Source organism: Bacteroides sp. D55t1_190419_B8, assembly GCF_015558905.1.
Lineage (GTDB): Bacteria > Bacteroidota > Bacteroidia > Bacteroidales > Bacteroidaceae > Bacteroides > Bacteroides vicugnae.
This window is the reverse complement of the sequence record NZ_JADMOU010000002.1, coordinates 230,687-288,357: the sequence shown is the minus strand read 5'-3', so window position 1 is coordinate 288,357 and position 57,671 is coordinate 230,687. Positions and strand designations below refer to the sequence as shown.

37 protein-coding genes (2 of these 37 running past the window's edge) are annotated in these 57,671 nt (G+C 42.9%); 19 read left to right on the top strand and 18 right to left on the bottom strand.

The features are described from left to right. The 3 genes in view from dprA to I2I13_RS03325 are tightly spaced (at most 40 nt apart) and all read right to left on the bottom strand, a layout consistent with a single transcriptional unit that may run on beyond the window. Window positions 1–954, bottom strand: the 5' portion of a protein-coding gene (dprA, locus tag I2I13_RS03335; RefSeq protein ID WP_195648766.1) for a DNA-processing protein DprA. It extends 171 nt beyond the left edge of the window; the window shows 954 of its 1,125 coding nt (coding positions 1–954); the start codon lies at window positions 952–954; its stop codon lies off the left edge, out of view. After that, the gene (locus tag I2I13_RS03330) at window positions 951–1,352 is read right to left on the bottom strand and encodes a thioesterase family protein (protein ID WP_148366876.1); all 402 of its coding nucleotides are present in this window, start codon (window positions 1,350–1,352) and stop codon (window positions 951–953) included. The genes dprA and I2I13_RS03330 overlap by 4 nt, the downstream gene beginning before the upstream one ends. A 40-nt stretch (window positions 1,353–1,392) precedes the next feature. Beyond that, window positions 1,393–2,682: a peptidase U32 family protein gene (locus I2I13_RS03325; RefSeq protein WP_148366877.1), complete on the bottom strand. Its 1,290-nt coding sequence runs from the start codon at window positions 2,680–2,682 to the stop codon at window positions 1,393–1,395. Window positions 2,683–2,806: 124 nt separating this feature from the next. Here I2I13_RS03325 and dusB point away from each other — a divergent pair, with 124 nt between their 5' ends. Continuing rightward, window positions 2,807–3,802 carry a tRNA dihydrouridine synthase DusB gene (dusB, locus tag I2I13_RS03320; RefSeq protein WP_195648765.1) on the top strand — a complete coding sequence of 332 codons (996 nt, stop codon included), beginning with the start codon at window positions 2,807–2,809 and terminating at the stop codon, window positions 3,800–3,802. Between the two features lie 90 nt (window positions 3,803–3,892). Here dusB and I2I13_RS03315 read toward each other — a convergent pair whose 3' ends face one another. Beyond that, window positions 3,893–4,858, bottom strand: a complete 966-nt coding sequence (locus I2I13_RS03315; RefSeq protein WP_195648764.1) for a phosphatase PAP2 family protein — start codon at window positions 4,856–4,858, stop codon at window positions 3,893–3,895. Beyond that, a complete protein-coding gene (locus I2I13_RS03310; protein WP_148366880.1) occupies window positions 4,849–5,856 on the bottom strand; it encodes an NAD(P)-dependent oxidoreductase in 1,008 nt (335 codons plus the stop codon). Before I2I13_RS03310 ends, I2I13_RS03315 begins: the two co-directional genes overlap by 10 nt. A 44-nt stretch (window positions 5,857–5,900) precedes the next feature. Here I2I13_RS03310 and I2I13_RS03305 point away from each other — a divergent pair, with 44 nt between their 5' ends. The 11 genes from I2I13_RS03305 (at window position 5,901) to I2I13_RS03255 (ending at window position 25,281) form a co-directional block, all read left to right on the top strand. Beyond that, the gene (locus I2I13_RS03305) at window positions 5,901–6,503 is read left to right on the top strand and encodes an RNA polymerase sigma-70 factor (RefSeq protein WP_009001201.1); all 603 of its coding nucleotides are present in this window, start codon (window positions 5,901–5,903) and stop codon (window positions 6,501–6,503) included. A gap of 62 nt (window positions 6,504–6,565) precedes the next feature. Next, entirely contained in the window at window positions 6,566–7,729 is a 1,164-nt protein-coding gene (locus I2I13_RS03300; protein WP_009001202.1) for a FecR family protein, read from the top strand. A 151-nt stretch (window positions 7,730–7,880) separates the two neighbouring features. Beyond that, window positions 7,881–11,471, top strand: a complete 3,591-nt coding sequence (locus I2I13_RS03295; RefSeq protein WP_195648763.1) for a SusC/RagA family TonB-linked outer membrane protein — start codon at window positions 7,881–7,883, stop codon at window positions 11,469–11,471. A gap of 35 nt (window positions 11,472–11,506) precedes the next feature. Beyond that, a complete protein-coding gene (locus tag I2I13_RS03290) occupies window positions 11,507–13,066 on the top strand; it encodes a RagB/SusD family nutrient uptake outer membrane protein (protein ID WP_195648762.1) in 1,560 nt (519 codons plus the stop codon). Between the two features lie 18 nt (window positions 13,067–13,084). Continuing rightward, window positions 13,085–13,987, top strand: coding sequence for a putative zinc-binding metallopeptidase (locus I2I13_RS03285; RefSeq protein ID WP_195648761.1), 903 nt, complete (start codon window positions 13,085–13,087; stop codon window positions 13,985–13,987). Between the two features lie 12 nt (window positions 13,988–13,999). Continuing rightward, window positions 14,000–15,352, top strand: a complete 1,353-nt coding sequence (locus tag I2I13_RS03280) for a DUF4302 domain-containing protein (protein ID WP_195648760.1) — start codon at window positions 14,000–14,002, stop codon at window positions 15,350–15,352. Between the two features lie 32 nt (window positions 15,353–15,384). After that, window positions 15,385–16,437: a BACON domain-containing protein gene (locus I2I13_RS03275; protein WP_195648759.1), complete on the top strand. Its 1,053-nt coding sequence runs from the start codon at window positions 15,385–15,387 to the stop codon at window positions 16,435–16,437. 55 nt (window positions 16,438–16,492) lie between these two features. Beyond that, a complete protein-coding gene (locus I2I13_RS03270; protein WP_195648758.1) occupies window positions 16,493–18,070 on the top strand; it encodes an FISUMP domain-containing protein in 1,578 nt (525 codons plus the stop codon). A gap of 220 nt (window positions 18,071–18,290) precedes the next feature. After that, on the top strand, window positions 18,291–20,447 hold the full coding sequence (rnr, locus tag I2I13_RS03265) for a ribonuclease R (protein ID WP_009001209.1): 2,157 nt from the start codon (window positions 18,291–18,293) through the stop codon (window positions 20,445–20,447). Window positions 20,448–20,737: 290 nt separating this feature from the next. Further along, the gene (locus I2I13_RS03260; RefSeq protein ID WP_195648757.1) at window positions 20,738–21,217 is read left to right on the top strand and encodes a pyridoxamine 5'-phosphate oxidase family protein; all 480 of its coding nucleotides are present in this window, start codon (window positions 20,738–20,740) and stop codon (window positions 21,215–21,217) included. Continuing rightward, window positions 21,214–25,281 carry a two-component regulator propeller domain-containing protein gene (locus tag I2I13_RS03255; RefSeq protein ID WP_195648756.1) on the top strand — a complete coding sequence of 1,356 codons (4,068 nt, stop codon included), beginning with the start codon at window positions 21,214–21,216 and terminating at the stop codon, window positions 25,279–25,281. The genes I2I13_RS03260 and I2I13_RS03255 overlap by 4 nt, the downstream gene beginning before the upstream one ends. Window positions 25,282–25,434: 153 nt before the next feature. Here I2I13_RS03255 and I2I13_RS03250 read toward each other — a convergent pair whose 3' ends face one another. Together I2I13_RS03250 and I2I13_RS03245 are read right to left on the bottom strand one after the other, a co-directional pair. Then, entirely contained in the window at window positions 25,435–27,711 is a 2,277-nt protein-coding gene (locus I2I13_RS03250; RefSeq protein WP_195648755.1) for a PL29 family lyase N-terminal domain-containing protein, read from the bottom strand. 349 nt (window positions 27,712–28,060) lie between these two features. Then, a complete protein-coding gene (locus I2I13_RS03245) occupies window positions 28,061–29,005 on the bottom strand; it encodes a site-specific integrase (protein WP_195648754.1) in 945 nt (314 codons plus the stop codon). A gap of 770 nt (window positions 29,006–29,775) precedes the next feature. Here I2I13_RS03245 and I2I13_RS03240 point away from each other — a divergent pair. Genes I2I13_RS03240 through I2I13_RS03215 form a run of 6 tightly spaced genes read left to right on the top strand, consistent with a single transcriptional unit; the run spans window position 29,776 to window position 41,428 of the window. Next, window positions 29,776–32,955 (top strand): SusC/RagA family TonB-linked outer membrane protein, encoded by a 3,180-nt coding sequence (locus I2I13_RS03240; protein ID WP_195648753.1) that lies wholly within the window; start codon window positions 29,776–29,778, stop codon window positions 32,953–32,955. 12 nt (window positions 32,956–32,967) lie between these two features. Next, window positions 32,968–34,590 (top strand): SusD/RagB family nutrient-binding outer membrane lipoprotein, encoded by a 1,623-nt coding sequence (locus tag I2I13_RS03235; protein WP_117932630.1) that lies wholly within the window; start codon window positions 32,968–32,970, stop codon window positions 34,588–34,590. 35 nt (window positions 34,591–34,625) lie between these two features. Then, window positions 34,626–35,006 carry a hypothetical protein gene (locus I2I13_RS03230; RefSeq protein WP_007757599.1) on the top strand — a complete coding sequence of 127 codons (381 nt, stop codon included), beginning with the start codon at window positions 34,626–34,628 and terminating at the stop codon, window positions 35,004–35,006. A gap of 20 nt (window positions 35,007–35,026) precedes the next feature. Then, window positions 35,027–36,661: a cellulase family glycosylhydrolase gene (locus I2I13_RS03225; RefSeq protein ID WP_195648752.1), complete on the top strand. Its 1,635-nt coding sequence runs from the start codon at window positions 35,027–35,029 to the stop codon at window positions 36,659–36,661. A gap of 43 nt (window positions 36,662–36,704) precedes the next feature. After that, window positions 36,705–39,017 (top strand): glycoside hydrolase family 3 N-terminal domain-containing protein, encoded by a 2,313-nt coding sequence (locus I2I13_RS03220; RefSeq protein WP_195648751.1) that lies wholly within the window; start codon window positions 36,705–36,707, stop codon window positions 39,015–39,017. An 8-nt stretch (window positions 39,018–39,025) separates the two neighbouring features. Further along, window positions 39,026–41,428 (top strand): glycoside hydrolase family 3 N-terminal domain-containing protein, encoded by a 2,403-nt coding sequence (locus tag I2I13_RS03215; RefSeq protein ID WP_195648750.1) that lies wholly within the window; start codon window positions 39,026–39,028, stop codon window positions 41,426–41,428. Window positions 41,429–41,516: 88 nt separating this feature from the next. Here the strand turns inward: I2I13_RS03215 and cysK are convergent, their stop codons facing one another. The 11 genes from cysK to I2I13_RS03160 form a co-directional block, all read right to left on the bottom strand. Beyond that, entirely contained in the window at window positions 41,517–42,464 is a 948-nt protein-coding gene (gene cysK / locus I2I13_RS03210) for a cysteine synthase A (RefSeq protein ID WP_195648749.1), read from the bottom strand. Between the two features lie 122 nt (window positions 42,465–42,586). Further along, on the bottom strand, window positions 42,587–42,928 hold the full coding sequence (locus tag I2I13_RS03205) for a cupin domain-containing protein (protein ID WP_195648748.1): 342 nt from the start codon (window positions 42,926–42,928) through the stop codon (window positions 42,587–42,589). A gap of 32 nt (window positions 42,929–42,960) precedes the next feature. Next, window positions 42,961–43,761, bottom strand: a complete 801-nt coding sequence (locus tag I2I13_RS03200; protein WP_167511914.1) for an alpha/beta hydrolase — start codon at window positions 43,759–43,761, stop codon at window positions 42,961–42,963. A 369-nt stretch (window positions 43,762–44,130) separates the two neighbouring features. Further along, window positions 44,131–45,315 carry a glycoside hydrolase family 26 protein gene (locus I2I13_RS03195; protein ID WP_195648747.1) on the bottom strand — a complete coding sequence of 395 codons (1,185 nt, stop codon included), beginning with the start codon at window positions 45,313–45,315 and terminating at the stop codon, window positions 44,131–44,133. Window positions 45,316–45,328: 13 nt separating this feature from the next. Next, window positions 45,329–46,810, bottom strand: a complete 1,482-nt coding sequence (locus I2I13_RS03190) for a hypothetical protein (protein ID WP_195648812.1) — start codon at window positions 46,808–46,810, stop codon at window positions 45,329–45,331. 10 nt (window positions 46,811–46,820) lie between these two features. Then, entirely contained in the window at window positions 46,821–48,284 is a 1,464-nt protein-coding gene (locus I2I13_RS03185; protein ID WP_195648746.1) for a hypothetical protein, read from the bottom strand. A gap of 17 nt (window positions 48,285–48,301) precedes the next feature. Further along, window positions 48,302–49,279, bottom strand: a complete 978-nt coding sequence (locus I2I13_RS03180) for a hypothetical protein (RefSeq protein WP_195648745.1) — start codon at window positions 49,277–49,279, stop codon at window positions 48,302–48,304. Between the two features lie 16 nt (window positions 49,280–49,295). Then, window positions 49,296–50,834 carry a RagB/SusD family nutrient uptake outer membrane protein gene (locus tag I2I13_RS03175; RefSeq protein WP_195648744.1) on the bottom strand — a complete coding sequence of 513 codons (1,539 nt, stop codon included), beginning with the start codon at window positions 50,832–50,834 and terminating at the stop codon, window positions 49,296–49,298. Between the two features lie 10 nt (window positions 50,835–50,844). After that, complete coding sequence (locus tag I2I13_RS03170) at window positions 50,845–53,973, bottom strand: TonB-dependent receptor (RefSeq protein ID WP_195648811.1); 3,129 nt, start codon at window positions 53,971–53,973, stop codon at window positions 50,845–50,847. A gap of 224 nt (window positions 53,974–54,197) precedes the next feature. Beyond that, the gene (locus tag I2I13_RS03165; RefSeq protein ID WP_195648743.1) at window positions 54,198–55,223 is read right to left on the bottom strand and encodes a glycosidase; all 1,026 of its coding nucleotides are present in this window, start codon (window positions 55,221–55,223) and stop codon (window positions 54,198–54,200) included. A gap of 14 nt (window positions 55,224–55,237) precedes the next feature. Then, the gene (locus I2I13_RS03160) at window positions 55,238–56,815 is read right to left on the bottom strand and encodes a sodium:solute symporter (RefSeq protein ID WP_195648742.1); all 1,578 of its coding nucleotides are present in this window, start codon (window positions 56,813–56,815) and stop codon (window positions 55,238–55,240) included. A 158-nt stretch (window positions 56,816–56,973) separates the two neighbouring features. On the opposite strand from I2I13_RS03160, the gene I2I13_RS03155 reads away from it, so the two are divergent. Further along, a protein-coding gene (locus I2I13_RS03155) for an AraC family transcriptional regulator (protein WP_195648741.1) crosses the window boundary here: on the top strand, window positions 56,974–57,671 show its 5' portion. 169 nt of this gene lie beyond the right edge of the window; 698 of the gene's 867 nt are visible here — the first part of the coding sequence; its start codon is at window positions 56,974–56,976; its stop codon lies off the right edge, out of view.

Here is a 57,671-nt window from a genome sequence, read left to right as displayed (position 1 = left end):
TTCGGACAAGTCGGGAAAAAGACTACGTTGCACATTTACTTTCCCGGAAAAAGTTGCCGGTATATTCCATCCCATTGCGTGTACAAGATCTTCAGCCGATAATAGTAAGGAAGCCTTATTATCTCTAATCAACCGATTACACCCCTTTGAATATTCATCATTTATCCGCCCGGGAAAAGCAAAACAATCGCGGTGATAGCTTTCAGCAAGTTCAGCAGTGATTAATGAGCCTCCTTTTTCTGCCGATTCAATGACAACCGTAGCATCACACATACCTGCGACAATACGGTTACGGCTGACAAAATTATGTTTGTCGGGATTCGTGCCGGACAGAAATTCGGTCAACAGTCCTCCTTTTTCGAGCATATCAATGGCCGTTTTTCGATGGGCATAAGGATAAATACGATCCAGACCATGGGCAAGAACACCTACCGTAGGCAGGTCATTGACCAGTGCTTCACGATGTGCATGGATATCAATCCCATAAGCAAGCCCGCTGACTACCAACACATCAGGACAAAGTGTTTTCAGATCGCGTAAGAAAGAGGCGCAAATACGGGTACCATAATCAGTGGCATTACGGGTGCCTACCATATTTATGATATGCAGGGAATTCAAATCGGTATTTCCTTTAAAGAAAAGGACGATAGGAGCATCTTCACATTCCCGCAAACGGGAAGGGTAAGCCTCATCATGGAAAGTCAGGCAGGAGATCCGGTTCTTCCGGATAAATTCATATTCCTGTTCGGCGCGGATCACAGCTTGCGGACAATCCAACGCCTCTATCACCCGTTGACTCACTTCAGGAATACGTTCCGGTATTTCTTTACGCAGACGGAAGACATCAACAGCATTGTTCATTCCGTCTATCAAATGTTTCGCCCCTATGTGCCCGATACCGGGCACCATTGTCAGGGCGATACTATAAATCTGTTCTTCCTCGGAACTGCTCATTTCAGGTAAGGGGCAAAGACGCTATCGAATAATTCGCTGTCACTCAAACGTCCGTTTACCACACATACCGTTTCAACAGTGGATTTCACTACTACTTTATGATCACTCTTACGGAAAATATCCTGATAGAACACATATTTGATACCTTCCTTCTTCATATAGAGTTTAGAGACAAACTCATCTCCGCTTTTCAACGGCGTTTTGAATGCCATATTAATGCGTGCCACTACCGGATCGACTCCCTGTTCGTGAAGTGCAGCAAAGCTGACACCGACCGACGTCAGAAATTCATGACGGGTATGTTCCAGATAATGCTGATAGTTCGCATTATTAACAATTCCTTGAAGGTCGCACTCGTAATCACGCACCTTCATTTCCAATTCATAGATATAGTTCATTTAAATTGAGAATTGAGAATTAAAAGTTGAGAAATAATGGTTAGCCTCTTTTTTGCTCAATATCGAGTCCTTTGAACTTCTTCAGTTCTTCGGTTGATACCAGTTTATACAGTTTGTCACTGGGGCGTATCTTATCCGATTTCATCGAGAAGTGCTGGCCTTTCTTCACAGTCTGCACGGATTCCAAGTCAACACGTGCCTCTTCCAAAGTCATGAATAGAGCACCCGTAGTCGGTCCGGTAATGAGAAGTTTATCGCCTACGCTGACTTCCGCAGCCTCTACCAGAAATTCGGAAACTCCGATGTTAGAGAAGTATTTGATACCTTTACCTACATATATCTTACGTTCCGTAGCTGCCGAACCATAGTTTCTTGTCCATTCGCCTAAACGTTGTCCCAAGTAATAACCATCCCAGAAGCCGCGGTTGAATACAGTTTTCAGACGTTCGTCCCAAGCTGCAATCTTTTCATCGGTAAATGTCCCTTCCAGATAAGCCTTGATAGCCTCTTTGTAACATTCTACCACTGTCCGTACATATTCAGGTCCACGGGCACGGCCTTCAATTTTGAATACACGCACACCGGCATCCAACATCTTATTCATAAAGTGGATGGTCTTCAAATCTTTCGGTGACATGATATATTCGTTATCAATATCCAGTTCCACATCCGTCTCTTTGTCACGGACAGTATAGGAACGGCGGCATACCTGCATACAAGCACCACGGTTGGCAGAATGGTTCATCTCATGTAAAGAGAGGTAACATTTACCCGATACAGCCATACAAAGCGCCCCGTGACAGAACATCTCAATGCGAATCTGTTCACCGCTCGGACCACAAATATGTTCTTCCTGAATCTGACGATAGATTTCGGCTACCTGCTCCAGATTCAACTCACGGGCCAATACTACCACATCTGCAAATTGTGCGTAGAATTTTAAAGCCTCTGCATTGGAGATGTTCAGTTGAGTGGAAAGGTGTACCTCCTGCCCTATCTGACGGGCATAATTCATCACCGCCACGTCAGCAGCAATCACAGCAGAAATACCGGCTTCCTTGGCTGCATCGACAATGGTGTGCATCAATGCAATATCTTTATCATAGATAATCGTGTTGACCGTCAGATAACTTTTCATTCCGTGTTCATCACACGTACGGGCGATTTCCCGCAAATCATCAATCGTAAACGTATTGGCCGAACGGGCACGCATGTTCAGGTTTTCTATACCGAAATAGATAGAATCGGCACCTGCCTGAATAGCCGCAGCAAGAGATTCGCGCGAACCGACAGGAGCCATTATTTCAAAATCTTTCAAACTAAGACTCATAGAATATATACTTATTTGTATCAGTTAAGCAAATGAATGCGTACAAAGGTAGGCTTTTTTCCGTATTTTTGCAGCGAAAACAAGAAGTTACTTCAATCATAAACAGTAAATATCAGATTCATATATGAAGATAGGCCAAATAGATCTGGGTAAATATCCCATCTTACTTGCTCCCATGGAGGATGTGACTGATCCGGCTTTCCGCCTGATGTGCAAGAGGTTCGGAGCAGATATGGTATACACCGAATTTGTGTCGAGCGATGCACTGATTCGTGCTGTCAGCAAGACTGCGCAGAAACTAAGTATCAGTGATGCCGAACGTCCGGTTGCCATCCAAATATACGGAAAAGATACGGAAACGATGGTGGAAGCTGCCAAGATTGTGGAACAGGCACAACCTGATATTCTGGATATCAATTTCGGATGCCCGGTAAAAAGAGTAGCCGGAAAAGGAGCGGGAGCAGGTATGTTACAGAATATCCCCAAGATGCTGGAGATCACCCGTGCGGTAGTAGATGCGGTGAAAATCCCCGTAACGGTCAAAACCCGCCTGGGGTGGGATGCTAACAACAAAGTAATTGTAGAGTTGGCAGAACAGCTACAGGATTGCGGCATCGCTGCACTGACTATACATGGCCGCACCCGTGCACAAATGTACACCGGAGAAGCCGACTGGACGCTGATAGGCGAAGTGAAGAATAATCCACGGATGCATATTCCTATTATCGGTAATGGTGACGTGACGACGCCTCAACGCTGCAAAGAGTGTTTTGACCGTTATGGAGTAGATGCTGTCATGATTGGTCGTGCCAGCTTCGGGCGACCATGGATATTCAAGGAAATAAAACACTATCTGAAGACAGGTGAGGAATTACCACCGCTAAGTTTCGAATGGTGCATGGAAGTGCTTCGTCAGGAAGTGATCGACAGTGTGGATTTGCTCGATGAACGCAGAGGTATTCTCCACGTACGCCGTCATTTGGCCGCTAGCCCACTATTCAAAGGAATACCTAATTTCCGTAACACACGCATCGCCATGCTACGGGCAGAAACAAAGGAAGAACTTTTCCGCATATTTGAAGAAATCACTTCCCAGCGTAAAGAGAATTCGGAATTTTAATCCATTATAAACCATCATCTTCATCCGCAAACTCTGACTCCTGCGGATGGAGATTACCTGTTTCAAAACACAGAAGTATATTCCAATCTTCTACTTAAACATCGGTTGTGCAAACCACTTCTTAAACATCCAGGTCACAACCACATACAATAGGAATGCAGAGAAAAATCCTACAATGGCATCAATCACATAATGCGCCTGAATATATACGGTAGCCCCGCAAAGCAACATATAGAAAGGTATCAGACAAGCAAACAATTTCTTACTGCCACGCCATGCCATAATCATCAAAATAGTAGAAATACCGACGTGCGAACTGGGGAATGCTGCCGTAGGACGTTCGCCTACCTGCTGCGAACCTTCCACTAAGCTATAAAAGAATCCATGCTGATAACCCGGTCCGGGAAGTAATTCCTGATTATGATTGAAATAGTCACCGATAGCAGGAAAAAAACCTTTAGATACATTATCAATCCCGATGGCAGGGAAATAGAATTGAGGCCCTGCAACAGGAACGAATATATAAATCAGATAATAGATAAAGAAAGAAGTGACGAGAACAAAAGACATCTTTTCGAACCACTCAAACTTATAAATGAAATAAAACAACGCCACAATCAGCATCATAGGATAATAAAAGAAATATCCCATATTAAATGCCTCACTGACAATAAGATGCGGAAACGTATGGCAAAACCAGATAGCAGGCTGACCATTGAAAATAAACTCCTCGGCAGTTGCAAATACATGGTCTAAATTCGGAAAGAAACGATTGAACTCGAAAGTATCCGGATACCAGTAAGACAATAGACTCATCTGGATAACAATCCGTACAAATGCTGAAAATTTACAGGGGGCAAGACGATAAAGATACATCAGTAAAAAAGTCATTGCTGCAATCATAGCCCTATCCAGCAACATATGCCATGGATGATCCATCCGCTGAAACAGGAACAGAATCAGTATGGAAGTCAACAGATTATAAATCAGTGTAATCTTTTCCACAGCAAACAACCCTTTCCGGGTTTCTATGCGCTTAAATAAGTCTAAAGCCATCCTTCATTTTTATACCAGGCAATGGTTTCACGCACTCCCTTTTCCAAATCATATTCGGGCACATACCCAAGTTCTTTCATCGCCGGGGATATGTCACATTGCCAGTTGCGTTGTTTCATTATCTTATATTTATCCGAATTCAGAGTACTGCTCCTCCCGGAACGTGTAGCAATGAATTCAGCGAACAAAGATATAACTTTTAGCACAATTAACGGACATTTCAAGTGAAGAACAAACGGATTACCCAATTCTTTTTGTATCAGGTCCGAAAATGCACGGCTTTTATAGATTCTCCCATCTGTCAGGAAATACGCTTTCTGGACTACTTTTTTCTCCATTCCCAGAAATATCGCTTGCACAATGTCTTTCACATAAACAAAAGTCAGATCCTGACGACGGAAACCTACCGAGAAATCAACATGCTTCTGAATGGACTTTGCCATCAGGAAATAGTCTGACTCACGGGGACCATAGACTCCCGTAGGACGATAAATGACATAAGGAAAACCGGGAATACTCTGAATATATAATTCCGCTTTCAATTTACTTAATCCATAAGCCGTATTAGGCATCGGAGTGTCTTCTCCGCTTATCGGAGTGTAATCCTTCTCGCGTACAGGTCCGAATACACTCAACGTACTAATATATATAAACTGCTTCGGAACCATATTCAGTTCCTTCAGTGTATCTATAAAATATTTGGTCTGAAGATAATTCACATAATCAAAGGTCTTTTTATCAGAACACTTTGTCACACCGGCGCAATGGATGATGTAATCAAACTTACTGTAAGTACCTTTATGCCCGGAGAGTTGGGCACGAAGCTCATTAGGATGCGCAAAGTCCAGTTCCAGAAAGTGAATTTTCCGGTTCTTCAAATACTGCTTGCTACTCGTAGGACGAATTCCGGCCCACACACCAAACTTTCGTTTCAACGCTTCCTCCACGATGAAACTCCCTATAAAACCACTTGCGCCTGTAATTAAAACACTCTCCATTATTACTTCCCAGGTTCTACATGAATATTGATTCAAAAAATATGATGCCGCAAAGATACGATAAATATAAAATAAAAGCCATTTTGCTTTTCTCAATTATTATTTGTTTATTTGCAAGGCAAATTATTTACTATTCAACACTTTTAAGGCACGTGGAAGATAAGGCTGATTTTGATTTTCTTTTTAAGGAGTACTACCCTCAACTTTATTATTATGCATTTCATCTGATTAATAATATGGAGGCTAGTAAGGACATCGTAAGCGATGCTTTCGAATTTATCTGGACCAATTATGCCAAAATTGATAAAGCCACAGCCAAATCTTATCTATATGTTTATGTCCGTAACAAAAGCATTGACTTCCTACGCCATCAGAACACTCATGAACAGTACATACAAATCTATTCCGAACTGACTAAAAGTTATGTTGAGACGGAATATCAGGAGCAGGATGAAAGAATGATGCACATCAGTAAAGCCATGGAAAAACTGACTCCACATACAAGACACATTTTAGAAGAATGCTATATCCAACGTAAAAAATACCAAGAAGTGGCAGAAGAACTGAATATTAGTGTCAGTGCAGTAAGAAAGCATATCGTGAAAGCATTGCAGGTGATACGCGAAGAATGTGCAAAAAAAACATAAAGCAGGTGTCTTTATTTTATGATTAAACGTAATATAAACAAGTATGATACAGTCGAACAGCAATGAACAAAGATATCGACCATATAAATAACACAGATGAATCTGTGGAAAAGGCACTCGACATCATGGAGAGCCTTTCTGAAATAAGTGACGAACAGCTGCAAGAGATACTTGAAGATAAAGAAGCTCTGCAAACTTGTCGTGACATTATGGATAGCAGTCTCTTCCTGCGACAAAAAAGCAGAATAGAACTCCCCAATGTAGATATGGAATTAGAGCGATTCAAAAAACGCCAATATTCTGTACGAATGCATTCCAACCTCTGGAAAACGGGAATTGGAATAGCAGCCATGATCGCCATTTTATTCGGAGCTTACTACTTAATCAATAGTCTGACAACTCCTGTCCTCGAACCAATTACCGTATTCACCGCTGATAACACTCCCCAGCATATTACGCTACAAAAAGATAATGGAGAAAAGATCGTATTAGACGAACCGCAATCAACTAATCAAGCCCTGCCCCAGAAAGTCATCTCAAAATCGGAGAAGAAAGAACTGGACTACAGACAGGTCATTTCAACAACTACACAAACACACGTACTTACCGTCCCTCGCGGTGAAAGCTTCAAAGTAGTGCTATGTGACGGCACGGAAGTCTGGCTCAATGCTAATAGTAATTTTGTCTATCCTACAGCTTTTATTGGCAACGAACGTATTGTCACTTTGGAGGGTGAGGCTTATTTTAAAGTAACCAAAGATCCGAAGCGGCCTTTCATCGTAAAAACCAAGACAGTACAGACCCGTGTTCTCGGTACCGAATTTAATATACGCAGCTATACCCCCGAAGATACTCACGTAGTACTCATTAACGGGAAAGTAGAAGTCAGCAATACCAAAGGAGGATCATATACCAGACTCTACCCGGGCGAAGATGCACATCTTCAATCTGACGGCAATTTCGTCCTGGCAGAAGTAGATCTGGACTCTTATGTTTATTGGAAAGACGGCTATTTCTATTTTGATGATGTCACATTGAAAGATATCATGCAGAATCTGGGACGTTGGTACAATGTAAACATAGAATTCAGAAATAAAGAAGCGATGGAGTACAAAATGCACTTTATATCCGATCGCACGAAAGACCTGGAACATACGATCTCATTACTTAATAGAATGAAAAAAGTGACAGTCACCTTGCAAGGCAATACGCTCACTATAGATTAACTTTCTATTGCATAAATATTACAGATTCATACAGATAATAGCAATTTATCACTTTTATTAAAAAATAATTCGCAAAAGGGGTATCCATTTTTTCAACTCATACGCACTAGTATTATAAACATATCCAAATAGTGTTATTAAAAACAAACGTATGAGAAAAAATTGGAACCTATTTATTGTGTGTTTTCTATGCGTATTATGCTTTTTGCCCTACCAAGTAGGAGCCCAGACGCAACCACAAAAGAAAATCACAATTGAATTTAGTAACGAACGCCTGCCGTCCGTACTAAAACGCTTGGAAAAGATATCCGGATACAAAATCCTCTTTACGTACGACGATGTGAAGAAGTTCACCGTTTCCGGTTCTGTAAAAGACAAGAGCCTGGAACAGACACTCGATGTTATCCTTAGTAATAAGCCATTAGAATATCACATTGAAGATCAATTTGTCACTATAACACCTAAAGGTCCCTCCAAACAGGCAAAAGTGTTCAATGTAAAAGGGGTAGTTATTTCAGGCGATGACAACCAACCTCTTATCGGAGCAACGGTTCTTATCAAAGGAAGCAAATCCGGCGTATTAACAGACATGGACGGAAAGTTTTCTATAGAAAACGTATCTAATAAGTCCGTTCTGCAATTCTCCTATATAGGTATGAAACCGCAGGATCTTACTCCGGCCCCAAGCATGAGTGTAACCTTGATGCCAGATGTACAAACGCTGTCTGAAGTAGTAGTAACGGGTATGCAAAAGATGGACAAAAGGTTATTTACCGGAGCTACCAACCAACTGACAGCAGAAAACGTGAAACTGGACGGCCTTCCTGATATCAGCCGTGGATTGGAGGGACGCGCAGCCGGTGTATCAGTACAGAATGTATCGGGAACTTTCGGAACTGCGCCAAAAATCCGTGTCCGTGGAGCAACTTCCATCTATGGCAGTTCAAAGCCATTATGGGTGGTAGATGGAGTAATCATGGAAGATGCTATTGATGTAGGTCCGGATGATTTATCTTCAGGTGATGCAGAAACGCTAATCAGTTCTGCTATTGCCGGTTTAAACTCTGATGATATTGAAAGCTTTCAAATATTAAAGGATGGTTCCGCCACTTCCATCTATGGTGCACGTGCCATGGCGGGAGTTATTGTAGTGACTACCAAAAAGGGAAAAGCAGGAGTCAGCAAGATTAGTTATACCGGTGAATTCACTACCCGCATGATACCCAGTTACAATGAATTCAACATCATGAATTCACAAGAACAAATGGGCATATATAAAGAAATGGAACAAAAAGGTTGGTTGAACAGTGGAGACCTTTTTCGTGCGAAAAATAGTGGTGTATATGGCCGGATGTATAGACTAATAGACCAGTTTGACGAAAGTAACGGACAATTCGGTTTAGCCAACACTCTTGAAACACGTAATGCCTATTTACGTGAAGCCGAGATGCGCAATACGAACTGGTTTGATATATTGTTTGAAAACAATATGACGCAGAACCATTCTGTCAGTATCACATCCGGTTCCGAGAAATCCTCATTCTACGCTTCATTGAGTGCCATGCTTGATCCGGGATGGTATAAACAAAGTGAAGTAAAGCGTTATACAGCAAATCTGAATACAAGTTATAATATATACAAGAATTTATCTATCAGTCTGATTTCCAACGCATCTTACCGCAAGCAGAAAGCACCCGGAACGATGAACTCCTCCCTAGATGTCGCATCAGGAGAGGTCACCCGTGACTTTGACATCAATCCTTACTCGTACGCATTGAACACCTCACGTACATTAGATCCCTCTACTGACTATATAGCCAATTATGCACCGTTCAATATCTTACAAGAACTAAACAATAACTACATCGAACTTAACGTGACCGATGTAAAATTTCAGGGAGAACTAAAATGGAAAGTGATTCCGGAACTGGAAATCAGCGCATTGGGAGCTGTCCGTTATCAAGCCTCTTCCCAAGAACATAATATTCTTGATGACTCCAACCAGGCCATAGCATACCGTAGTGGACTGGATGATGCTACTATCCGTAAAGAAAACGATTGGCTTTACACCAATCCCGACAATCCTTATGCATTGCCAATTTCCGTACTTCCTGAAGGAGGTATTTATCAACGTCAAGACCGCAAAATGCTGGGGCTTGACTTTCGCAGCACCATCTCATGGAATCACTTGTTCGCAGAGAAACATATCACTAATTTCTTTGCCGGCATGGAAATTAATAACTTACAAAGGTCATATTCTTCTTTCCAAGGCTGGGGAATGCAATACTCAATGGGAGAAATTCCATCCTATGTATATCAATTCTTCAAGCAAGGCATCGAAACCGGGAATAAGTATTATTCACTCAGTCATTCGGAAACCCGTAGCGTAGCAGGCTTTGCAAATGCTACTTACTCGTACGATGGCCGTTATACAATTAATGGTACTTTCCGTTATGAAGGAACAAACCGTATGGGACGCAGCCGCTCTTCCCGCTGGCTACCAACCTGGAATGTATCCGGTGCATGGAATGCACACGAAGAAAAGTTCTTTCAAGCGTTAGAGCCTACTTTATCCAACCTGACACTGAAAGCATCCTATTCACTAACTGCCGACCGTGGACCTGCCGATGTCACCAACTCACAGGCAATCATTCGCAGTTTCTCTCCTTATCGTCCTTTCACCGATATTCAAGAGACAGGTCTATATATTGAAGACATCGAGAATAGTGAACTGACTTATGAGAAGAAACATGAACTTAATCTGGGGATTGATATCGGATTCATCAACAACCGGATTAACCTGTCTGCCGACTGGTACACCCGTAACAACTACGATCTGATCGGTCTGATTCCAACTCAGGGAGTAGGAGGAAGTGTATATAAGTTTGCTAACGTAGCTTCTATGCAGTCTCATGGAATCGAATTCACTCTCTCAACCAAGAACATTAAAAAAGAGAATTTCTCCTGGAGTTCTGACTTCATCTTCTCATACGCCAAGAATGAAGTAACTGAATTAAAAGGGCGCACACGTATGATGGAACTTGTATCCGGCAGCGGATTTGCACGTGAAGGCTATCCGGTACGCGCACTCTTTTCCATTCCCTTTGCCGGATTGAACAGTAATGGTATGCCCCAGTTTAATATTAACGGGAACATCACCTCAACAGATATCAACTTCCAGGAACGTGAAAAGCTGGACTATCTAAAGTATGAGGGACCGACAGACCCAACCATTACAGGAAGCTTTGGAAATATATTCACCTATAAAGGTTTTAAACTGAATGTATTCATGACTTATTCTTTCGGGAATGTAGTTCGTCTGAATCCATATTTCAACTATAAATATAGTGATTTGAGCGCTATGCCCCGCGAGTTTAAAAACCGCTGGACAGTTTCCGGTGACGAATCCAAAACCAATATCCCTGTTATATTAAGCAGCCCGCAGTATGAAGCCAACCGAACTTTATACAAGGCTTACAATGCATACAACTACTCTACAGAACGTATTGCTAAAGGAGATTTTATTCGTATGAAAGAGATATCTGTGACTTATGATTTTCCGCAGAAATGGATTTCTCCGATAAAGGTGTCCAATTTATCTCTGAAACTGCAAGCTACAAACCTATTCTTAATCTATGCTGATAAGAAACTGAACGGTCAGGACCCTGAATTTTTCAATACCGGTGGAGTAGCTTCACCTGTTCCTCGTCAGTTCACATTAACAGTGAGACTAGGGCTTTAAGAACAATACAGTTATCTATATAAAAAACAATGATTATGAAACATATTAATATACTGCATACGTTGTTACTGGTTAGCGGATTAGGGCTGGGTACCAGCTCCTGCAATGACTTTCTGGATAAGCTTCCGGACAATCGTACAGAATTAGATACAGAACAGAAGATTACCAAACTTCTCATTTCCGCCTATCCCGAAGTGACAGCCAATGAGTTATTTGAACTCTACAGTGACAACTCCGACGACAATGGACCTAAATACTCCTATTATCAGTTGGCCGAAGAAGATTGCTACAACTGGAAAGATACCCAGGAAGAATATCAGGACACTCCTAACTATTTATGGCAAGGATACTACCAAGCTATTACCGCCGCAAACATGGTACTAAAAGCCATCGAGCAAAAAGGAAATCCCGAATCATTAAACCCACAACGTGGAGAAGCCTTGGTATGCCGGGCTTACAGCCATTTTATGCTAGCCAATATCTTTTGTAACGCATACAATTCGCATGCCGCTGAAGAATTGGGAATCCCCTATATGGAAGAAGTAGAAACGACGGTTAATCCCCAATATAAACGTGGAACTTTAAAAGAAGTATACGAAAAGATAGAGCATGACCTGTTGGCCAGCATACCATTCATTTCAGATGACAACTATTCTGTTCCCAAATACCATTTCACCAAGAAAGCCGTCTATGCTTTTGCCACACGTTTCTATCTCAATTACATGCAGACTGACTTTTCTAATTGCGACAAAGTGATAGATTACGCCACCCGCGTATTAGGCAATGATGCAAGTGGTCAGTTGCGCGACTGGGAATCATGGGGGAAACTTACAGCTAACGACAATGTGCAGCCCGACGCATACATTGCTTCGACCAACAAAGCGAACCTGTTAATCAGCAGTACAACATCCAACTGGGGTATCCTTATCAGCAACTACATGGCCGGCAAACGCTATATGCACAACAAACTAATTGCCAGTAACGAAACATCCCAATCATCCGGTTTATGGGGAAATGCAGATTATTTATATGTAAAGCCTTTCACCACCAGCGGTTACGAATGTAGCTTCATCCGTAAGAGTGGAGTCTATGAGGGAAGTAACTATCTCTATTATATGCCTGTTGTTTTCAACACGGATGAGATTCTTTTATACCGTGCCGAAGCTTATGCCTTGAAGAAAAACTACACCCAGGCTGCTGCCGATATAACCACCTGGCAGAAGGCATATACCAAGAATAAGAATACATTGACTCCGGAAATGATTCATGAATATTATGGAAAAATGCCCTATTACAGTCCATTGACATCATTGACACCGAAGAAAAAAATACATCCGGATTTCACCATTGAAGAGGGAATGCAAGAAAGCATGATTCAATGTATTCTGCACATAAGACGTATTACCAGCCTGCATGAAGGACTCCGCTGGCCGGATATAAAACGTTATGGAATTGTTATCTATCGCCGATTCATCAGTGATGGTTATGGAAGTATTACAGATGAGATGCCAGTCAATGACTTACGACGTGCCATCCAAATTCCTAAAAGTGTAATTCTGGCTGGAATGCAACCCAATCCTAGAACAAACGAATAAAGAAAGAGGAGGAGAAATATGAAAAAACAGATCATATATACTTTATTATGCATGATAAGCTTCAGCCTTGTAGCTTGTAACAATGACGACGATATTGATACCAGTCACAGCATTTTCACCGATACTCCGGCCATAGAAGAGAATGCTTTCGACCTATGGTTACTGAAAAATTACACATATCCATACAACATCGACTTCAAGTATCGGATGCAAGATATCGAAAGCGATCAGAAATATAAGTTAGTACCGGCCGAATACGATAAATCAGTCATGCTATCCAAAATCATCAAGCATGTATGGATGGAAGCCTATACCGAATTGGCAGGCCCCAATTTCGTACGTTCATACGTACCCAAAACGTTTCACCTGATAGGCTCTCCGGCTTACGACAGTAGTGGCACGATGGTTCTTGGTACAGCCGAAGGAGGAAAGAAAATCACCCTTTATAATGTCAATGATCTTGACCCGAACGAAATAGACATAGACATGCTCAATAAATACTATTTTGAGACAATGCACCATGAGTTTGCACATATCCTACATCAGAAGCGAAACTATGATCCCTCATTCGATAGAATCTGTGAAGGGAAATACATAGGAACAGACTGGTATCAGGAAACAGACCGGGATGGTGGGAATACCAAAGCATGGAAAAAAGGCTTTGTTACAGCTTACTCAATGAGTGAAGCTCGTGAAGACTTTGTAGAAAATATAGCGATGTATGTCACACACAGCGAAGCCTACTGGAATAATATGCTGGCCAAAGCGGGAGAAGAGGGTGCAAGTATTATAAATGAAAAGTTCACAATCGTTTATACCTATATGCTTGAAATCTGGGGGATTAACCTTGATGACTTGCGTGATATTGTATTGCGCCGGCAGCAAGAAATCCCGGAACTAAACTTAAGTACCATTGAATAAAAGTTTATGATTATGAAGAAAATACTATATTTCCTGTTAGCTTCGATATGCATAAGCTTGCAGTCATGTCTATATCAAGAAGACAGTTATTTCGATGATTCCTCCGCCAATCGGGCTACATCAGATGTAGAACGATGCAACGAATTATTAAAAAATGCGCCTAACGGTTGGAAGTTAGAATATTATGCCGGAAAGAACTATTCAATGGGAGGAATTACATTACTCTGCAAATTTGATGGTAAAAATGTGAGCATTATATCTGAAATCGGCTCTACAACCACCAAACCGGGAGTTAAAATTACTTCACTTTACAAAGTGGTCTCCGAACAAAGCACCATATTAACATTTGACACTTTCAATGAATTACTGCATTGCTTCTCCACACCAATCTTAAGCCAAAACAGTAACTTCCAAGGTGACTATGAATTTGCAATCATGAGTGCTTCCGAAAATGAGATCGTATTGCAGGGAAAGAAATATCGGAATGAAATGGTTATGACTCCAATGCCGGCAGATATTGATTGGAACACATATATCAACAATCTGAACCAGATAGCCAATGAAGCATTCCTCAACACTTACATATTAAAAGCAGGTGGAGAAAAAGTGGGAGAAGTGGAACGTTTTTCACACGTTTTCAATATTTCCACTCAAACAGAATCTCAAGATGCAGCATTTGCCTACACAACAGATGGTTTCCGCTTTCGCCAACCCATCATTATCGGAGGGAAAGCGTTACAGAATTTCAAATGGAACAAAACCAGAATGACATTTACTTGTACAGATGCAGGAGCCGAACACGTCAGCATGGAGGGAGTCTATCCTGCCGGATACAAAAAATATGAAGATTATACCGGATTCTATTATTTCTATTACAAGACTCTCAAAGTAAATGATGACGGCACTTTCAATTTTGTAGACGCTATGCCTTTCATTGTGCAGTTGAAGCGGAAAGTAGATCAGGAAAGCTATGTAATGACAGGCTCCGATCTGGATGCAGATATTGTGGTGACTTACGAAAAATCAATTGGCAAATTAGTCATAAAGCCGCAACAACCCGGCTCTATCGGACAGTTTTACGGAACATACATCTTGGGGAATAACGAAACTTATGCATTACCTGCTCACATGGATGCTAATTTTGGTTATATCACATCGTATGTAGATACAGATTACGGTCTAGTTGCAGAAGCGTCGGCAGATGGTATTCTATCTTTCGTTGAATATAATACATTCTTCAGTTCAATAGTAGGATCACCGGCTACCTCTCTCGTACTGACTGCTTACAGTTCTAATAAAATCACCGGCAGTACATACCTCGGATATCTAAATTGGATGGATTCCATCCAGTTAATGCCTTATTGAAATTAAGTTTAAGTAAACAGACAGATCAAAATATGAAAAAAGTAATAAACATATTCCTATTCGTCCTCTGCTTCACCGTTATCAGTTGCCATGATGACGACACCATCTCTCCATCTCTAACTATCATTCAAACAGATCTTAATCTGAAAGCGATCGGTGGAGAAGCAAGTATACAAATACAGGCTACCGGGGAAGTAAAAGCTACATCAGACGTAGAATGGTGTCAGGTCACAGAAGTGACTACAGAAACCGTTAAGCTTTCTGTACAGGAAAACAGAGACTATCCGGGCCGTTCTGCCCAGATCATCATCACAAACGGTAGCCAGACCAAACAGGCTACTCTCATCCAGGAAGGTGCCATACTCACTTATAATAAAGCCGAGCAAATACAAAGCACCAATAATCAGGCAGCAGTATTACCTATCAAATTGTCGAGTTCGTTTCCTATACAGGTCACCATCCCTGAAAAGAATAAGAGCTGGTTATCATTCACCCATTCAACGGATGGCAGTGGCGGAAGCTTCATTGTCAGCGCCAATAATACAGGGAAAGCACGAGGCAGTGATGTGACTATAACATCAGGAGAACGCACGTTAACTTATCAGGTATTACAATATGGTGCCGAAAATTTCGTTGGTAGTTGGAAAGGAACATACGTTAACCAAGGAAGTCAATACAGCTTACCTGATATCTCAATTTCAGCTGCAGATGAAAATGGAATATACACTATTTCCGGCCTCTATAAGACCAGTGTTTATGATTATAAAGTACAGGCTACCTATCAGAATAATATGTTTGTGATAACCGGACAGGAAGTAGGTGTTTATGTTTCATCTATTGTACCAATGAACGTATATTTCTGCATTGTGGATAATATAGGATTCCCTTTATGGACAGCCGACAACAGTATCGGACTTATTCCTGTCTTCTTATCCGATGGTTCCTTTGTACTTGCATTCGCTGATAACGGAGGCGTAGCAGGTGAAGTAGTAAGCAAAATATCATTTGCCGGTTTCCTCGGAAACCCCAGTCTCGACACTTTCCAGGGTCATTTGAGACTTATGAGTAACTGTTTCTTCTTCTGACCGGAAGAAGCATTTAAAATAAACGACTAATATTAATCTTTTAATAATTTACAGTATGACAACGAAGTATGTAAACTTTTTCTTTAGTGCTTTACTAGCGCTTTGTGTCATCACAAGTTGTGGTGATAAAGATGACGATGCACCCGCAATGACAGTATCTTCCAATTCTGTCACAATCTTAGCTGCCGGCGGAGAAGAGTCTATTGAAATTAACACGAACCAATCGGAATGGACTGCTACACGTCCTGAACTGGATAGCTGGTGTACTCTAAAGATGAATGGTAATACATTAAAGATCAGTGCATCCACCAATGAAACAATCACATCGCGTTCAACATTGGTTACAGTGACCGCTGGTATTGGTACTAATGCCAAAATACAAGAAATTAAAGTAACACAAAAAGCAGCAGATCCATCTCTCGAAATCACAGGCACACCAGTAGCTCTGGATGCAGCAGGAACTGCCGTTGAATTGACTGTCACTACCAATACCGGTTCCTGGAACGCTAGCCGCCCTGCCGCCGATACTTGGTGTCTCTTGTCACAAGAGGGAAATAAACTGACTGTTTCAGCAGAAGCTTACACAGTCAATGCAGAACGTAAGACTACTATTACGATTAGTTATGGAGAAGATGCTACTCTCACTCCAAAGACATTTGAAGTCACACAACAAGGAGCAGCTCCTATATATGCTATTGAAATACCGACAGACTTTGAGACTGGAGATGTTCAGAAAGCGATGTATCAAAATGTAAAAGTAGCAGAGATTTGTTGGGAGTATATCAAGACAGGCTCTACTGACAAACGAATGGTTGTCATTTATCCGGTAGCAGAAGACGGTAAAACGAATTTAGCCAAAGGACTTGCCGTTGAAGATGGTGGAAGCATTGTCTGGGATGTAGAAACCAACACATGTACCTATACTGCCGGAACAGCGTCTACAATATCTAAAGTCTATCTGGCTGATGGTAATTTCTCTACAACTACAACAGCAGCCTCTCCTATTAAAACCACGGTTGAGGCAGATTTGTTAATAGATACTCGTCCTAACGACACTAAATTCAGTTACAAAATAGTTAAGATCGGTACACAATATTGGATGGCTGAAAATCTAAAAGCACAAAGTTATTTGAACGGAACCGAGATTCCGCGTGTAACAGATGGAAAAGAATGGGATGCAAATACAACAGGAGCATATCGGTTACCATTCGCTGACACACAAACCTTCCTCATTCACGGAGCCTACTATCATGGATATACAATGTATAACGAAGCAGGTCTTGCACCGGAAGGATGGATTGTTCCATCTGATGACGAATGGAATAAGTTGAGAAAATATATAGGCACACCTTATGGCACGAAGCTGAAATCATCTTCCTCTTCTTATTGGAGTACCAATAAAGGGACAAACATTACCGGATTTAATGCATTATCCAGCGGGTATTACACCTCGGCCACCGGAGATTCAGGAAGTGGCACTGACATTTATTTCTGGAGTACAACAAAAACAAGAGATCTGCTGGCAAGACAAGATGTTCCACATTACTATCGTCTGGCCAATGCCAGTACAGGGATGCCAACTGATACTCATACTTTTAATTTTGGTCATTGTATCCGCTGCGTTAGAAAATAATCAAGAATAAAGCGAGCGAGCTTTTCCTGCTAAATTCTCTCTAACAAATAAAGTTTAGCATTTATTGTTCATGAAAAGAGTTGCTTCCTTAATTTAAAGGAAACAACTCTTTTCTTTCTTATCCAGATTCTCACTCAAGATAGATTTTTCTTTCTTCAAAGTTTCCATAAGGAAAATATTCCTATATCTTTGTAACTACATATTTTTAAAAGACAACATTATGGCGAAAAAGAAAGAAAAGAAAGAGAAAAAGGCCGGCAAAAGAATGAGTAAGAAAGAGCTGGCAGCATTATTGATAGACTTTTTCCATGCCAAACCGAACGAGACCTTGAGTATGAAATATATTTTCTCGGAATTGCGTCTCACCACCCATCCGCAGAAAATGCTATGCGTTGATATACTACATGACCTTTTGGATGACGATTATATTTCCGAAATAGAAAAAGGGAAGTTCCGTCTCAATAACCATGGAACAGAGATGGTGGGTACTTTCCAACGGAAGAGCAATGGCAAAAACTCATTTATCCCCGAAGGAGGAGGTGAACCGATATTTGTGGCCGAACGTAACTCGGCACATGCCATGAACAATGACAAAGTAAAGATCACCTTCTATGCCAAACGCAAGAACAAAGATGCCGAGGGCGAAGTAATAGAAATACTGGAACGTGCCAACGATACTTTCGTCGGAACGCTGGAAGTAGCTAAATCCTATGCATTCCTGGTGACGGAAAACCGTACACTTGCCAATGACATCTTTATTCCGAAAGACAAGCTGAAAGGCGGAAAGACCGGCGATAAAGCCATCGTGAAAGTAACCGAATGGCCGGATAAAGCAAAGAATCCTATCGGACAAGTAATAGACATATTAGGCCAAGCCGGTGATAACACTACGGAAATGCACGCCATTCTTGCAGAATTCGGCTTGCCGTACGTATATCCTAAAGCTGTGGAAACAGCCGCAGACAAGATACCTGCCGAGATTTCAGCAGAAGAAATTGCCAAACGCGAAGATTTCCGCAAGACCACCACTTTCACCATCGACCCGAAAGACGCCAAAGACTTTGACGACGCACTTTCTATCCGCAAACTGAAAGACGGATTATGGGAAGTAGGTGTGCACATCGCCGACGTGACACATTACGTAAAAGAAGGAGGAATCATCGACAAAGAAGCAGAGAAGCGGGCAACCTCCGTTTATCTGGTAGACCGTACCATCCCGATGCTTCCCGAACGGTTGTGTAACTTCATCTGTTCACTCCGTCCGAATGAAGAAAAACTTGCCTTCTCCGTCATCTTTGATATTACTGAAAAGGGAGAAGTCAGAGACTCGCGCATCGTGCACACAGTCATCAATTCCGACCGCCGTTTCACTTACGAAGAGGCGCAGCAGATTATTGAAACCAAAGAAGGAGACTACAAAGAAGAAGTACTCACACTAGATACCATTGCCAAAGCACTTCGTGAAAAACGCTTCGCGGCAGGAGCCATCAACTTCGACCGCTACGAGGTGAAATTTGAAATTGACGAGAAAGGAAAACCAATCAGCGTATATTTCAAAGAATCAAAAGACGCCAATAAACTGGTAGAAGAATTCATGTTGCTTGCCAACAGAACAGTGGCAGAATTCGTCGGTAAAGTTCCTAAAAATAAAAAGCCCAAAGTGCTTCCTTACCGTATCCACGATCTTCCCGATCCGGAGAAACTGGAGAATCTGTCACAATTCATCGCCCGCTTCGGCTACAAAGTACGCACAAGCGGAACGAAGACGGATATTTCAAAATCCATCAACCACCTGCTGGACGACATACACGGAAAGAAAGAAGAGAACCTGATTGAAACCGTATCTATCCGTGCCATGCAAAAAGCCCGTTATTCGACTCACAACATCGGTCACTACGGACTGGCATTCGAATATTACACCCACTTTACTTCACCCATCCGCCGTTTCCCGGACATGATGGTACACCGTCTGGTAACGAAGTATATGGACGGAGGACGCAGTGTATCCGAAGCTAAATACGAAGACCTCTGCGACCACAGTTCAAACATGGAACAAATTGCAGCCAACGCTGAACGCGCTTCCATCAAATACAAACAAGTGGAATTCATGAGCGAACGTCTGGGACAGATTTATGACGGCGTTATCTCCGGCGTCACCGAATGGGGGCTCTACGTAGAACTGAACGAGAACAAATGCGAAGGTCTGGTTCCTGTCCGTGATCTGGACGACGATTATTACGAATTCGATGAAAAGAACTATTGTCTTCGCGGACGTCGCAAAAATAAGATCTATAGTCTGGGAGACGCTATCACCGTTCGCGTAGCCCGCGCTAATCTGGAAAAGAAACAGCTGGATTTTGAACTAATAGAAAAATAAGTTTGACCCTATAAAGAAGTAAAGCTGAAAAGCCGAATTCATTCCATCAGGTAAAACTGAAAAGAATTGAAGGGTGTATCCAATGTCAGAAAGACCTATAATTCTGTCATTAGATACACCCTTTATTCAAAACACAAAGCGAGCCAACTTCCCATAACATACCAACAGACTCCGTTACCAACTACACAAACCAACAAAGACAACGAGAAAAAAGTCTGCATAGATTTGTGTAATCAATCGTAAGTCTGTACTTTAGCATCTCATTTTAATTATTCTTACTATTATAATCTATGAAAACTGTCATTATCGAAGACAAACAACGAATCGAGTCCATTATCCTCCATTGCGATGCCTGCTTTGTAGGTATCACAGATTTAGAAGGTAATCCCTACGTAGTTCCGATGAACTTCGGTTATGAGAATGGCATCCTATACCTTCATTCGGGTCCCGAAGGCAGCAAGTTGGAGATGTTGGAACATAATAATAATGTCTGCATCACTTTCAGCGTCGGTCATAAACTCGTATATCAGCACGAGAAAGTAGCGTGCAGTTACAGTATGCGTTCCGAAAGCGCCATGTGCCGTGGCAAAGTGACATTCATAGAAGATATGGATGAAAAACGCCGGGTATTGGATATTATCATGCGTCATTACACAGATAGCGAGTTCAACTATTCCGAACCTGCCGTGCGCAATGTCAAAGTATGGCAAGTGCCCATCGAGCAGATGACAGGAAAAGTCTTCGGTTTGCGAGCCAACGAAAAGTCATGAAACGGTTTCCGGCTCTCTGCCTGTTGACCATCTTCCTTCTGTTACCCGCCCTTTCCATTTTCGCACAATCAGAAAAGCAGGTAAACAGCCACTCTTTTACCTATCAATACCTCACCACCAAGGAAGGATTAAGCAACCAGCGCGTATTCTCCATCCTCGAAGATAAGAAAGGCTTCATCTGGATTTCTACGCGTTCAGGGGTGGACTGCTTCAACGGAAGAACCGTAAAAAATTACAGCCTTTTCGGCGAAGACATCATCGTTGACGGAGCCGGACGTATGATCTACCTCACGAAAGACTCACACGAGACACTCCGGGCATATACAAGTGCCGGTAAAGTATTCAAATATGATCCCATCTCCGATGCCTTCACGCTGGAGATTGACGTAGCGAAACTAACGGAAAGCGGAATCTTTCTCAACAATCTTTTCATCGATTCGTCCGACCGTTTCTGGTTCGGATTGAAAAACGGTTTGTTCTGCTACGACAGCACCAACCGGCACATGGAGAATATACTAGAAAAGAAATGTATCAACACCCTCTATTTCTCGCCATCCGACGAAACTCTGTATATTGCCACTACCGAAGGATTGTACGAACGCAACCAGCAAAATGGAACAGTTACCGCCCTATTGCCCGAATGTTATATCCAGTCCGTCTTCTACGATTCCACGACCCATTTGCTCTGGATAGGAACTTTCAACTCCGGGATAAAAGTGCAGGACACCCGCACCGGAGACTTCCTGTCGAACGAATCACTGAACCAGCTGCCACACCTCCCCTACCGTTCCATCATCCCTTACGACCCACAAACATTATTACTGGGAGTAGACGGAGCAGGTGTCTATGCAGCCACCCGTGATGCCGGACACTCCTGGTCTTTCCTCAATGCGAATCTGGAAGAAGAAGGGGAACTGAAAGGAAACGGCATTTATGCCCTCTGCAAAGACAGTTCTTCCAATCTATGGATCGGCAGTTATACAGGAGGTGTAGCCTATGCCAATCCGAAGAAATATCTCTTCGAACTTACCCAACATGAATACAAAAACCCGCAATCACTGATAAACAACCACGTCAACGCTATCCTCGAAGATCATGAAGGCGACTTATGGTATGCCACCAACCAGGGAATCAGTGTACACCTGCTAAAGTCCGGTACCTGGAAACACTTCCTGAAAGAAAACGTATTCCTGACTCTCTGTAACGATGAAAACGGAAATGTATGGACCGGAGGTTACGGCACAGGCATCTACTGCCTCAACAAACATACAGGTATCCGCCAACATCTCACCACCGAACATCCGGGCACATTAACAACGAACTATATTTACTCAATCGTAGAAGACAACAACAAGGACTTATGGTTTGGCGGCATGTATGGCAACCTCATCCGATATACCCCGCCTCAAGCAGGGAAAGCGGAAAAGTTCACCTCGTACGGCATTACACTCATAAATTCGATAACCACAGTCGGCAAAGACACGATAGCCCTTGCCACGGCCAACGGATTCTACCTATTGAACAAACAAACCGGCAATTTCAAGCAATATTTCACCTTCCCCTCCAATGCCGACACCCGGAGCAACAGCTTCATCTACTCCATGTACTTCCCCACTCCCGACAAAGTGTGGTTCGGTACAGACGGAGGCGGCATCAACTTATTAGACCTGAAAACAGGTAAAGCCGTCACCTATTCCACAGCAGACGGCCTTCCTTCCAACTATATATACAGCATCCTTCCCGACAACGAAGGACACCTATGGCTTAGCACAGACAAAGGACTGGCTTACATCACCACCTCCCCCTCTCCCACAATAACCAACATTGGCTTCCTCGACGGACTGGCAAATGAATTTAACTTCATGTCCTACACCCGTCTAAAAAATGGGGACTTCATCTATGGAAGTACCAACGGCGCAGTGTGCTTCAACCCGGAAAACTTTACCCGTCATCTTTACGAAGCCCCCTTGTTGTTCACTTCCTTCGAAGTCCCGCAAAAGTCACGTGAAAAGACCGAAGAGAAAAAGATTCAATTCAACCGGATGCTGAACGAAGGAAAAACGATCGAGTTGAAATACAACGAGAATTCTTTTCTCATTTCATTTATCTCCGTCTCTTACCAGTATCAACAAGACATCCACTACAGCTACCAACTGGAGGGTTTCGAACAAAACTGGAGTGCTCCTACCAACGAATTAAGCATCCGTTATACCAATATTCCTCCGGGCAATTATACGTTCCGCGTAAAAAGCATGAGCAAAAACGGCGGACAACAACTAGACGAGCAAACCATCCGCATACACATTGCGCAGCCTTACTGGAACACAGCAATCGCCTGGCTGATATACATCATCCTACTGGCAGGTATCACCTATTTCATCTGGCGTTTCTTTGCCAACAAGATGGAGAAGAAGCACTTCTCCGAAAAGATACAGTTCTTTATCAACACCGCCCATGACATCCGCACTCCGGTGACGCTTATCATGGCTCCGCTTAGCGACCTAAGCAAGGAGGACGGACTGTCCGGAGAAGGGAAACGATACCTCCAGATAGCCCGGAAAAACACAGAAAAGCTATACAACTTAATCACGCAACTACTCGACTTCCAGAAGATAGACACAACACATCTCACACTTCAGGTTGCAGAGTATGATTTGAAATCATACTTGCAGGAAAAAGTGCTTAACTTCCAGTCCCTTTGTGAAAGCAAACAAATCCGGATGGAATTATCAGTGCCCGAAGCCCCCGTCTCACTTTGGATGGATAAAGACAAAGCAGACAAAATATTCGATAACCTGTTATCGAATGCAGTGAAATACACCCCTGCCGGCGGAACTATTTCAATCACAATAGAGCAGAATGATAAAAAGATAACCGTAGAAGTCAAAGACAGCGGTATCGGTATTCCGCGTAAAGCACAACGGTATATCTTCTCCAATTTCTACCGTGCCGAAAATGCCGTCAACTCCAAAGAAACCGGAAGCGGCATCGGATTACTGCTGACCCGTCGCCTGATGAAACTACATAAAGGAAACATCTCCTTTACCAGCAACGAAGGCGAAGGTTCCACCTTCCTGCTCACTTTCCGAAAAGGGAACCGCCATCTGGCACGCTACATCCTGTCGGGGAAAACATCTCCTCTATCTACCTTCCTAACGGATATATCCACAGAAGACAATAGCAGCGAACTATCACCGGAGGTAAATACAGACCGGAAAACAGGAGCCGTTCAGCATACAGACCGATACGATGAAAACGAGCCGAACCAGACAGCCCATACTGCCAAAGAACGAATTTTGATTGTAGAGGACAACGACGATCTGCGTTTCTACCTCAAAAAGACATTTTCTTCCATCTACACCGTCATCGACAAACCCGACGGAGAATCGGCACTGGAATATCTGCAAGGGGCATCAGTAGACTTGATTATCTCCGACGTCATGATGCCGGGCATTCAAGGGGACGAATTGTGTCGCCAGCTCAAATCGGACTTCACCACCTCGCATATCCCCGTCATCCTATTGACAGCCAAAACGGAGAAAGACGCCATCCTCGAAGGATTGGAAAGCGGAGCGGACGATTATCTCACCAAACCTTTTGATACGGAGATCCTGAAGACTAAAATAAAAGGAGTATTACAGAACCGCAAGATTATGCGGCAGTATTTTCTTTCTCATTCGCTCAATTCCATTCCTGCTACGGGGCAAAGCGAAAAGAAAGAGGATACCGAATGTGCCAACCTCCTATCTCCCATGGACAAAGAGTTTTTGGAACGTTGCACAAAGCTCGTTACAGAAAATCTGGCCAACCCGGATTTCACCATCAACCAGCTCTCCCGTGAGCTGGCATTAAGCCGTACTATATTCTACGAAAAACTGAAAGCCCTGACAGGGCAAGCGCCTAACGAATTTATCAAACTCATGCGCATGACAGAAGCTGCCAATCTATTAAAACAGCAGATTCCGGTGCAGGAAGTCGCTCTTTTGGTTGGTTTCACAGATTCCAAATACTTTAGTACAGCATTCAAGAAGCATTACGGAGTGTCTCCAAGCAAGTTTCTTTAAGGTTCCCCATCATTCATTAAAGTTCCCTGAATAATATCAAGTTGTCGATTTTTATCCAAATACGTCCTTATTTGATAGAAAGAAAAGAAAGATCGAGAAAACAAAAAAGCCGGGCAGTTTTTACTCCTGCCCGGCTGATGAAAGTATTATTTATTAAAGCTTTACGATGTCCCCATTGGCATCAAACTTATATTCGCGACCAGTAGGTTGAGCTACTTCCCAAGCTGCATTCATGGCTGCAATCTGATCTGCTGTAGGGGTGTTGCTGGTGAAAGAACCACTGTTGGTCATTGGTCCCCCAAAACAACCTTTCAGTCCACTGGCTTCTTTCCAATAACAACCAGTAGTTCCTGCTGCTGCGAAACCGATGATTGCACCAGGATAAGAACCAGTGATAGTCGTAGTAGAGCTCCAACAAGCAATTACAACATCATTAAATCCTGAAATTCCTCCTACATACGATTTACCACTAATGCTTGCAGCTGTGTTCTTACAACCTATTGCACTATTAGATACACCAAAAACTTGATCATTCCCCTGCAAACGACCACTATTGGAACAAGCGATACACGGCTTCGCATTTGCCCCGGCTATCCCACCTAACTTTCCTTCTACAGTAGTCAAATTTCCAGAATTACTGCAATGCATAATATCACCTCTTGCCAAACCTATTATACTACCTGCAACAGATAAAGAAGTAGCTGATGTTGCATCCATCGTTCCGGAGAAGTTGAGATTTTTAATTTCAGAGTCTCTTCCACTTAATCCGAATATCCCAAAATGGCTCTCTAATACATCCGCAATCAGCTTTCCGCCCACTGTGAAATTACCACCATCAAAATGACCATTAAACTCGAAACCATTTCCTCCAATCGGAGTCCATGCCTCTGTATTAGTAGCTCCCAAATCAATGTCAGCAATCATCTTATAAAACTTGGAGCCCCATTTACTATTTTCTTTTTTTACACGGGTAGCCAATAGCGCCAATTGTTTTTTGGTTTTAATTGTATAAGCCTTTTCCCAACTCGACCCATCAATACCGGGTGTACCTTCATTCTCAAATGTCGGTCCCGAGGTTACGTTTATCACGCAAGTAGCCTTTATACTGCTGTCGGCAACAGAAGTAGCGGTTATCGTAGCTGTACCTGCGGTTTTGCCTTCCACTTCGCCTGTATTTGCATTTACTGTAGCTACAGCCGTATTGCTACTGCTCCATGTCACATTCTTATTGCTGGCATTGGTAGGATTAAAAGTAGGAGCGAGCGTTACTTTTTCGCCTTCACTCACCGTTTGATCCGTAAGGGATATACTGATTAAATCTATTTCCGAACTGTATTCTATGATACGTGTCGCTGCATGTTCCTGTCCGTTAGTGTCAATTACCGTCACTTTCAGCAACGCAAATTCACCATCGGTAATACCAGCGGGGAATTGGAATGCAACAGTTCCGTTAGCATCAATCGTTCCGTCAGTTTTGAAAGTAGGTTCAGTCAATGTTACGCTCCAGGCAGTAGTAGCAACACGGGTAGCAGCAGGTTTCACAAAGTCGATGCCTGTGCCACAATTATTCGTGATTTCAGCCTTGATAGCTGTGTAGCTGCCTTTCTTTATATTCAAAGCCAAAGTTAGATTTTTATTGGCTTTAGCGATAAAGGTAGTGAAACTGTCGAAGATCTTCATTTCGCTTGCCATCGGCAGGGTGAATGTTGCACCGTCTTCACCTGCAAGAGTAAAGGTTACCGTGCCTTTGGTTTTGTCTACCGTTACACCGTCTGCGGCAAATACGGCATCGCCTTGTGCACCGTCTGCTCCGGCAGCACCTGCTGAACCTGTTGCGCCCTTGTCGCCTTTATCACCTGTTGCCTGTACTTTCTTTCCATCGTCGTTCAACATCCATTCGCCGTTTACTTTCCAATAAACTTTGCCGTCGGTGTCTGTAGCTACGCTCAATACAGGGGAAGTTCCGGCTACTCCTGCGCTTCCGTCCGCCCCTTTATCGCCAGTGGTGCGAATCTTGTTGTTGTTGGCGTCGAGCATCCAAGTGGCGTCAGCGGTACCAATCTTTACCGTCCAGTAGTATTCTCCTTCGAATTTGTCTACTCCGATCACAGGAGTTACACCGTCCGCTCCTTTGTCTCCATCCTTGCCGTTGTTAATAGTGATGGTTTCGCTCTTGGAGAAAGTGATAGTGTAACCATCGGATGTGAGTGAAACTCCTGTCACGTAGTCGTTCGCTTCCAACGCGGTGACCAATACTTGCAAAGCGCTGATTTGAGAGTTGACGGTGGTGCACCATGTTTCCAACTTTTCCACTCTCGACTGAAGATCGCTAATGTCGTTCTTGATAGCGGTGTCGTCATAGTCTTTTGAACAACCGAATACTGCCATTACCATAACTAGTAGTAAGGCGTAATGTCTGAATTTCTTCATTGTTTTGTTGCTTTAGTTAATAATTTGAGAATGTCCCGTTACTTCGTAGGTAACGGAAAAACCTTTGTTTACGCCTGTTGAAAGGTAAATGATACATGGAAAATAAAAAATAGTAATTAAACTCTCCGCCCCTGCCTTTCAGGAGAATAGTAGGGGGAGAATATCTTTTGCAAATTTTAGATGTCGATGAAGCTCTAATGCAAAGAAGTGATATGTTTTGCTCGTGTTATTTCCCTTTTAGAACTATTTGTTAGAAATAATGTTTGTTTCTGTTTGCGTATTTTAATAAATATGCATACTTTTGCTGCATATTCAGAGTCCCGTTACCTACGAAGTAACATCCTATTTGTCAAGCAATTGCTATCCCTATCGACTGCTCTACGAAATCAATAATCCTCCTGTTCGCATCATCTATTTTCTTACTGTGGAATGGCTTCAGGTAGGTTTCTGTTACCGTGATGGACGAATGTCCCATCGCTTCGGAGATCACTCCCGGATGGATTTCGCAATAATAAGCAGTCGTAGCCCATGTATGGCGGGCAGCATAAGAACTTAGCCTGCCTTTGATTCCCAACAGTTCACCCAATAAAGCCAACTGGTGATTGAATCCCCGCAATGCCAACTGATATTCCCGGTATGCTCCTTCCGTTCCCTCGCCACTCCGCAGGATGGGAAACAGATAGGGAGAAGCGACATCCCGATTCATATACCGCTGCAACAGAAACATTGCTTCCGTTGTCAGTGTGACGGACAATGTACGACCTGTCTTCCTGCGTCGATACGTGATAACATTCTCCTTCAAATCGTTCTTGCGTAGATAAGCCAGATCGACGAACGGCAATCCGCGGAGCAGGAACATCAGGATAAACCAATCCTGTGCGGTGCGCATGGCAGTAGTGGCAGCCGATTGTGTCGCCAAACGGGTGAACACTTTCTTCATGTCCTCATTATCCAATGCCCGCTGACGATCCGCCCTCGTACCCGTGTAAACCGAACGGAATAAATGAGGCACATACGTCGCTTTCCGCTGGCTGACCGCACGATTATAGACCGCCCGCAAGGTGCGCAGATAAGTAGACACTGTGTTCCAACTGCATCCACGTTCCCGCAGACTGTTCTCAAAACGCTTCAACCATTCGGGCGTCAGTTGCCGGAACGGCATCTTGTCCGAACCCAGAAAGGTGCGGATTGCATTCAAACTGCTTCGGTACACATGAGCAGTCCCTAAATTCCCCCTTCGCTGCAACTCGGCAGCGATTTCTTTCATAAATGAAATCAAATCTTCTTTCTTCATCAACTTTTTTAATAATTACTATGAACTGATTTAACAGCCGAATTTATTCGAAAAAAGCAAAGCTACAAATAAATTTTAGCACATACGATTTGCGTTATAAAGATTCAAAAAATAGAAAAATCGAACTATATATTTTAATATATATAGTTTATTATTTATATATTTATAATAATACCGGTAAGTGTTCAGGAGGGTCTTTTTTAGGTAGGTGTAAGCACCTGCCATATAGCGAGTTATCTGCATTCAAAAAGTGTTTCGCAATGCGTTCAGGAAAAAGACGCTTTTTTATCCCCCAAATGGAGGCTCTAAACCCATCCGTCAGAGCCTCTGTTTGATACATTCAGAGGCTTCATTTGCCTGAAACGGAACCTGCATTTTTGCTTTCTCTGGCTTTTCGGCCTCGTCCGGACATCGGAAAGGAGACGTTAACGTATCTGCATGGCAATTTAGAATGAAACACAACCAAACAAGTCGGATGGGTTAGGAGACTTCGGACGCATGGGGTATCTTTGATGAAAATTTCAAAAAACAACCAATATGCAAAATATAAATTGGAAAGAATGTACCGGACTTTTTTGTTTGCTGCCTTTTCTGTCATAACCGGTTTAATAATGTGCTAATATGCCATTTTTTTGTATACTTGCAGGATAATGAGGCGGAAAATGTAAATCCGATAGTTTTTCAACCTATTCCGATAGCTTTCAAACCCAGCTAGACAGTGTTACGCCCTATATTTGCGACGTAAATCAACAATCTAATAATCTATTAAGATGAAAAAGCAGTTAACCCTATTTCTCTGTCTGTTGCTATTCATACCCATATATGGATATGCGGAAGACGAAGTAACTCATCAAGTTGTACAGCAAACTACCAAAGTAAAAGGTACTGTTACGGATGAACAAGGCGAACCGTTAATCGGAGCCAGCATCGCCGTTAAAGGTACTTCGCAGGGAGTGATTACCGACTTCAATGGTCAATTCAGCATCGACGCTTCCAAAAACGCTACATTAATAGTCAGTTATGTAGGTTATCGTTCGGAAGAAGTACAGGTGAAAGGACAATCCAATCTTAAAATCGTCTTGAAAGAAGACAGCAAAATCATCGACGAAGTGGTTGTTACCGCACTGGGCATCAAGCGTGAACGGAAAGCACTCGGCTATTCCATCGGTGAAGTGAAAGGTGAAGAACTTGAAAAGGCAAAGGAAACCAATGTCATCAACTCGCTGGCAGGAAAGATTCCGGGACTGGTTATCAGTCAGACTGCCGGAGGCCCCTCCGGTTCATCTCGCGTCATCGTTCGCGGTAGCACGGAAATGACGGGAAACAATCAACCGCTTTATGTGGTGGACGGAGTGCCTTTGGACAACAGCAACTATGGCAGTGCCGGACAATACGGAGGTTATGACCTCGGCGACGGTATCTCCAGCATCAACCCGGACGATATTGAAAGTATGTCCGTATTGAAAGGTCCGGCGGCATCTGCCTTGTACGGTAGCCGCGCTTCTCACGGTGTGATCCTTATCACTACCAAGAAAGCAAGTACCAAAAAGAAATTTGCAGTGGAACTGAACAGTACCACTACTTTCGAGAAACAATTAACGAAGTGGGACGATGTACAGTACGTCTACGGTCAGGGAACCGGCGGACGCATCAACGGTACGGACGACCAGTATTCTTCGAACAAGAACTGGGGACCGAAGATTGATCCGGGACTGAATCTGACGTATTTCGACGGAGTAACCCGCCCGTATGTAGTCATTCCCAACAATATCGACGGTTTCTTCAGAACCGGTATGACCACTACCAACACAATTGTTGTCAGCACCGTGAAAGATGACACGGGTATCCGCGCCACTTATACGGATATGCGCAACAAAGACATTCTTCCAAACACGAAGATGAGCCGTAACACGCTGAATCTGCGTGCCAACACTACGATCAACAAGAAAGTAGACCTCGACTTCAAGGTGACTTACACGCGTGAAGACGTAAAGAACCGTCCCGCACTGTCTGACCACCGTGCCAACCCTGCCAAGAACCTGATGTCTCTGGCAACCACCTACGACCAGAAATGGCTGCGCGACAACTACAAAGATGCCGACGGCAACTACTACGACTGGAACGGACGCGATGTATGGAACCTCAACCCTTACTGGGTGCTCAACGAAATGACCAATGAATCGGGAAAAGACAAGTTCATGGGTTCGGCACTGGTACGTTACAACGTCAACGAACACTTCAAAATTCAAGTGACCGGTGGTGCGGACATCAACTTCATGAACTTCCAAGACTATGCAGCCCCCACCTCACCGGGATTTGAACAGGGACAGTTGCAAATCAGCGATTTCAAAAACAGAATGTATAACATAGAAGCATTGGCTATTTACAACAACAGTTATAAGAAATTCGACTATGGAGTAACCATCGGCGGCAACCTCTATAAAGTGGACAACAAAACACAGATTGTAACTGCCAAAGAGATGGTGATGCGTGATGTCATTGCCCTGCAAAGCTTCACAAGCAAAGAGATTACCGAAGGAACCTACCGCAAACAGATTAACTCTCTCTATGGTTCTATCAACCTTGCTTACGGCAACTTCGTCTACCTCGACGCCACGCTACGCGGTGACCACTCTTCCACTCTGCCATCGGGAAACAATACTTATTTATACCCATCGGTATCAGGAAGTTTCCTGTTCTCGGAATTCTTCAAAATCAATCCGACGATATTGCCTTACGGTAAAGTGAGAGTTTCATGGGCACAGGTGGGTAGTGACACAGATCCCTATCAATTGGGACTATCCTACGAACTGTCTTCCAAAAACTATTCAGGGTACGCACTGTCTCAAATCGCCAATACGACGATTCCGAACAAAGACCTGAAACCGACCAAGACCAACTCCACCGAAATCGGATTGGAACTGAAATTCCTGAAAAACCGCATCGGACTGGATTTCACCTACTACACCCAGAAAAGTAGTAACCAGATTATGCGCCTCAACACCACAGGAACTTCCGGTTACAACTCCATGCTGATTAATGCAGGAGAAATAGAGAACAAAGGAGTGGAAATCGCATTGAACACACGTCCCATACAGACGAAAGATTTTTCATGGGATTTGAATATCAACTTCTCAAAGAACAGCAATAAGGTAAAAAGATTAGCTTCAGGTATTAAAGAATTTGAATTGGAATCGGCACGCTGGATTAACGTGAAAGTAGCAGCCGTAGAGGGTCAGAACTACGGTTCCATCCTCGGCAAAGACTTCCTTAGAAATGATGCCGGACAGATTATCGTAGATGCTTCTACGGGACTTCCGAAAGTGACGGAAGACTTGCGAGTGCTGGGCAATGCCACCTGGAAATGGACAGGAGGTATCACCACCAACCTGACTTACCGCGACATCTCCCTGTCTGCCATCTTCGATATTAAGGTAGGCGCCGATGTCTATTCCATGTCCGCCCGTTCTTCTTACATGACCGGAAAGGACAAAGCGACTCTTGCAGGACGCGACGGCTGGTATGAATCGGAAGAGCAACGACTGCAAGCCGGAGTGAAAGAAAGTAATTGGGAAGCGACAGGCGGTTATGTAGTAGAGGGCGTGGTAGAAATGCCGGACGGAAGTTTCGCGGAAAACAAGAAGTTTGTCGACCCCGAAGTATATTGGAAACATATAGCCGATCAGACTCCGGTTCCGTTTATCTACGACAACTCTTACGTAAAGGTGCGCGAAATTACGTTGGCTTACCGTCTGCCCAAAAGATGGATCAGCAAGGTGTTTGATGCCGTATCCGTATCGTTCGTGGCACGTAACCCGTTCATCATCTACAAGAACGTACCGAACATCGACCCGGACTCCAACTACAACAACGGCTCGGGTATGGGACTGGAATACGGCTCGCTGCCATCCAGAAGAAGCTATGGTTTCAATGTTAACGTAAAATTCTAATAGTAAGCAATCATGAAAACAATCTATAAAATCGCCTTCGGTATGTTATGTATATGCGGTCTGTTGCTGGGAGCCTGCACCGACTTTGAGGAACTGAATACAGACCCTTCCAAGTCGTCCTCTACCGACCCGAACCAGCAACTGTCTATGATTCAGTTGCAAACATGGGGACATTGGCAAATGTGCCAGCCCTATCCATTCTATCTGGCTGCTTTCGCACAATATATGCAGGGCGACTGGAACACCACCAACTATGGCGGACAGTATCGCAAAAATGATGCGGAAATGGGAAACACATGGAACCTGATGTACCCGGCACTCATCAAGAACATTGTCGACATTCTGGACAAGACCAAGGATAACGAACGGGAAGTGAACATCCACTCCGTTGCCCGTATTTATAAAGTATATCTTTTCTCCATACTGACGGATATGTACGGCGACTGCCCTTACTTCGAAGCGGGTAAAGGCTTTATCACCGGTAACGTAAAACCTGCCTACGACAAACAGGAACTGATATACAAGGATTTCCTGAAAGAACTCGGCGAAGCGGCAGATGCTCTGACCGCCAGTGGTGACAAGGTCACGGGAGATATTATCTTTCAAGGGAATATCGACAAATGGAAACGTTTTGCCAACTCCCTGCACCTGCGCTATGCAATGCGCATCGTAAACGCAGACCCGGAACTGGCAAAAGCAGAAGCCATCAAAGCTGTCGGTCAGGAAGCCGGTCTGATGCAATCGGCCGCTGACGATGCCCTGATTGCTTACACCGATATTCAGGACTGGGCATCCAACGAATTCCGCAGAAACGGGCTCGCCCAACTATGGAGAGGTCGCGAAGCATATCCTACGGCTTATCTCTGCAGCACATTCTGGAAACAACTGGACGCTACTTCCGACCCGCGGCAGTTTGTATTCGGACGTTGTTATGACGAAAGTTCGGCAAACAACCCATTCGGACGTGTGGATCTGACGGAGGAAATGCAGAATACGGAAGCTGCCAAGTTTCAGCCTTGCAACCCGGGTTATTTCTGGTACAGCAACGGGACATGGCCGGAGGGTTATTGGAGCAAGCTGACTAATAAATGGCAGGACAAAGCTACCCGTCCGCAGCTCAACAACATTTTCCTGAAAGGCGATATGCCCGGAGTGGTTATGACATACGCGGAAGCGGAATTATTACTGGCGGAAGCCAAAGCCCGCTGGGCAGGAGACATCACAACAGGTGCCGACGCTTCCACCCATTATAAAAACGGAGTACGCGCAGCCATCCATTTCCTGGAGAAATTCGGTGCCAAGACTTTTGACGATCAGGTCATCGATACCTATCTGCAGGCTAATTCACTACCTGCCAGCGGATTGGATGCACAGCTTACTGCTATCAACACCCAATTATGGATTCTGCACTTCAACAATATCCCCGAAGGATATGCCAACTGGAGAAGAACAGACATTCCGGTGTTGCTTCCTTCTCCCCATTACGGGGCAGTGACGATTGATTCGCAGACTACACCGCTGCGTCTCTGCTACCCGCTCTTTGAAAGTTCGTACAATCCGGAGGGTTATCAATCTGCCATCCAGGCTATGGGAGGCAAAGACGACTGGAATTCACCGGTATGGTGGGACAAATAAACCTAAGATCATCAACACTAAAAGAAAAAACGATTATGAAGAAAATAATATTTATATGCACGTTGCTGGTATCTCTGTTTGCCATGAGTGGTTGCAGCGACGATATAGACACTCCGGTACTGACTACTGACGAATATCCGCGCATACTAGGCCGGTGGCCGGACAAGCAGGAGGATGGCACGTTGGGTAAATTCAGTATTCCATTGAATCAGGTGCTTTCCATCAATGTACAATACACTCCTGCCGAACTATGCGAGGGGACATGGTATCTGGATGGAAGGGAAATTCATAAGGGAGTAGGATTGACGTACATTCCTTCGACTATCGGCACTTTCCACCTCGAACTGATTGTAAAGACGCCGACTAAGGAAACCACCCGTGAAGCTATTATCCAAGTAACCGAAGCAACAGAGTAAACCATTAAAACAAGAATTGTATGAAAAAAAGACTTATAATCTATCTGGCCTGTCTGTTTGCATGCCTGATAGCCTCCTGTTCCGAAAAAGATGAAGTAATCAGCAACGGAGGAGAACCGCAAAACTATGTTCCTTTTGCCATCAACAAAGGGGTGAATATCAGTAACTGGCTGTCGCAGGTAGACGCCATCCCCGCCAACGGCTTCTCACAAGCCGAAGCACAAAAGCTGGCAGGATACGGTTTCGACCACATCCGTCTGCCGATAGACGAAAAACTGTTCTTCACGGAAGACGGTCAGAAGATACCGGAAGCATTCACACTGTTGCACAATGCCATAGGATGGTGTCGGGATGCCGGAATGAAAGTGATTGTAGACCTGCACGTATTGCGCGATCACAACTTCAATACAACGGTCACTACATCGGGCGACCCGATTGAGAGTTTCTACGACACATTTGAAGATATGAAATGGGCGGGATGGTTTGCCAATGGCTCCGGCGTGACGGTGAACAATGTAGATAATCCCAGCAAAAGCGGTATAAACACCAGCAACAGGGTGTTCTCTGTGGTACGAAAATCAGGAGTGGACACTTGGTCGAACGCCAAGAAAAAGGATTTTTCCATTATTCCTGTCGGGTCAGGCAAAATGCAGTTCAAGTACCTGCGCGCCAAAATATACAAAAGCACCAAAAGCACTATTACCGTTGTATTGAGTGACGAGAACAATACGAACGACGGTTACTACGGATATACCAATACTACGGCAAATGAATGGGAAGAAATCGCCGTAGATGTATCCAACTATAACAAAAACTGCGGTCGCGTGGCTCTCCGTCCGGAAGAAGGAGAAACAATGTATTTCGACGATGTATTCTTCTCCAACAGTAAAACTGGTGACAACAAGATCTACCCTGAAAGTGGAACTACCACCGTTGTCCCCAAACTCTGGACAGACAAAGACGCCCAGTACAAATATCTCGACTTATGGAAAACGCTAGCGAAAGAACTGAACCAGTATCCCAACGATCTCGTTGCCTACGAGTTATTGAATGAACCGGTAGCCCCTTACGCCTCACAATGGAACTCTCTTTCCGCCCAACTGATTCGTGAACTCCGGCAAACGGAACCCGAACGTAAACTCATCATCGGCTCTAACCGCTGGCAGAGTGTCAACACTTTCAACGAACTGACTATTCCCGGCGGTGACCCGAATATCATCTTGAGTTTCCACTTCTACAACCCGCATCCCCTCACGCACTACCAAGCCGAGTGGACGGAAGAAAAAGACCTGAATGTACCCATTCACTATCCGGGCGAACTGATAGAAGAGGCGGACTTCAACCAACTATCCGAAGCAATGCAAAAACTGGTGACTCCTTATATGGGAACGTATGATAAAACCACGCTTGAGTCACTCGTATTGAAAGCGGAGATGAAAGCTACCAGTCTCGGCGTACAACTCTACTGCGGTGAATTCGGTTGCTACAAAAAGACTCCGGCTGCCGACAGAATGGAATGGATACGGGACGTAGTATCTATCTTGAAGGATCGTCACATCTCCTACTCTTATTGGGAATATAAAGCAGGATTCGGTTTCTGCGATTCACAAGGAAACGTGATTGAACAGGAGGTACTCGATTTGTTAACTAAATAATAGTCATTCAGATAACAATAATCATTCAAATTAAAAAAGAAATATGCGACAAACATTCATCGCTATGGGAATTTGTTGTGCTATCGGCATTTCCACATTAGCTTGTCAGGATAAAAGCAAAGATTACACCGATCCTACGCTGCCTGTGTCCGAACGTGTCTCCAGCCTGATGTCTCAAATGACATTGGAGGAAAAAGTTGCCCAAATGTGCCAATACGTGGGATTGGAACACATGAAGAAAGCAGAAAAGGATATGTCTGCCGAAGACTTGAAACACAGTCATTCGCAGGGTTTCTATCCCAATCTACATTCTTCCGATGTGGAAGAGATGACGAAAAAAGGACTGATTAGCTCGTTCCTGCACGTGGTAAAGGCCGAAGAAGCCAATTATCTGCAATCGCTGGCACAGCAAAGCCGCCTGAAGATTCCACTCCTGATTGGCATTGACGCCATTCATGGAAACGGTTTGTATCGTGGTTCGACCATTTACCCCACTCCTATCGGACAGGCAGCTACTTTTGACCCTGCACTGGTAGAACGGATGTCACGGGAGACTGCTATTGAAATGCGTGCCAGCGGTATGCACTGGACGTTCACTCCGAACGTGGAAGTGGCACGTGACGCTCGCTGGGGACGTGTGGGCGAAACATTCGGCGAAGATCCCTATCTGGTAGGACAGATGGGGGCGGCTACCGTACGCGGATTCCAGACAAAGGATTTCACGGGAAACGATAAAGTGATTGCGTGTGCAAAGCATCTTGTAGGTGGCAGTCAGCCAGCCAACGGAATCAACGGTGCTCCTGCCGAGTTATCGGAAAGAACGTTGCAGGAGGTATTTTTCCCGCCTTTCAAAGATTGTCTGGAAGCGGGGGTATTTACAGTGATGACGGCTCATAATGAGTTGAACGGGATTCCTTGTCACGGAAATAAGTATCTGATGACGGAAGTATTACGCAATCAGTGGAAGTTTGACGGTTTTGTTGTCAGCGACTGGATGGATATTGAGCGCATGCACGACTATCACAACGTAGCCGAAACGCTGAAAGACGCTTACCGGATCAGTGTAGATGCCGGAATGGGAATGCACATGCATGGACCGGAATTCTACGAAGCTATCATTGAATGTGTGAAAGAAGGGAGTATTCCTGAAAAGCAGATAGATGCTGCCGTTTCTAAGATTCTGGAAGTTAAATTCAGGTTAGGATTGTTCGAGAATCCGTTTATCGACCTGAAAAAGAAAGATGAAATTGTCTTTAATGAGAAACATCAGCAAACGGCACTGGAAGGAGCGCGGAAGTCTATCGTCCTGTTGAAAAATGAAGGTAATATGCTGCCATTGGATGCTTCGAAATATAAGAGAGTGTTTGTTACCGGACATAATGCCAACAATCAGTCTATCTTAGGTGACTGGGCAATGGAACAGCCGGAAGAACATGTCACTACCGTATTGAAAGGTCTGAAAGCTATCAGCCCCGAAACGAATTATAATTTCCTTGATCTCGGCTGGAATGTACGTTTGCTATCGGACAATCAAATAAAGGAAGCAGTGCAACAGGCACGCAGCTCCGATCTGGCGATTCTGGTGGTAGGAGAAAACTCAATGCGTTATCATTGGAACGAGAAGACGTGTGGAGAGAACAGTGACCGTTACGAGCTTTCTTTGCCGGGACGTCAACAGGAACTGGTAGAAGCTGTAGCTGCTACGGGGGTTCCGACAGTCGTTATCCTTGTCAACGGCCGTCCGCTGACTACCGAATGGATAGATGAAAATATGCCGTGTATCATCGAAGCATGGGAGCCGGGAGTAGCCGGGGGTCAGGCTTTGGCGGAAATTCTTTACGGAAAAGTGAACCCAAGCGGTAAACTGCCGATTACGATTCCAAGAAGCACCGGACAGATTCAATGTATGTACAATCATAAATTTACCAACCATTGGTTTCCGTATGCAACAGGAAATTCATTACCTTTGTACGAGTTCGGTTACGGTTTGAGTTATACGACGTATAAATATGAGAACCTCAAACTGTCTGAAGCAACGACCACTCCTGACAAAAGCGTGAAAGTAACTGTAGATGTCACGAATACCGGAAAAATGGATGGTGAAGAAACGGTCCAGCTCTATATCCGCGACGAATACAGTTCTGCTACTCGCCCTGTAAAGGAGTTGAAGGACTTTGCCCGCATACCTTTGAAAGCAGGAGAAACGAAAGAGGTTTCATTTACTCTCACTCCCGAAATGCTGTCCTACTATGACGCTAATATGCACTATGGAGTAGAAAAAGGAACTTTCAAGATTATGGTGGGAGCTTCTTCAAGAGATACCGATCTGCAAAGCATTATACTTACAGTGAAATAAAATAAATTATGAAGAAATTACTATGTCTCGCCCTGTTATTATCTGCCGGAAGTATTTATACCAGCAGTGTCTCGGCAACCAACCAACCTGCCGGTAAGAAATCCGGAAACAACTCAAAGGATATATACAAAAAGACCTGGATTGACTTCAACAAGAACGGTGTAAAGGACGTATACGAAGATCCCTCCGCTCCTATCGAAGCCCGTATTGCGGATTTGCTTTCGCAAATGACACTGGAAGAGAAGACCTGTCAGATGGCTACTCTTTACGGTTCGGGACGGGTACTGAAAGATGCATGGCCTACCGACGGATGGTCGACAGAAATCTGGAAAGACGGTATCGGGAATATCGACGAACAGGCCAACGGACTGGGTAAGTTCGGTTCTGAAATCTCCTATCCGTATGCCAACAGTGTGAAGAATCGCCACACCATTCAGCGCTGGTTTGTGGAACAGACACGACTGGGTATTCCGGTCGATTTTACCAACGAGGGAATACGCGGATTATGTCACGACCGGGCTACCATGTTTCCCGCTCAATGCGGGCAAGGTGCCACGTGGAACAAAAAACTGATCCGGGAAATTGCGAAAGTCACTGCTGATGAGGCGAAAGCACTCGGATATACCAATATTTATGCTCCGATTCTGGACATCGCACAAGATCCTCGCTGGGGACGTGTAGTTGAAAGTTACGGAGAAGATCCTTATCTGGTAGGCGAATTGGGTAAGCAAATGATTCTTGGTCTGCAAAACGAAGGAATCGTTGCCACTCCGAAGCATTTTGCCGTTTATAGTATTCCGGTCGGTGGACGCGACGGAGGTACACGTACCGATCCGCACGTGGCTCCGCGTGAGATGAAGACTCTGTATCTGGAACCATTCCGTAAAGGTATTCAGGAAGCGGGTGCACTGGGCGTCATGAGTTCTTACAACGACTATGACGGGGAGCCTGTTTCCGGAAGTTATCATTTCCTCACGGAAATTCTGCGTCAGCAGTGGGGATTTAAAGGATATGTAGTTTCGGATAGTGAAGCGGTGGAATTTCTACATACTAAACATCGTATCACTCCCACAGAAGAAGAAATGGCGGCACAAGTGGTAAATGCCGGATTGAATATCCGCACGAACTTCACTCCGCCACAGGACTTTATTCTTCCATTACGCCGTGCTATTAGTGAGGGCAAAGTCTCTCTGCATACGCTCGATCAACGTGTTGGTGAGATTCTCCGTGTCAAGTTTATGATGGGTCTTTTTGATAATCCATATCCCGGTGATGACCGTCGCCCGGAAGTGGTAGTGCATAATGCCACCCATCAGGATGTATCTATGAGAGCAGCTTTAGAATCTATCGTACTTTTGAAGAATGAGAATCAAATGCTTCCGTTATCCAAGAACTTCAGCAAAATAGCTGTGATTGGCCCGAATGCGGAAGAAGTGAAAGAACTGACTTGCAGATACGGTCCCGCCAATGCATCTATAAAGACTGTCTATCAGGGAATCAAAGAATATCTGCCCAATGCAGAAGTTCGCTATGCAAAAGGCTGTGATATTATTGATAAGTATTTCCCGGAAAGTGAACTGTACAATGTTCCATTAGATACACAAGAGCAAGCGATGATTAATGAAGCCGTAGAATTAGCAAAGGCTTCGGATGTCGCTATCCTTGTATTAGGTGGAAATGAGAAGACGGTTCGGGAAGAATTCTCACGTACCAATCTCGATCTCTGCGGACGCCAACAGCAATTATTGGAAGCTGTTTATGCCACAGGAAAACCAGTCGTTCTGGTAATGGTAGACGGAAGAGCAGCTACTATCAACTGGGCAAACAAATATGTCCCTGCCATCATTCATGCTTGGTTCCCCGGCGAATTCATGGGAGATGCCATCGCCAAAGTTCTTTTCGGAGACTATAACCCGGGCGGACGTCTGGCAGTTACTTTCCCGAAATCAGTGGGACAGATTCCTTTTGCATTCCCATTCAAGCCGGGTTCGGATTCAAAAGGGAAAGTCCGTGTTGCCGGTGTGCTTTATCCTTTCGGATATGGTTTAAGCTATACGACCTTCGGATATTCAGACTTGAAAATCTCCAAACCGGTTATCGGGGCACAAGAGAATATCACACTTTCATGCACTGTAAAGAATACAGGAAAGAAAGCAGGAGATGAAGTGGTCCAGCTTTATATCCGTGATGATTTTAGTAGTGTAACAACCTACGATAAAGTATTACGTGGTTTCGAACGTATTCATTTGCAACCGGGAGAAGAACAAACGGTTAACTTTACCCTTACTCCTCAAGACTTAGGGTTATGGGATAAGAATAATCAGTTTACAGTAGAGCCGGGAAGTTTCTCGGTGATGGTGGGGGCTTCTTCGGAGGATATTCGGTTGAAGGGAAGTTTCGAGGTTCAATAAAGAATCCCAAATAATATCTATATAAAAAAATGTGAGGTAACCCGAATCTTTGGAAGTTACCTCACATTTTCATTTTACTAATTATACCTTACAAAGGATATTCCTCAAAAGCATACAAAATGGTAGATAGATAACGTTCTCCAGTATCAGGCAGCAGAGCAACGATCATCTTCCCTGCATTTTCCGGTCGCTTCGCCAGTTCCGTAGCAGCATATACAGCTGCCCCCGAAGATATGCCGACCAACAACCCTTCTTGCTTGGCCAGTTCACGACTCGTACGAATAGCATCGTCATTCTGCACCTGAATAATTTCATCTACGACAGAGGCTTTGTACGTTTTAGGAATAAATCCTGCACCGATCCCCTGAATCTTATGAGGACCTGGTTTTCCTCCCGACAGTACCGGAGAATCAGATGGTTCCACTGCCACTATCCTTATACTCGGATCACGCATCTTCAACGCTTCACCTACACCGCTAACTGTCCCGCCAGTACCTACACCTGCTACAAAGATATCGACTTTCCCCTCGGTATCTCTCCATATTTCCAAACCGGTAGTTCGTAAATGCATAGCAGGGTTAGCAGGATTCTCGAACTGTTGTAGGATGACAGCTCCCGGAGTTACAGCTTTTAATTCTTCCGCTTTGGCAATTGCCCCTTTCATGCCATCCGCACCAGGAGTCAGCACTAATTCCGCTCCCAAGGCTTTCAAAAGATTACGTCGCTCAATACTCATTGTATCAGGCATCGTCAGAATCAGTTTATAGCCTTTCGCTGCTGAAACAAAAGCCAATCCTACACCGGTATTGCCGCTAGTCGGTTCAATGATCGTTGCTCCGGGTTGTAAGACACCTTTCGTTTCGGCATCCTCAATCATAGCCAATGCGATACGGTCCTTAACACTTCCCGCAGGATTAAAAGATTCAATCTTTACAATCAGACGGGCTTTCAAATCATTACTCCTGTTATAATTGCTAAGTTCCAACAACGGAGTATTACCTACCAAATCCGTCAATTTTCTTGCTATCTTTTCCATATATATCTGTTTTTAATTTCTTTTGTTTTTAATATAGTACAAAGATAGTGGAGATTCTGTTCAAGGTAAATACCACATATATGGTAAATTCATACCATACATATCTGACTTTCTACCAGATACTACAATAGAAAGTCAGCCCTCATAGGACTAAATGTATCAATCAATACACCTGCTTCCAGACAAACGCATCCATGAGGCTGATCAGGTTCTACATAATAACCGTCGCCCGTAGAGAGAATTTCTTTCCGGTCGCCAATGCTCAATTCAAACTTGCCGCTTGCAACATAAGTAGCCTGGCTATGATAATGTTGATGCACAGAACCAACGGCACCTTTCTCAAATTCCACTTTCACCATCATCAGTTGCCCGTCATACCCCATTATCTGGCGGCGGATTCCCGGAGCCGGTTTATCCCAATCCAATTCTTTCTCAAACTGAAAAGCATCACTACGTGTTTTCATCTTCCAATCTATTATTATTATTTATAACTATATTATTTAAACCTCTTCACATAATCTACAATCAGATAGCAAGCCGGACCGAGCACCTGACCATGATCGAATCCCTGCATTTCATACAACGTCACTTTTTTATTACCTATACTTTTCAGGACAGCTTCCAACAGTGCATTTTCTTCATATCTTGCCGCCATCTCCAGATGCTTGTCACCCGTTATCAGTACAAGAGGGGCTGTTTCCTTGCGGGCCTTATTTACCGGAGCATATTCATCAACCACCGGAATACCGTTGGGCAAACCACGCTCCTTGCGAATAGTGAAATGTGTCACCGTCTGGCCACTGACCGGAAGATAAGCAGCTACGCTATCAGCATCTGCTCCGTATGCTGCCATATACTTTTTATCCATTGCCAGAATCAACGAAAGATAACCTCCCGCAGAATGACCGGAAACAAAAATTCGGCCCTTACGGCCACCATACTTCTCGATGTTCTTGAAAACCCATGCCACAGCTTCAGCCGCATCCTCAATATAAGCCGGATTTTTCGCTTTCGGACTCAAACGATAATTTACCGCCACTACTGCAAACCCTTGTTCTGTCAGTTCTTTGGGGATAAATTTATTTCCACCTTCCATACCACCGCCGTGAAACCAGACGATAGTTGAAAAACCCTTCTTATTTTCGGGATAATAAATATCCAGTTTGCAACGTTCCAGTCGATAGGCATCCATTTCGGAACCAGAAACATAAGATATATCCTTGTCGGTGCGATAAACAGTTTGTGCTTGAGCAATGCAAGTACAAAGCAAAAAGAGAAGAAGGCAAATCTTTTTCATGACTTTATTTTTTTAGTATTCTTTCCCAATAAGCAGCATACAACCAATTTGCTGTTCAGACTCATCATCTCACATAAAACATCGGCTGGCAACTACCTTATATATGGCATCCATGTTTCTTATAAGATGCAATATTACGAAATTCTAATAAGAAATAGTCCTTCTACATACAGCTAATTCTGTTCATGCAGAAAATTATTCGTCTGACAGCTGTTCAACTTTCGTCTAACAACTGTCAGACGAAAAGTATACAGTTGTCAGACGAAAGTTCAACAATTGTCAGACGAATAAAGTTATTCAGTTAGAAAACTAGTCTTATGTATATGGAAGACTAACCATATATATAAAAAGCGATAACATTAGTGTTTATCATTTCACATTCATTACTTCAGCCATTGTATACATATCCGGCAAATCGGCAGAGAAAAGTGAAACCGGACTTTCATACATCTTTATAAAACTCTTTTCAGAGGCATGTCCCTTAAAAACAGAGTAGAAATGCGACTCACTTTCACTGGGATCATACTTGTTTCTCCACATCACAATCATACTGACAAACTGTCCTGTAGCAGGAGTTAAAATTTGTTGTGTCCAGTAGTTTTTTTCAGGAACTCCGTTGCGCTGAATACCCTCTACTCCGGTTTCTGTAACCCCGCACGGTTTTTTTAGTTCTTTCGACAGACGAGACAAAGTATTCATATTGGTAGTCAGCACAACCGGACTCAAACCATGATAAGAATCCATTCCTAAAAAATCTACATAATCATTGCCGGGCCATCTGAATAGGAAGTTCTCACGTCCCTGCACAGAATCTATTTGCGGAGAAATCGCATAGATAAGGTTATGCACATTTTTTGTGTCCCGCAAATAATTGACTGTAAACTTCCAAAAGGAAGTAAATTCATCACTGGTAGTACATGAACTCCCCCACCACGACCATGTTTGGGTATGCTCATGATAAGGGCGAAAAATGACTGGAACCAATTCACCATTCTTACCTTTCAGATTCAGTGCAAAATCCGCCAAACGATCCAACCAAGTTTTAAATTCAAGATGTGTAGGACTGCCCTCTTTAAGAATCTCCTTCACAACCTCATTACTGGAATTGTCCCATGAATCACCTCCGGTCAACGGATTATTCAGATGTGCACATGCAATAAGTACCTCGCCACGCTCATAAGCCTCTAAAGCGACTCTCTTACGAATTTCATTTTCCGGGTTCTGATAACGATCATCCATTATTTCAGCAACATCAAAACTGAAAACCGCCGGATAGTCACCACAAACATCATGAGTGTCGGAACGTCCTTCCTCATTATACCATTTACGACCATACCAAAGATCATCATGATGTCCGAACATGAAACCTTTTGACTGAATAGCCCAAAGATTAGAATACAAAGCTTTGGTCTCGGAAGTCGCGTTTTTATCTACAATGGAGAGTTCCTTCACTTCTTCATATTCCGGATAAAGTGCCGATACCTCTTCCACATCACTACAACTCATAAAGACGGATGCTAATCCGACCAGAAGTATATTGATTTGCTTTTTCATAATTATCTGTCTTTTAATCTATATTCGTTAATAAAATAAAACTTTGAGCCTTGAGGATAGTCTGATAAATTCTATCAACAGTTAATCCTGTCTGAACAGGAACGGGATGTCCTTCATTGTTAGTTTGCCTATTCCCTTCTTCATATACATATAAAGAAACATTCTCGACAACAGCAGGCAAAGAAATATCCAAAGACCGATCCTCATCTCCTATATTAACGGCAGCAAAAACATACTTTCCTTGATATTCTCCAGCAGCCGCATAAACACCTTTCGTGCGATCAAGCGTTGTTTTAAGGATATTAGAACCAGCCGGAAAATAACGGCACATCAATGACCAGGTGTAATACCACGGACGGATTTCTTCCTGCGAAGGATCATTGAAGACTTCTTCTCCTAAAATATTCCACATTCCCCACAGCTTAATATCTTCCGTCTTACCAGAATCACCGCTACTGTGCATTGCATCATCCAACATCCAGGCAGCTATTCCCGAATATCCTCCATTCATTACCTCCATACAAAGCAATGGCATATCAAGACCATAAAAATAGTCGTATACCAACATATTAGAATCTGTACCTTTAGTAAACGGATGACCTTCGACACGCCGGTTATACTCTTTCATTAACAACGAATCTGCTTCACGTCCGTATTTGTAGCCAGCCTCTCCCAACACAATCTTTTTACTAGCAGGAATAAATTCTTTATGACGAGCCAGAATGTCCGCATATTGCCCAGAACGTACTTCATGCTGTCCGGGATAGGCATGAATATCGTAAATACCGATGTGCGAATCCAAATCAGTGGCCGCCTGTTTCACCCATCCTGCCGCGTCAAATGGAGAAGACGGATTCTTGTAATCAACGACTGCATCAGGTCCGGCAAACTTCACTTTACCGTCTAGTCCGGGATATTCTTTCATCTTATCTGCAAAACGGAGTAACATGGATTTCCACAGGTCGTAATCGCCGTCAGTTGAGGCCCAGTTCCCATCAGGTTCATTAAAGATCACAAAATATTTGATACAGGAAAAGCCAAGATCATTGACCAGATAATTCAGGTAACCGACAGACATATCCACCCAACACTGTTTATCCTTCATAGCCCAGGTAGGGGGATTATATTCACCATACATCACCACAATATTATGATCCGTACAATACTGCAACAAGCGGGAAAGTGACTCTATATTACGTGTTTTATCATACTTTCCCGTCTGCGGATCATAATAACGAAAAGGACTGTTAATCATACAACGCACATATCCCATACGCATAAAGTCAAGGCGTTTAAACAGTTTCTGCCAGTCTTCGTCAGAAACGGAGGTTCCCCATGACTCGGCTTCATCGTAAGGGTCCCACTCCACACCATTTCCTATGTAACCGGAAGTAACAACCTCTTGAGATACATTCACTGTCAGCCTGTCAGAGTGCGTACATGAAACAAGCAACATCCCCACCACAAAAGTTCCTATTATTGTTTTTAAATTCATCATTCTGTTTTTAATAATCGTAATTAGTATACACTATCAGTGATTCCGCTGGCATAGTCACTGTCTCTCCTTTCTCAAGATGAAGAATCAAGTTCTCATCATTCGGCAAAAGGAGATGATCTCCTTTCTGCTTCAACGTACCGTCCGAATATATGAACTTTTTACAATCTGACAGAGAAGAAAGAACATTACTTTTTAACTTTACCGTTTTCGGACTATCAGAAACATTCATCAAAGCAATCATATATTTCCCATCTTTTCCTGATACGGCAGCCTTTACGAAAGGCTCTCCGGTGGTGCCTGTTCTATAAACCACAGTTCCGGCAGGCATATACCTGGTCAGTAACGACCAGGCATAATACCACGGACGGACGTTTTCCTCTTCTGCTCCGAAACATTCTTCACCGAATATATTCCAGAATCCCCAAATCTTCAGTTTGTCAGGTGCTTCATTAGAATGCATGGCATCATCCAGCATCCAGGCAATGGAACCTGAAAAACCGGTATTGACCGTCTGAATAAGAGCATCTGCCATATCTGTTCCATACATATAATCATAAACAAACATCTGCGAATCTTCCAACGAGGCGTTAACTTTACTTCTGGCTCTACGAATATTCTCCTTCTGATACAAAGAATCAGCCTTTTCCACGAATTTAAAACCAATTTCTCCCATCACGATTTTCTTTCCTTCAGGAATCTTCTCTTTATAGGCAGTAATAATATCTGTATATTCTCCAGAATTAACGGTGACTTTAGACGGATAAGTATGGATATCGTAAAGTTCTATTTGTTCGTTCAACTGCACTGCACAACTATCTATCCATCCTGTCTCCGCTTTATCCCAGATGGCAATGTCCGGACCAACGATACCAACCTCTCCGGTCAGGTCAAATTCTTTCATATATTGATAAAACTGCCGGACGGATGATGCCCAGAGAGGAAAACTCTTGTTAGTGGCAGCCCAATAGCCATTCGGCTCATTCACCAGATTGTAATAGCGGATACAAGAGTATCCTTTATTATGAATCAGATAATCAACCAAGGCAGCTGCATGACGAAGACTTTGACTGTCAATCTCTGCTTCGCGGGCACGAATGACACTCCATCCCCAATCTCCGAACATGACAGTCACATTACGACTCTGGCAGTAGTCTAACATTTTAGATAATACTTCCATCCCCCGTTCCGGCACCAATCTCCCTTGGTCAACAAACGAAGAAGTATTAATCATGATACGAATAAACTGCGGACGCATAAAATCAAGTCTGTCATACAGTTTCTCCCAATCGGCTTCCGAAATAGTTAGTTTACCTTTGCCATAATCCAGTTGATAAGGATCCCATTGCACCCCATTGCCTATATAGCAATCATTTAGCACCGTTTCCGTATCTATGGTGATTATCACATCGTGTTCTACCGGAGAACAGGATGCAAAAAAGGCAACTAAAAAAATAAAGAAGTATTTCTTCATATTTTATCATCCATTAGTTAATCCTCATTTTTTGTCACGAGTACAAAGAACTTACGTGCCTGTTTAGCAAACACATCATAATCAGTATAAATATAGGTCCACTCATCCACACCATTGATTTGGAAAGAGAAAGCATTATTCGGCAAAGTAACCGTATTGGTATAGCCTCCCCCCTGGAATAATGTATAAGTTCCCGGATTTTCGAGTACGGCAGTCGATTCATTTCCGTCCGAATCAATAAAAGTAATGGTACCTAAACTGTAATTACGAATCCAACGGCTTTCTCCTACTGGGATTTTCCGATAATATTTCTTCAGATCAATATCCGTCTTATCTGCCGGATTAGAAGAACCTTTAAATATAAAATCAGCATATTTCCCGTCAGGCCCGGCAGCATTTATACATTTCCCGGATGTGTTTCCATCATCTGTAATATTCTCCATAATAAAGGTCAGTGTATTGTCACACTCTTTTTCCGGAGAATATTCATCATACCAGCACCATGATTTGTCCATAAACGGATAAACTCTTCCGCCACCCCATTCCGGACCTGTGCCACCGTAAATAATCAGATTATTAATCGACCATGTACCTTCCAGACTTTCACGAAATTCATTCACATAGATCGTATATTCACGTGTTTTTCCTGTTGCGGAAGTTACAGTAAGAACCGATTTCCGCTCCGGATTACTAAAATCCAATGTACTGCCTTTACCTGCAGAAGCTGTGGCTTGATACGACAATTCGATAGATTCTATTTCAACTTTCGACAAATCAGGAATAGCCCCCACATTAAGGGTTACGGCAACTTCTCCGGTTGTATCATCAATGCGTTCAATTTCAGCCTGTCCCACCTGATTCTTGAATTTAAGACTCGTTACAGACCTCTCGTTATTCCATCCTCCATCATTCAAATCATCCTGCATGTCTTTCACACAAGATTGCATTACCCCCATACAAAGGATAAACAGTGTGTATTTTAATAGTTTATTCATAGCTCACGATTTTTTGTTATTCTCTTAAACTTGGATTAAGATTAATCTCGGTTTGCGGCAACGGATAGAAAGAATATTGACTTTCATTTAGTCCGGCATCCTTCACTTCTTTGATTTCTCCAATCCTGCCCCAACGACGAATATCGTACATACGATCTCCTTCAAAAGCCATTTCAAACTTACGTTCTTCATATACTTTCTCCCGGAATTCATCTATCGGCAACCCTGGAGTCAAATCCCCCAATCCTGCCCTATGTCTGATAAAGTTTATCAGTTCATAAGCTTTGGTAGTCGGCCCGGCAGCTTCGGCATACACCATAGCAATGTCAGTAAAACGAATAAGAAAGGGGCGTGTACTAGTCTTATCCCCATCAAATTTGGGATCAATGTATTTCCGGCAGAAAGGGTACTCAAAATCACCGCCATCCGGTTTCCATTCCGCTTTTACCGTTCCATCTTCATTATACACCTTGTCCACAATGAGATCTTTCTTACGCAAATCGCTTCCATCAAACTCATTATAAAAATTCACTTCCGTACGATATTCTCCCCAACCGTCATGAGATTTTATATATTCATTTTTGTCTCCTTGCTTGATCCAGATAGTAGCGCCCTCAATATAAGGAAGGAACATTTTGGATATCTTAGAATATTGTCCTTCTGCCTCTCCCGTTCTATCCATAGACATTAAGAAAATATTTTCTTTACCGGCAAAGTTCTCTACATCATAAATCTTGAGCAAATCACTTTCAAAACCATACGTATTCTGAGGATAATCCGGATCTAATCCTAATACTCTTCCAGCATAAGTCACAGCATCCTGATAGAGAGAATTGACATCTTTCGCCATTTCCTTGTATAAAGGCACATTATTGGCTTTGGCAGAAGCTGCATATAAATAGATTTTAGCTAACAAAGCCTGTGCACCGACCCTATCGATACGTCCCATTATGGGGGCAGAGTATACAGGTAACAATTCTTCCGCCTTTTTACAATCGTCAATCATCAGATCATAAATTTCATCCATATTATTTGCCAAAGGAGTACCCGTTTGCGACAGCATCTCCACTACTCCATAATGCATCGGTACCAAACCGAAGTTACGTGAAAGACAGAAGTAATTGTATGCACGTAAAAAATAAGCTTCACCCAAATACTGGTCCTTTAGCTTGGAATCAATATCCGTACCCGGCATCTTCTTAATTACAGCATTCGCCCGATTAATAGCGATGAAGGAGTATTTAAAGAAATTGACCAAAGTAGCATTGGTATCAAAGTTATCAATTCTCCACAGATTCAAGGCACGATTATCAACGGAAGCATCTCCTTTAGTAGTCATAATTTCAGTAGGCATATCACCAATGAAATAAAGAGCACGTGAATACTCGATGTAGGTAAGAGTAGCATAAGCGTAATGAATAGCTGCCATTGCATCCCCCTCTGTTTTATAGAAGTTGTCTTCGGAATAGAATCCGTAAGGCTCTTCATCAAGACTGCAACCGGAAAAGCCCAGGATACAGCTTATTAAAATGAAAGTGTATATATTCTTTTTCATATCATTTAATTTAGAATGTTATATCAAGACCTACTGTCCATTTTCTCAAGCGGGGATACCCACCGGAATAAATTCCGTTTTGCCCGACTTCCGGATCATATCCGTCGAACTTGGTAAATGTATATAAATTGGAAGCGTTCATATATAGGCGTATCTTCGAGGCAAACACTTTTTGTTTAGGCAAATCAAAGGTATACCCCACTGTCAGATTCTGTATTCTCACAAAAGAGCCGTCTTCTATCCAGTAGTCAGAAAAGCGAGTCTGACGTCCATCACGCAGACTGGGATATTTGTTAGTCGGGTTATCAGGCGTCCAACGGAGTGCGGCATTATGCGGATCACCAAAAGTCTTGGTGTTCAACACATCATTTCCAAACACACCATTCAGGAAAATACTCGCATCCAGTTTCTTCCAACGGAAAGAAAGATTCAGACTTGCCGTAAAATCAGGATTAGGATCACCGATAATACATTTATCGTTTTCATTCACAACGCCTTGTGTTCCGTCTCCATCATACGTATTGACATATTTGAATTCTCCCGGCATAGCATCTTCTCCCGACAAGCCTACGTTAAGTCCTTCCGGTAAAGTCTGAATAATTCCATCACATTTATATCCATAAAAGACATTGATCGGTTGGCCAATAGCAAGTATATTAGTATAAGAGCGATACTGTTCACTCAAGTTACCGACAACTTCATATTCCATTCCCGTACGGGCATCTTTCAATAAACCCGATTCGATGCTACTTCCCAAATCAAGCACCTTGTTACGGTTCATAGAGAATATAAAGGTTCCATTCAAGCTCCAATCTTTTTTATCCACCATTACTCCGTCAATTGTTACTTCAAATCCCCGGTTGCGAATCTTACCATCATTCACCCACATACGGTCATAACCGGAAGAAAGGGGCAGGTTTCTTTCTCTCAACAGGTCGGATGTCTCTTTATTGTAAACATCCAAAGTAACGCGAAGTCTTCTGTTAAAAAAAGCCATATCAATACCAAAGTCCCATTGCGCAGTTGTCTCCCATTTCAAGTCCGGATTAGGAATTCCACTCCAAATTTTCCAGATTCCGTCTTGCCCGGACTGTCCTGACTCATACCCGGGACCGATAGCAGTCAACCATTGTCCCTGATGGTAATATTTAGTTGTTCCGTAACGGCTAAGAGTCTGATAAGGACTGATTCCCTGGTTTCCCGAAATACCGTAACTTAAACGAAACTTCAATTCATCAAATGTGTTTAGTTTCTTTATAAACTTCTCTTCGTGAGCTTTCCAGCTGATAGCTCCGGAAGGGAAATACCCCCACTTGTTATTCTTACCGAATTTAGAAGAACCGTCAGCACGGAAAGTAGCAGTAAGCAGATACTTATTATCATAAGTGTAATTCAGACGGGCCATTCCGGAAACCAATTTACTTTTCGAGAACCCGTTGGAAATAATATTGTTCGCTTTCTCTCCGGCTCCCATATTCTCATTTCCCAATGCTTCATTCACAAAACCATTAGCAGTCAGATACGAATCACGATATTGATACCACTCGTAAGAATGACCTACCATGGCGCCCACTTCATGTTTGCCGAACATTTGAGAGTAATTGGCAAATGTTTCGGAAACGAAATTTTGATTCTCTGTATTACCAATGACTCCCCTACCACGATTCTCCGTACCGACTTGGGTATATTTCTGTGGCAAATACTGGTCGTTGGTAGATTTTCCATATTTATAGTTCAACTGGCTTGTGAAGCGAAGCTGCGGTATCACTTGCCATTCAAAAGCTCCGGATGAGATAACATCCAGCATTTTGGTTTTATCCTTTTTATGCTCGCGAATAGCGATAGGATGATCATAATCTTGAGCAGTAGTCTGATAATAAGTTCCGTCTTCATTATACACAGGATAAATCGGATTTCTCCAATAAGCCATTCCGCCGTTGTTATTACGGTTGCCAAGATATAGAATATTGGATGCACGAATCGTAAAATTCTTATATATCTTATGACTGACATTCAGATTATACCCCCCTTTACTATAATCATCATCAATATACATTCCCTGGTCCGTATAATAATTAGCACTCAAGTTAAAACTCGTCTTCTCGTTAGCACTAGAGACAGAAACTGTTGTATTATTAGACACAGGCGAATCTCTAAACACTAATTCATCCCAACGGGTATTGGTTGTCCAAGTAGTCTGAAGCTCCTCAATAGACGGGTAATAAACACCGGCAGAATTATTTGCACCGATATAGAGCGGCTGTAACCCGCCATTCACACGCCCCTCATTGTTCAGCATTGCCATCATCACCGGATCTCTCCACAAATCCAGTTTGGAAGAAAATTCGGAGAAAGTGAGCTGCTGTTTGACAGATATCGTCGTAGTTCCTTCTTTCGCCCTTCGAGTGGTTACAATTATAACTCCATTAGCACCTCTGGAACCATAAATTGCAGAAGCAGAAGCATCTTTCAATACTTCCATTGAAACAATATCATCGGTATTAATCTGTTTCAAATCACCGGCATCTCCCAACGGAAAACCATCTACCACAATCAAAGGTGAATTGGATCCGCGCAGCGAACTATTACCACGAATACGAACCGTTGATCCGGCTCCCGGATCCTGTGACGAATTGATTACTTGTACTCCAGCCGCACGCCCCTGTAATAATCCTTCAACAGAATTAGCCGGTATATCACTTAATGCCTCCGGCTTTACCGTCGCAACCGATCCCGTCAAATCACTCTTTTTCACTGACCCGTACCCAATAACCACCACCTGGTCAAGTAATTGAGTAGCATCACTAAGTACCGCATTTACCACCTTTTTTCCGGAAACCGATATTTCTATACTATTCATACCTACATAAGAAAACTCTAAAACCCCATTCACCGGCACATTGGCCAAAGAATAATTCCCATCAAAGTCACTGACAGTTCCCACAGCCGAACCTTTAATTTTAATAGTAGCTCCTATCAGAGGCTCACCTTGTACATCTTTAACCACTCCAGTCACAGTAATCTTGGAAGATGTTTGCTCTACCACAGCCCATGCGGTAGAAAATACGGACAAAAAAAGGCATATCAACACTACTTTGCAGAGTGATATGCTACCAAGCCGTTTTTTCTGTTTATTCATCATAATATAAAATTTAAGCGTTGAATTCTTTACTGATAATTTGATAATACAAATATAGATTATAGTCTTTTATTTTCATTCGCACTATTTACTCTATCATTATACTTTTTTGAACAGTCTAATCTATGATTATCTATTTTTCGCATAGCAACCTCCCCAATGTACACACAAACAGTGTATACACATCACATTAAAAGACTAAAAGATAAAGGAGATTCAATTAATCACACCTTGCAGTCGGTCAACAAGTAAGAGAGCAGTTCATTTACAGAGCAGGTAGCCACGCAGACATATTTATCCGCACCACCATAATACACAAAGAGCGTATCATCAACAATCACATTTCCCGTAGGGAATACACAACCGTTATAATACCCGTTTATCTCGAAGTCCTCTTCCGGTTCGAGAATTGATTCATGCGTTTTGGCTAGTATTTTCAGAGGATTATCCAAGTCGAGCAATAAAGCTCCTACCCTATAATATCCTTTTCCGCCATGCTCCACACCATGATAGAGCATCAACCAACCCTTATCCGTTTTCAGGGGAGGAGTACTTCCACCAATCTTTTCTTCCCAAGTATTTTCACGCCCTGTCAGAAGAAGATGGCTTTCCTTCCCCTCCCAATCCAACAAATCCTCCGAAAACTTTATCCAGATAGAAGGGTATTCTACACCAAATCCTTCGCCAATATACTGCTTAGGGCGATGTAACATAACGAATTGTCCGTTTACCTTCTCGGGGAAAAGAATCACGTCGCGATCATCAAGCACTGGCGAAGTCAGACGTCCCAAACGGCGGAAATGACAAAAGTCCGTAGTAACAGCCAGCCCAGTATTACCCAAATTCTTAGCAATAGCTGCAGGAGCATACTTACCACATTCCGGAAGTAAAACTTCATCATGCCCAAACTTCCAATACTGCCCGGGTGGTATCGGCCGATAGGCATAAGTAATATAATACTCACCATCAAACTTCACAATACGAGGATCTTCCACACATCCGGAATCAGGGCCATCGACACTCGGAGAAAAAGCCGGCTGATCCGAGTGTCTTTCAAAATAAAACCCATCCTTGCTCGTAGCCAATCCCAAGCGGATAACATGTTCTTTATCGTTACCTGCAGCACGATATAACATATAAAACATACCGTTATCATGGAACACGCCAGGATTACAAGTCACCAAAGATTCCCAATCATTCCTTTCCGACGGAGAAAGAATCGGGTTTCCTTCAAATTTCTTTAATTTCATATATTCTATTTATTTTATTGGAAAATAATCCAAATCAATGCGCTCAACACAAGTAATACCACTGCCCATACCTGATAGTTCTTATACCAGACTACTGTTTTCAAGGTTACATATTCTTCTTTCAGATCGCTAAGAGAAAAGGTGGTATCAGTAAGTTTATCTTTACCCGGAGCCGCATAAAAAAAACTGCTTACATAAATCACTATCATACTGAATATAAACAAGAAAGGAACCATCAACAAAAAGTGCAAATCACCAAAGACCGTATTTTTAAAGAAAAGTAAAAGAACCGCTACTACCAGACCGAGAATCAACCCTGCAAAAGCTCCGCCACCATTCACTCTCTTATTAAAAATCCCAAGCAGGAAAGCTGCTACGATAGGAGGAGAAATATAAGAAAGCATTTCCTGATAATATTTTAGAAGAGATCCGAATTTACCAATTTGAGGAGCCCATAATGCAGCTAACAGAACAATCACACAAGAAGCAATTTTACCAACCAGCACCAGCTTTTTTGTATCAGCGTGTTTATTAAACTTCGCATAAAAGTCCATCGTAAACAAAGTAGAAGTAGAATTCAAGATAGCACTAATCGTAGAAGTCAATGCAGACAACAAAGCAGCCAGCATAATACCCAGCAAACCCACAGGCATTAATTGCATCACCATATTAGGATATACCATATCGGGTTTATCCAATCCTGGAAATAAATCACGGGCAATCAATCCGGGAATAGCGATAATAAACAATGTGCTCATTGTGAGAAAACCGGTGAATATAACACCCCTCCGACCCTCATCAATAGTTCTGGCACTCAAAACACGTTGTACTAAAGTCTGATTATTAGCCCAGAAGTAAATACCTAATATGGGCATCCCCACGATCAACCCCAACCAAGGAGTGGCATTGTCGGACAACGGACGAATCAGCTTCACCAATATATCATCACTTTCAAACAAATGATAGAAATAACTTCCTCCCTGCTGAAAACAGAAACAGGTAAGCAAGATCGAACCCAAAATCAAAACCACCGCTTGTATCAGTTCCGCGTTAATGGCAGAAGAAAGTCCTCCTGGAATTGTATATGAAGCTGCAATTATAGCAAAGACTATAATAATCACCTGAAGATCAGCTTCAGGCAATACCAGTTTGATAATTAATGCAGCTGCGTAAAGCGCACCGGCAGCATCCAGAAAAATATTTCCGATAATACAAATAGCGGAGAAGTAGTAACGGGAACGTTTATCAAATCTCTTCTCCAGAAACTCCGGAATCGTAAAAACTTTCGACCTTATATATAAAGGTAGAAGAAAAACAGCAAAAAACACCATAACTACAATGCCGGTCAGGTTATAATTGAAAACGGCAAGCCCCGTATCATAAGCATCACCCGATTGCCCGATAAGTGTAGTACTGGATATACTGGCGGCAAACAGAGATAACCCTACAACCCACCATGACATGGAACGTCCGGCAAGAAAATACGATTGGGCATCCGAACTCTTTCCGTTCTTTATGCCCCACCATATAATAAATAGCAGATATACGACTACGATTATAATGTCAATAGTTCCGATAGAAAATGATTCCATAGCATTCAATTAGTTATTAAGTATAATTCACTTTGCAAATGTAAGGCATATAATGATAGTTCTTTGATATTATATTGCTTAATAATTATACTTTTTTGAATAGGTTGTTTTTGTATTATTATTATTCGTACATTTGTATCAAGTTAAATACAGTTCTTATGAAAGACATTCAAAAGGAAATTACCCCCATTTCTTCTGATGATTTATTCATCGTTTTAAATCATCCTAATGCAAAGTTTGATTATCCGGTACACTATCACTCTGACTATGAAATCAATCTTGTGATGAATACGTACGGAGAAAGGATTGTAGGCGACTCTGTCGAAAATTTTGACAATCTGGATTTAGTAATGACCGGACCCAATCTTCCTCATGCCTGGAAAGGAGAGATTGTGGAAGGCAATCATGTGGTAACAATTCAGTTCTCGGACAAATTGCTCAATTTTCCAATATTGGAGAAACGACTATTCAGCCCAATTAAACAACTGTTACTTGACTCACAGAAAGGAATTAGCTTTTCTGAAAACACCATGCTGGCAATGAAAGAGAAGATTCTCCAGCTTACCCGAATGCAGGGCTTCCACACCGTTTTAGAATTTCTTTCTATCTTATATGATCTCTCCACTGCCGACAGACATATTTTAGTCAGCAATCTCTATGACACAAAAGACACGATACGTACCTCAAAAAGTAGACGCATTGCAAAAGTCTGCGACTATATAGAGAAGAATTTTGAAGAACCTATCAAACTGGGAGACGTAGCTGCTTTGGTAAATATGTCGGAATCTGCTTTCAGTCATTTTTTCAGAAAGAAAACAAACTGCACCTTTATTGATTATATCAACAACCTCCGTGT

What these genes read in the sequence shown, in the direction of transcription:
- I2I13_RS03245 (WP_195648754.1), bottom strand. Translation starts at nt 29,005, where the DNA reads ATGAAGAAAGAAGATTTGATTTCATTTATGAAAGAAATCGCTGCCGAG.
- I2I13_RS03215 (WP_195648750.1), top strand. Translation starts at nt 39,026, where the DNA reads ATGAAGAAATTACTATGTCTCGCCCTGTTATTATCTGCCGGAAGTATT.
- I2I13_RS03300 (WP_009001202.1), top strand. Translation starts at nt 6,566, where the DNA reads ATGAACAAAGATATCGACCATATAAATAACACAGATGAATCTGTGGAA.
- I2I13_RS03165 (WP_195648743.1), bottom strand. Translation starts at nt 55,223, where the DNA reads ATGAAATTAAAGAAATTTGAAGGAAACCCGATTCTTTCTCCGTCGGAA.
- I2I13_RS03315 (WP_195648764.1), bottom strand. Translation starts at nt 4,858, where the DNA reads ATGGCTTTAGACTTATTTAAGCGCATAGAAACCCGGAAAGGGTTGTTT.
- I2I13_RS03325 (WP_148366877.1), bottom strand. Translation starts at nt 2,682, where the DNA reads ATGAGTCTTAGTTTGAAAGATTTTGAAATAATGGCTCCTGTCGGTTCG.
- I2I13_RS03190 (WP_195648812.1), bottom strand. Translation starts at nt 46,810, where the DNA reads ATGAATTTAAAAACAATAATAGGAACTTTTGTGGTGGGGATGTTGCTT.
- I2I13_RS03220 (WP_195648751.1), top strand. Translation starts at nt 36,705, where the DNA reads ATGCGACAAACATTCATCGCTATGGGAATTTGTTGTGCTATCGGCATT.
- I2I13_RS03290 (WP_195648762.1), top strand. Translation starts at nt 11,507, where the DNA reads ATGAAACATATTAATATACTGCATACGTTGTTACTGGTTAGCGGATTA.
- I2I13_RS03170 (WP_195648811.1), bottom strand. Translation starts at nt 53,973, where the DNA reads ATGAATAAACAGAAAAAACGGCTTGGTAGCATATCACTCTGCAAAGTA.
- I2I13_RS03240 (WP_195648753.1), top strand. Translation starts at nt 29,776, where the DNA reads ATGAAAAAGCAGTTAACCCTATTTCTCTGTCTGTTGCTATTCATACCC.
- cysK (WP_195648749.1), bottom strand. Translation starts at nt 42,464, where the DNA reads ATGGAAAAGATAGCAAGAAAATTGACGGATTTGGTAGGTAATACTCCG.
- I2I13_RS03235 (WP_117932630.1), top strand. Translation starts at nt 32,968, where the DNA reads ATGAAAACAATCTATAAAATCGCCTTCGGTATGTTATGTATATGCGGT.
- I2I13_RS03225 (WP_195648752.1), top strand. Translation starts at nt 35,027, where the DNA reads ATGAAAAAAAGACTTATAATCTATCTGGCCTGTCTGTTTGCATGCCTG.
- I2I13_RS03175 (WP_195648744.1), bottom strand. Translation starts at nt 50,834, where the DNA reads ATGAAAAAGAATATATACACTTTCATTTTAATAAGCTGTATCCTGGGC.
- I2I13_RS03275 (WP_195648759.1), top strand. Translation starts at nt 15,385, where the DNA reads ATGAAAAAAGTAATAAACATATTCCTATTCGTCCTCTGCTTCACCGTT.
- dusB (WP_195648765.1), top strand. Translation starts at nt 2,807, where the DNA reads ATGAAGATAGGCCAAATAGATCTGGGTAAATATCCCATCTTACTTGCT.
- rnr (WP_009001209.1), top strand. Translation starts at nt 18,291, where the DNA reads ATGGCGAAAAAGAAAGAAAAGAAAGAGAAAAAGGCCGGCAAAAGAATG.
- I2I13_RS03295 (WP_195648763.1), top strand. Translation starts at nt 7,881, where the DNA reads ATGAGAAAAAATTGGAACCTATTTATTGTGTGTTTTCTATGCGTATTA.
- I2I13_RS03280 (WP_195648760.1), top strand. Translation starts at nt 14,000, where the DNA reads ATGAAGAAAATACTATATTTCCTGTTAGCTTCGATATGCATAAGCTTG.
- I2I13_RS03200 (WP_167511914.1), bottom strand. Translation starts at nt 43,761, where the DNA reads ATGAAAAAGATTTGCCTTCTTCTCTTTTTGCTTTGTACTTGCATTGCT.
- I2I13_RS03260 (WP_195648757.1), top strand. Translation starts at nt 20,738, where the DNA reads ATGAAAACTGTCATTATCGAAGACAAACAACGAATCGAGTCCATTATC.
- I2I13_RS03185 (WP_195648746.1), bottom strand. Translation starts at nt 48,284, where the DNA reads ATGAAGAAATACTTCTTTATTTTTTTAGTTGCCTTTTTTGCATCCTGT.
- I2I13_RS03230 (WP_007757599.1), top strand. Translation starts at nt 34,626, where the DNA reads ATGAAGAAAATAATATTTATATGCACGTTGCTGGTATCTCTGTTTGCC.
- I2I13_RS03255 (WP_195648756.1), top strand. Translation starts at nt 21,214, where the DNA reads ATGAAACGGTTTCCGGCTCTCTGCCTGTTGACCATCTTCCTTCTGTTA.
- I2I13_RS03270 (WP_195648758.1), top strand. Translation starts at nt 16,493, where the DNA reads ATGACAACGAAGTATGTAAACTTTTTCTTTAGTGCTTTACTAGCGCTT.
- I2I13_RS03160 (WP_195648742.1), bottom strand. Translation starts at nt 56,815, where the DNA reads ATGGAATCATTTTCTATCGGAACTATTGACATTATAATCGTAGTCGTA.
- I2I13_RS03180 (WP_195648745.1), bottom strand. Translation starts at nt 49,279, where the DNA reads ATGAATAAACTATTAAAATACACACTGTTTATCCTTTGTATGGGGGTA.
- I2I13_RS03250 (WP_195648755.1), bottom strand. Translation starts at nt 27,711, where the DNA reads ATGAAGAAATTCAGACATTACGCCTTACTACTAGTTATGGTAATGGCA.
- I2I13_RS03330 (WP_148366876.1), bottom strand. Translation starts at nt 1,352, where the DNA reads ATGAACTATATCTATGAATTGGAAATGAAGGTGCGTGATTACGAGTGC.
- I2I13_RS03305 (WP_009001201.1), top strand. Translation starts at nt 5,901, where the DNA reads ATGCCGCAAAGATACGATAAATATAAAATAAAAGCCATTTTGCTTTTC.
- I2I13_RS03310 (WP_148366880.1), bottom strand. Translation starts at nt 5,856, where the DNA reads ATGGAGAGTGTTTTAATTACAGGCGCAAGTGGTTTTATAGGGAGTTTC.
- I2I13_RS03205 (WP_195648748.1), bottom strand. Translation starts at nt 42,928, where the DNA reads ATGAAAACACGTAGTGATGCTTTTCAGTTTGAGAAAGAATTGGATTGG.
- I2I13_RS03195 (WP_195648747.1), bottom strand. Translation starts at nt 45,315, where the DNA reads ATGAAAAAGCAAATCAATATACTTCTGGTCGGATTAGCATCCGTCTTT.
- I2I13_RS03285 (WP_195648761.1), top strand. Translation starts at nt 13,085, where the DNA reads ATGAAAAAACAGATCATATATACTTTATTATGCATGATAAGCTTCAGC.